Genomic DNA, 47351 nt, shown 5'->3' on the forward strand with positions numbered 1-47351 from the left:
CAACCTTCTCCGTCTTTGCGCGCGGCAGAACAATCGCGGCTGTCGCATGCTGAGCAAGTGCCGTCTCTTCCTTACCGACGATGGCGACGATTGGTATCGAAAGGCGCTCTGCCTCCGCAATCGCCGTCATAACCTCGCGATGGGGACGGCCTTGGGCAAGGATAAGAAGGACGTCGCCCGGCTCCATCTGGAGAAGCTGTTCTGCCAGCATGATCCCCGTCTGGTTGAGCGCATAGGACGGATAACCAGCTCTGACGAAGTTGCGGGATGCGTAGGTTCCGATGATACCCGATGCGCCGATCCCGAAAACGCCGATCTTCCTGGCGGTGGACAGAAGGCTCACAGCCGATGCCATCGCACGCCGGTTGTCTTCCGACGATAGGGATTGCATGGCGTACCCCATGTCGGCCACCACGAAGTCGATGGCAGAATTGGTGTTGTCCAGCAGGTCATTCGTGGTCGCCGCCATTTTCTCGGACGGAGAATCCGTTTCCCCAAGGTGGCTTTCCAGCGTATCCTTAAGGTCCACAAGACCTTCGAAACCCAGCGCCTGTATGGCCCTGATAACGGTCGCATCCGACGTTCCGATCTCACGGCCGATTTCGAGAGCGGATTTTGCCAGCACCGCATGTCGATGCTTGTCGATATATTCTGCCACAGCCAGAAGCCCCGGCGACAGCGTGTCCCGCTTTTTCTTCAATCGCTCTCCAAAGCGATCCATGTGGCGTTTCTTTGGAACGGTGTTACCCATCGAGACCATTGTCGTTGCTTGAAGGAATGTGTTCAACCACAGTGCCTGACGCTGCGAAATTTTTGAAGTCGAAAGCTATCTCACATTCGGACGTGGTGCGATTGCAGATTTTACGACCGCCGTCATTAGAGCCATAGCCGCATAGCTGTTGGAAATCGCTTCTTCTCTGGAAACCATGACGTACCTGCCCTCGGCGCAGGCTTTTAGGAAGCCGCAAAAATCTGGTACGACCTTGTCCATGGCCTCGATTTCCTCTTTCGACGTGCCGCCGGTGTCCGAGCGGTAGGGGTCGAAAATGAAGTCCGCATCAACGTCTGGAAGACGCTCGCCGCTGACCTCGATGCGCCCGCCTTCAGGGATGTCGTTGATGATCTTTGGAAACTGGAAGCCCGCATCCCGCAGCACCTGACCGAGCGCCCGGTAGGTGTGATAGATATTGATCTTTCCGTTGAGCGGCTGGATGACGGAAACAGAGATGTTTTTGGTGTCGATTGCGGTTTTGAGTTCCTCTATTCCTGCCCGGTATCGCTGGTCGAGAATGGCGAGCCTATCTTCGGTTCCCGTCAGTTCGGCCAGCTTGCGATAGGCATGCGCCGTTCCAAATTTGGTGGGATCGATCACGATGGTTGGCGCTATTTTCTCCAGTGTTGCAATGGGTGTAGGGCGTCCAACCGCGGTTATGATGACATCCGGCTTCTGTTCGGCCAGCGCCTCGAGGTCGATATCGACTGCACCGAGAAAGGCAATGCCGGAATTGCCGAAATCGACGCCTGTCAGGATCGCGCTGGAGCGCAGATAGGGTTTGCCGTCAATACCGACCCTGCCATGGCTGGCAATCGGCGTGATACCGAGTTCGATCAGCGGAATGGTGACGTCGATATCGTGGAGCGATGCGATGCGAAGTGGTCTGTTGGGGATGACGACAGTACGCCCGGCATCGTCCTGAAATGACCTCGTCTCCTGCGCCGCCGCAACGCTGGTAACGACGAGAAGCAGAAGTATCAAAACAAACATTCGCATCATGGAAAACCTTTCACAATTGATCGCGACGGCGCCAGAGGAGCAGAAGCAAAACCGGGACACCCACGAGTGCCAGGACAATGCCGGCGGGGATTTGCAGCGGCGCGAACGCGGCGCGGCCGATGGTATCTGCCAGAACGACAAGCGCTCCGCCGATCAGCATGCTTGCCGTCAGCAGCGCGGTCTGGCCACCGCCGATCGTCATTCTGGCCGCATGCGGAGCGATAAGCCCGACGAAGCCGATGCTTCCAACGCAAGACACGGCTGTTGCGGTCATCAAAACCGGCGACGCGAGGTTTATGAGCGCAAATGCCTTGGCGCGAACACCCAGCCCGATCGTTGCACTGTCTCCCAGCGTCGCGACATCCGCTGCGCGCGCCGTGGCAAACAGCAAGGCGGCACCGATACACAGGCCCGTCAGAGCAATCGGAACCATGTCCGGTGTGACTGTCGCAAGGCTGCCTGCCATCCACGTCAAAGCGATCTGGACGCGGTCTATATCGGAAACCGTCAGCAACAGCGTAATGACCGCGGACAGGAACCAGGAAAATCCGATGCCGATCAGCACGAAACGTAGGCGAGACAGCGAGCCTGCCAGCAGCGCAACAGCGGCGGCAACTGCAAAACCTCCGGCCATACCGATGAAGGGACGCAGCATCAACGGCGTTTGCGGAAAAGCGATAATGACGGTGACGATGGCCAAGGCTGCGCCTTCACGCACGCCCAGCAGACCCGGATCGGCCAGTCCGTTGCGGGTCAGGGATTGTAACGCTGCACCCGCCAGCCCAAGCATGGCGCCGCAGCTCAGCGCCATGATGATGCGCGGTAACCGCAGGTCTCCGATGACAGATAGATTGCCCTGATTCACTGAACCTGTGACAAATGCCACGAGTTCGTCAATCCCGGCGCGCCCGCTTCCTGACAGAAGTGCCAGAAGAACCAGCAGGGCAAGGACGATCAGAAAGGCCGTTGTGATTGCCAGTCTTGCCGGATGCAGCTTTACACTCAGGGCTAGGACTTCAACGCGGTGATAACCGCCGCCGATCTTTTTCATCTTCATCGCAGCACCCGCGTAACGACAGCGATGAAAACCGGAGCGCCGACGAATGCCGTCAGGATTCCCGTTGCCAGTTCCTGCGGAGCGGCAATGGTTCTGGCGGCGATATCGGCTGCAATCATGAGATTTGCGCCGAGCAAGGCCGATAGCGGAATCGAAACCATGTGCCGCCCGCCGACCATGCGATGAGCGACGCCGCCAACGATGAGACCGATAAAGCCGATGGGGCCGCAGAGCGATACGGACGCACCGCAAAAGAGCGCGGTGGCGATCAGGCCGATCAATCTCGTCTGGCGCACCGGCACGCCAAGTCCCGTCGCGGCCTGGTCTCCCAACGCCATGATATCCAAACGCGACGTAATCCAGGCGGCAGCCATTGCAGCAATCATGACGATGGGAAGAACGGTCTGAAGGTCGGAGAGGGAAATGCCTGAGAGATCGCCCGCGAGCCAGAACCGCATCTGCTCGAGCGTTTCCTGATCGAGAATGAGGATCGCAGATACGCAGGCAGATGCCAAAGCAGACAGCGCGATGCCGCAAAATGTGACCTTGGTCATCGTCAGGCCGGTGCGTCCCGCCGACGACAGAAACAGAACAAGCGCGAAAAGAATGCCGCTTCCCGCCGCCGCAATCAACGGGCGACTGGCCGGGAACACCATCAGCCCCGCAGGCAACGCGGTGCTTGCCACCAGCGCAAGGCTGGCCCCTGCATTCAGACCCAGAATATGCGGTTCGGCGAGCGGATTGCGCAGGATGGATTGCAGCAAACGGCCTGCGATACCCAGCGATGCACCGCACAGAATGGCGGCCAGCAGCCGTGGCAGACGAAGCTTGAGCAGTATCTGTTGGTCAAAATTGGCAAGGTCCCGGGACGTCAGGGCATCGATAAGGAATTGCGGCGATACGGATCGTGCACCGACGCTCAGATGCGTGAGAGCGAGAACCAGCAACAGTCCCAAGCCACACGGAAGCCAGAGACCTTGCAGCCGCTTTGTCGATCCGCCTGACTTGACCGCGTCCCTCACAGCACGGATGTTCCGGAAAATGGGTCTGGCAGGAAGACGGGTCTGCCGGTCGTCGGATGCCTGACGGCCACAACCTTCGTATCGAAGACGCTTTCGATATGGTCGGCTGAGCATTCGTCGACGGTTTCAGCAACGTGATGAATGGCACCGCCTTTGAGAAAAACGATGCGATCCGCATATTGCAGGGCGGCGTTGAGATCGTGAAGAACAGCGATGACGGTTCGGTTCGCTGTGCGGGTAAGGCTTGAAAGAAGCTCCATGACCTCGACCTGATACCGCAGATCGAGAAACGTCGTCGGCTCGTCGAACAGGATCGTTGCTGTATCCTGCGCCAACGCAAGAGCGATAAAGCACCGCTGGCGCTGACCGCCCGACAGGCTATCCACCGGCCGTGCCGAGAGATCGCTGATGCCGGTCATATGCAAGGCCTGAGTGACGGCATCTTCATCGCCCTCGTCCCAGGATTTGAGAATGCCACGATGCGGGTAACGTCCGCGCGACACCAGATCGTAGACGCTGAGACCTTCAGGAGCGACCGGTGCCTGCGGAAGCAATGCAAGTTTTCGTGCCACCTCTCTGGTCGACAACCGATTGACATCCTGCCCGTCGACAAGGGCTGTCCCGCCGGATGGTTTGAGAATGCGTGAGAGCACGGCCAGCAACGTCGACTTACCCGACCCGTTCGGCCCTGCCAGAGCGGTGAACTTACCCTTGGGAGCGACCATCGAGATATCGACAAGAACACTGGAGCGTCCATAACCTGCCGTCACTCGCTCGGCATGCAGCGCATGATCACCGCCATTGGATCGCATCAAATCAACCGCTTTCTTCCCTTATATCGTGTGTTCATTGTATTTTATGAATGTAGTAGTCAACATTTAACCGATCCAAATTTTCTTTTCCAGACATGTTTCTGCGTCATGAAGGCCTGGATTTTCAGGCCAAAATAGTTTTTCAAAACGAAAAATCGGAGTGTCATTGTAGCAATAGGCATCCTCAGAAAGTTGACTACTACATTCAGGAAATACAGAAGACCAGCATGATGGGGATATCACGTGCGCTATTGGGGACGAAATGACGATGGGATTTGGCAAATTTGACAGGACGATGGCTCCGGCCATGATTGCTCTCGCTGGCATGATGGTCGCTTTGCCTGCAAATGGGCAGGAAACCGTCGAGGTCAAGAAGACATCACGCCAGTCGGAAGCTGCTCAGCCCAGTGCGTCGGAGACATCCACCGTGCTCGCGCCTATCGTGGTAGACGGTGCCGGTGCGACGCAGGGATATCAGCCAAGATCGACCAGCACCGCCACACGCACGGATACCCCGCTCATCGACATTCCACAGGCGGTCAATGTCGTCAGCGAACAGGTTCTGCGAGACCAGAATGCGGGCAATCTGGATGATGCGCTCGGCAATATCAGCGGCGTGACACAAACCAATACGCTGGGTGGCACGCAGGATTCCGTCATCCGCCGCGGTTTCGGTGACAATCGCGACGGCTCCATCCTGACAAACGGGATGAAGACCGCCCTGCCCCGATCGTTCAATGCCATGACGGAACGGGTTGAGGTCCTCAAGGGTCCGTCCTCCACGCTGTATGGCATTCTCGACCCTGGCGGCATGGTCAATGTCGTGACGAAGAAGCCGGAGGATACGTTCAAGGGAGAACTCTACGGCGGTCTTTCCAGTTTCGGCGGCGGCAACACTGGATTGGATGTCACGGGTCCGATCACGGGGACGGACTTTTCCTACCGCCTGATCGGCGAGTACAAGGATGTCGATTATTGGCGCAATTTCGGTGAGACCAAGAACTGGCTGATATCTCCGTCGTTGACATGGACCGGCGACGATACCGAAATCACGGCAACTTACATGCACGAGGATTACAGCGTGCCATTTGATCGCGGCACGATCTTCGATGTCAACACGGGCCGTGCCGTCAATGTGGACCGAAAAATTCGCTTCGATGAGCCCTACAACATCACCGATGGAAAATCCGACCTCTTCCAGGTCGAGATCGATCATGAACTGTCGGAAAACTGGAAGCTCGGGATCGACTACAGCTATAGCCGCAATGTCTATTCGGACAATCAGGCGCGCGTGACGGCCTATAACCCAACCAACGGCAACGTGACGCGCAGGGCAGACGCCACCAACTATTCAACGATCTACAATCATGCCATCCGCGCTGACTTGACTGGTGAGGTCGAGATCGGCGGAATGCAGCATGATCTGTTGATCGGCACGTCCTATGATTACAGCGACACGTTGCGCACGGACATGATCCGGTGTGCCCCATCGGTAAATTTCAACATCTACAACCCCGTTTACGGGAATCTTCCTGAGTGCACGACCGTTTCCGTCGGCGAAAGCGACCAGACCGAAAAACTGTCTACTGCGTCGGTGTATGTGCAGGATTCTGTGCACCTCAATGACCAATGGATCGTTGTCGGTGGACTGCGATATCAATATTATGATTTGCTGGCTGGCAGGGGCCGCCCCTTTAGAAACAACACAGACAGCTTCGGGGATGCTCTCGTCCCCAATGCGGGTGTTGTCTATAAACTCAAGCCTGACGTTTCACTTTACGCCAATGCAGCCAAGACCTTCCGTCCACAATCCTCCATTTCAAGCCCATTTGGCAATCTGAAGCCGGAAGAAGGTGTCTCCTATGAAGTCGGTTCGAAATTCGAGCTGCCATCGGGACTGACCGCCAATATTGCGCTCTACACGTCCGACAAGGAAAATGTCGCCTATTCCGACGCGAACAACAACATCAGAACGGCGGGACTGGTCAGATCACGTGGCTTGGAAGTGGATGTTGCCGGGTCTTTGACCGATAACCTGGATTTCATCGCAAGCTACGCCTTTACCGATGCCGAGGTTTTGGAGGGTGACAATGCGGGAAAACGTCCTGTCAACGTCGCGCGCCATACGGGCTCGCTCTATCTGGCATATGATGTGGGAGACGTCGGTCCATCGGGCAACAACCTGAAAATCGGCGGCGGAATCCGCGCCGTTGGCGACCGGGCCGGTATCAACGATAACGCCTATTATCTGCCCGGTTACGCGGTCGTGGATGCCTTTGCAGCCTACACGTTTGAGCTTGAGCGCCCAATCACGGTCCAGCTCAATCTGAAGAACATCTTTGATCGCACCTACTACACGTCTTCGATCGGCGGCACTGCACTGGCCAACCAAATCGGCGAACCCTTCAATGCCACATTGACCGCGCGGTTGAAGTTTTGATGTTGCCTCAGAGTGTCGTTGAACGTTGGCATGCTTGTTCATGCCCTCTGGCCTGATGCCAGCTTTTAGGAATAGCGATTAAAGGCAGCCATTGCGGCCGCTCTCCACCAAAAATTCCCAGGGACGGTCGCCACTTTTTTGGCCCGCAACGAGACAAGCTATGTTACGGGCACCGACATGCTCGCCGCTTGCGGGCATCGCCGTTCGATGCTCTGATCAGATCGTCCTGATCTGGCTAATCGTTACCGTTGATATTTGAAATCTGGAAAGACCACGAACTTGACGCCGACGCTCCATCTCCCCAATCGCCCGTTCTCGCTTGCACCGGATGTAATTTCAGTCCCTCGCCCTTACTTCTGGTCTACCCCCATTCTTCTGGCGCTCGCTGCCTTTCTCCTTTTCTGGGAGGGACCGGGGGTCTATCGCGATTTCCTCATCAGCCAGAACCCGGTGGTGGTAGAGGACGGTGATATCCAGAATGGTCAATGCACGACGCGAAAGGCGATCCTGACCGACTGCAAGGCCCGGCTTGTCTACAACGTCAACGGCCAGAGCTACGACACGAAGGTCGAAGTCATGTTCGTCGATTTTCACGTGGGGGACTATGAGACAGCGGTGATCATCTCGGCAGACCATCCTGAACTTGCGACAATAAGCCTTGGCCTCGACAAGCTCTGGAACCGGATCATAACGCTCACGCTCTTCACGCTTGCGCTGGGCGGCTTGAGCATTGGGATGATTTTTATGGCCCTGCGCATTTTACGAGCCAAGGGCCAATTGCTCAAACCTGCTTTGCTCAAGCCCATCGCTGTGGAAATCGGCGCCTTCGACCGCAAAAAGAATAGTCTTTCGGTTACCTACAACGACAAGATCGCGACCGATAAAACCGGCCGGTCGGCTTACACTCGCATGAAACAGGGCGCAGAGCCGCTGATCGTCGGCGAAGCCAACGGCAAACTTTTGGGCTTGGCTGTCCGGCACGGCAATACGGCTTTACCCGTGCTTCTGGACGATCGCCTCCAACGTATTGCATTGACCGACGAGGAGCGAACCGCGGCATTGGCGCCCTTCGCACATCAGGCCAGTATCAATGACATGCCGGTGGCCCATGCGCCGAAGAAGACGATGTCGGCCTGGAAAGGCCTGCAAATTTTCTTCGGAACGTTGCTTGTGCTCATGGTCGGTATGCTCGGATTTTGGCTCTGGTACGTGACGACATCACAAACCCAGTTTCAGTCTCCAGGAATGGACATCAACAACATCATGCCTGCGCCAATAAACCGCTGGGGCTGCGATCAGCTGAAGAAACGATTCGGTGACGACAGAGCACCGTTCGGATGCGCGGCTGCCGATCACATGAGCTGGAGGTAGCGTTTCCGCTTCCATATCTTCACCCTTGGGTTCAGGTTCAATCGAAGCCGAAAGATGGCTGCTGCGCAGCATCTGCCGCAGCAGACATCAAAGTGTTTTCAACACCTGACCCAATGCATCCACCAGGAGATCGGCGTTCTCTCGGGAGAAGACGAGCGGGGGGCGGATTTTGAGGATGTTGGCATTGGGACCGGAGGCGCTGATGAGAATGCGGCGGTCGCGAAGACCGTTGACGATCCGCGTCGTCAGGGCGGCATTCGGACGCTTCGTCGCGGCTTCGCCAACGATCTCAACGCCGACGAAAAGACCGGAACCGCGAACGTCGCCAATCGCCGGATGAGACAGGCTTTTCAAGCCGTCCATCAGATACTGTCCCACCCCAAGCGCATTTTGCTGCAGGCCCTCGATGCGGATCGTATCAAGAACGGCCTTACCCGCAGCAGCCGCGACGGGGTTGCCGCCAAAGGTGTTGAAGTATCTGGCACGCGGGCCGAATTCGGCAATGATCTCGGGGCGAAGCACGACGCCCGCCATCGGATAACCATTGCCCATGGGCTTGCCAATCGTCACCATATCGGGTGACACATCATGCCGTTCGAAACCCCACATTGTCTCGCCGGTGCGACCAAAGCCCGGCTGCACTTCGTCGGCAATGAAGAGACCACCTGCCTCGTGGATAGCGTCAACTGCTGGCTTCAAAAACCCCTTCGGCCCGGCAAAAATACCGTCACTGGAGAAGATCGTATCGGTAATCAACATCGCCGGTTTGATGCCGTGGCGCTTCAGGTCAGCAATTGCGGCGCGCACATCGCGGCCGAATTTTTCCATCACCTCTTCCGGCGAATTCCGGTAGCTGTCCGGCGCGGCAACGGTACGGACATGCGGGCCGAGCGGTACGGCCTCGCCGAGCGAAGGTGAAAACTCCGCCGTAGCACTCGTCAGGCCGTGATAGGCAAGCTCCGTGGCGATGATACCCGTACCACCGGTGACGAAGCGGGCAATCCTCACAGCTAGGTCGTTGGCCTCACTGCCCGTGCAGGTGAACATGACCTGGCTGAGCGCTTGCGGAAACGTCGCCGTCAGCGCTTCGGCATAATCCACGATACCGTCATGCAGGTAGCGTGTGTGGGTATTGAGGATCGCGGTCTGCCTGGTGATGGCTTCCACCACGCGTGGATGGCAATGTCCAACCGAGGCGACATTGTTGTAAGCGTCGAGATATTTTTCTCCCGCAGTATCGTAAAGAAAGACGCCCTCGCCGCGCACCAGATGCAGCGGTTTTTCATAAAACAGCCGGTAGGCCGGACCCAATACCTTTTCCCGACGGGCGATGAGGGCACGCTCTGTCTCATCCAGTCGCTCGAAATCTTCGCGCGAGAAAGCATTTACCATCGACATGATCAAGCCTCGGACAGGTTGGGCACGAGCGTCTTCAGCTGCGCCGGTGTTACATCGGATATGTTGAGGATGCCCTGCCAGGCAGAGGCGTGATTGCGCATGATATAGCTGGCATTGTCTGGAACCCGCGCCGAGCGCCATTCGGCAATGATGATCGACATGGCAAGCCGCGCCCGGGTGAGAACCGGCAGCAGCTCCAACTCGTCGGGTTGAAGCGTGCGGGCCGAAAGGTAGCCTTCGAGAAAAGCCCCGACCCGCGCAGCCCAGTTATCCGTCGCCACATGATAGGAAAGCGCCACGGCAAGATCATTGACGAGCGGAGCATGCACCATATCGCCAAAGTCGATGATCCCGGCGACCTCGGTCTGCCTTTCCGGGTTGAGCAGAATATTGTGTGGATTGAAGTCGTTGTGAATAATCTGTCGACGTGTCAGCGCTGTAATTGCAGGGGTGGCGCGCTCGAATTCGTCAAGGATCGCCTCCACACGCCCGCGCCGCTCTGGTGCAACATACTCGATAACGCCAACGAGATCGAGCGTGTGGGAAATGTCCCACATGAGCTTTCCAGCCGGCGGGCGTCCAGCGTAGTCTTCCAGTCCAACGCCGAGTTCGGCCAGCGCCCGCCCGACGTTCCGGCTTTGCGCCTCGCAGCTTTGCGTTCGGTACTGCAACTCACCGCGCAGGAATGTGAGGAAACGCATCACGCGTGGGCCGTCTTCAGCCTCCAGTGTGTGGCTGCGCTCACCATTGCTCGTCAAGACCAGTCGTGGCACAGGGACCGACGGTGCGGACGATGCCAGATGCAGCAACGCACCGTCCTGAAAATCGAGTGCGGCGGGATCTTCCGCGGGATTGGCGATTTTGAGAACGAATTCCGCGCCGTCCTCACAGGTGAACAGAAAGGTTTCGTCACGTTCGCTGGAAAGCCGTTTTACGCTGCCAACGAGTCCGTAAACATGCCTGACCGCCGCTTCAGCCTCGGCGTGAGCCGTCACACGCCATGTTGCCAGCATGGAATCGGTCGTCTTGGTGGCAGTCGATGGCTTTGTCATGCGTCCTCCGTTGCGCGTCGCCCGCTCGCCTCAAAGATCGCCGCTGCCCGATGCATTGTCGGCTAGAATATGACAGCTTTAGCAAAGGAACCTTGCTTCACGCAAGAAAAGATGCATCAAGTATCTTATTATTTGAATTATGGGCTGAGGAATGGCTGATTTTTCCACATTGGAACATGAAAATCTCAATAGCACCGTTTACGGAAAGCTGTGCGACGCCCTTATTCAGGGGCAGTTCCAGCCCGGTGATCGCCTGAAAATCCGCGATCTTGCCGAGCAATTTGGCACCAGCGTCACACCAATCCGTGACGCCATATTGCGGCTTGCCAATGATGAAGCGATCATCTTCCGCTCGCCGCGCGACATCCGCATTCCAGGCATGAGCGAAGGCCGCTACAAGGAAATTCGTGCAATCCGTATCCGGCTTGAAGGATTGGCAGCAGAAACCGCCGCACAGGTGGCCACGAGTGCCGATATCGAAGCGCTGGAAAGCATTCTGCGCCAAAACGAACGGGCAATTGCTGACGGCGACCGTTTGCGCGGAACCGAACTTAATCAGGCGTTTCACTTCATGTTACCGCAGATCGCTGGGCTTCCGCTGTTAAATGGCATTCTGAGACGCCTCTGGTTACAGATGGGCCCACATATTTCGGACGCCTATGTTCACGGTGGCCGAGCGATGATCGACTATCATTATCCGGTAGTCGAAGCCTTGAAACGCCACGATTCCCCGGCAGCGTCCATGGCAATCGTTGACGATATTCTGCTTGGCGGCAAACCTATTCTCGAGCGCGTGATGCAGGGAACAGAGCGCCACTTGCATGAGGCATAGGCTTTCAAGAAAGAAAACTTGCACTTCACAAATCTCCTACTAAGATGTATCAAACATCAAAGGAGAATACTCCAATGACCGAAGAACGCCGCTATATGTTGTTGACGGGTGCAAGCCGCGGCATCGGACACGCGACAGTAAAGCTCTTTCAATCCAAGGGTTGGCGCATTCTCACCGTGTCACGTCTGCCCTTTTCCGAAGAATGTGCGTGGCCATCGGCGCGCGAAAGCCATATCCAGGCCGACCTGTCGGATTTGACGCAGATCGAGCGCCTTGCCGAGACCGTGCGGGAACGTCTGCCGAATGGCCGCTTGCATGCGCTGGTCAACAATGCCGGCATTTCACCAAAAGGGCCGGAAAAGAGCCGGCTTGGTGTCATGGGCACCGATGCGGACATCTGGACACAGGTGCTGAACGTTAATGTCGTCTCAACAGCTCTCATTGCGCGTGCGCTGATGCCAGAACTTGAGGCCGCCAAGGGGTCGATTGTCAATGTCACCTCCATTGCCGGAACACGGGTCCACCCTTTCGCCGGTGTCGCCTATGCCGCTTCCAAAGCAGCCCTCGGGTCGTTAACCCGAGAAATGGCGCATGAATTTGGTCGCCGTGGCGTCAGGGCCAACGCCATTGCTCCGGGCGAAATCGAAACATCGATCCTGTCTCCAGGAACAGACGCTCTCGTGGCAGCAGAAGTGCCCATGCAAAGGCTGGGAGACCCGCGTGAAGTGGCTGAGACCATTTACTTCCTGTGCACGGAGCCCTCGTCCTACATCAACGGCGCAGAAATCCACATCAATGGTGGCCAGCACGTCTGAGACGGTCTGCTTGTAAACGCCGGAAATCGCTGCTGCTAGGGGCCGATGTTTTATCGTCGCCGACGATGAAAAAGCATTACTTTGAATGCGCGCCGCCCTTTTCATCCGTGGCGGATAAGCAACGCATGTGAAGCTAGTTTTCCATAAAAGGGTCGATTGAGACAAAATTGCTTAGACAGGAGACGCCGCAACTGACTTTGTGACAGCAACGGCGGGGGCCGATTCTTGAAAGGTCTACCGAATGCAAAAAATCGTTAAATTGGCAGGCCTGCTGGCTCTTCTGGCATCATCTGCAAATGCTGCTGATATGACTCAGAATGAGCCTGTTGCCGTTGCAAACACGGGTGGCTTCTACCTTGGCTCGGTGAGCAGCTTGACGTTCCCGGACAATACAAATTTCACATCAGGTGGCGCATCGTTCAGCACCGATTATGATTTCGGGACTTACAGTGGTTTGCGCGCAGGCTACAGCTTTGGGTCCTACGGCTTCGTTTCGCCCCGTCTGGAGCTTGAAATCGGTTACGGTGCAGCAGACGCCAACGAAATCAGCCGCAACGGTGTGAACTTCGGATCTGATTCGTTCGGAGACGCGCGGACCATTCAGGGCTTCGTCAACGCCTATCTCGACATTCCAACGAACACGGCCTTTACGCCTTACTTCGGCGGTGGTGTTGGCGCGATGAACCTCGAATTGCGTCGCCAGGGTGTTTCCCTGACTGGCGTCGCCATGGATGATGACGACACAAAGTTTGCTTATCATCTCGATGCTGGCGTTGGCATCGATCTGAACACGATCTCGTTTTTCAGGGATAGTTCACTGTTTAGCAATACAACGTTTGATATCGGCTATCGCTACACAGCAGCGGATGACTTTGACTTTGCCGCGCGTGACGGCTCTGTTTCCAGCACGGATTTCAGCTCTCATGCTGTCGTTGCTGGTTTCAGACGCAAGTTTTAAAATCAGACAAACACATGAAAAAGCCGCTCTCGAGCGGCTTTTTTTATGAAAATTTAGACGCAAAATTATGCGCACCTCAACCGCGCCGCTCTGCTCAGAAAAGCTGCCGGAGAATGACGTAAAGCACGAAAGCGATGGCGATCGAGGCTGGAAGCGTCAGTACCCAGGCGACCATCATGTTGCGAACCGTCGACCATTGCAGGCCCGAGCCGTTCGCGGCCATGGTACCTGCCACGCCTGAGGACAGGACGTGTGTCGTGGAGACCGGCAGGCCAAAGTGATCGGCAGCGCCAATCGTGACCATGGCGACGACCTCCGCAGCAGCCCCCTGCCCATAGGTCAGGTGCGTCTTGCCGATCTTTTCGCCGACGGTCACGACAATGCGCCGCCAGCCGATCATCGTACCAAGGCCGAGCGCCAAGGCAACCGCGACCTTAACCCAGGTCGGAATGAACTTCGTCGCGTTGTCGACCGCCTTGTGGTAGGAGGTAACAGCTGCAAGATCGGCTTCCTCCATCGGCAGCAGCTTGTTCTTGTCGATCAGCTTGAGTGCTTCGCCAATCAGATAGATGTCGTTACGGACGTTGCCGACCATTTCGTTCGGCACGGCCTCCAGCGTCGGGAAAGCAGCGACTTCCGCGCTTGTCTGATGGATGAACTGCTGCAAGGCCGGGGTGGTCTGGTCACTCCATGTCTTGGAACGAACCGCATCACCAACGACCTTCTTTGCATCGGTGACCGTCGCACCCGGCTTGACGTATTTTTCAAGCGCCGTTTCAACCTGGGCCGATGCGGTTTTATAGGCTTCCAGATAGTTCACATCCGGGGTCCGGTTCAGCGCAAAGGCGGTGGGAACCAGACCGATCAGAATGAGCATGATCAGGCCCATGCCCTTCTGGCCGTCGTTGGAGCCATGGGCAAAGCTGACACCGGTACAGGTAAAAATCAGCAGCCCGCGGATCCACAAGGGTGGCGGGGCACTGGATTTCGGCTCCTGATAAAGCGCCTGATTGCGCACAAAAAACTTCATGGCCAGAAGCAACAATGCAGCAAAACCAAAACCGATCAGTGGGGAGACGAGAAGCGAAAGGCCGATACTGGTCGCCTGTGACCAGTCCACGCCGCTGGTTGCCGTGCCTGCCGGAGCAAGAAACTGGTTGGCAAGCCCAACGCCGATGATCGAGCCGATCAGGGTATGGGAGCTTGAGGACGGCAGACCGAAATACCAGGTACCGAGGTTCCAGATGATCGCAGCGCTGAGAAGCGCGAACACCATGGCAAGACCCGACCCTGAACCGACCTGCAGAATGAGTTCGACCGGAAGCAGCGCCAGAATGCCGAAGGCGACCGCACCGCTCGATGTCAAAACCCCGAGAAAATTGAAAAGGCCAGACCAGATCACGGCAAATTCCGCTGGCATGGAGCGGGTGTAGATGACGGTCGCAACCGCATTGGCCGTATCATGGAAGCCGTTGACGAACTCAAAGCCCAGCGCAATCAAAAGCGCCAGGCCAAGCAAGACCCAAGGAACCGCAGCGGCACTGGTAAGGTCTTGCGCCAGCGCGTAGGCCACATAGGCAAGCCCACTGAGGAGCACGACCGCAAGCACGGGAAGGAACCATTTTCCTGCGCCAGAATTTTCAAGGGGGTGAGGAACCGGTTCGGTTCGTGGATGTGCTGCGCTGAGATCGACCAAAGGCTTGCTCCAAATGCGTTTCCATTTGGTAGAGCCCCGGCGTGAACCTTTCATGACAGCGGATATTTAAGGCGTGACGGAGCACGCGCGTGACACGGCGAAACAAGCTAAGAACATTTCTAGAAAAACATGGCCAGCAGAAGGGCCTTCCCCCGGGGGTGCATGTCCCAACTCGCGATAGAAATTGCAGCGATCCTCCGGAATATTCTGTCGGGCCGCCCGTCCACCGGCGCGGAAAATATAGTAATCTTCCATCATAATACGAAAAGGTTGCGAGGCTACGCTCTGCCACCTTTCCATAACCGGCGACAGCCCGGCATCTCCACTGAAAAGATCCGCTATTGGTCGGTCGAGATGGCTGAGAAGGTCTGGTTGCCAGTCGTTGGGAATGTGCTTTGTCGCGGCCAGGTGCAATAAGTGTGCAAGCAGAAATTCGGGATACGTCGAACATGCAAGTATCGAGGTGCCGTTGAGCTTGTCGGCACCAGCAATCTGATTTTCATAGGCCGAAAATCCGATGTCGAACCCAACAGTTTCATTCAAAAGCACTGTCTCGGGGCTCACCACGCCATCGTCGATTGCAACGACGATATATCCGCCCGGGTAGGCAACGGGTGATGGCACCGCAAGATTTACCAGCCCATCAAGTTCCGTCCGCCCCGCCACATGCATATGGCCGCTGAAATGCCACCGCAGTCCGGCCTCCGCCAAAAATCGACCGCTTTCCAGAGACGGCATGCGCGTCTGCCAATCCGGCGTGCACGCAGACCGCACATGGTCGCCCATGCCCGCCAGTGCCAGTGGAAGAACGGGATAATGCGAAAAGGCCAGAAGTGTCTTGCCGAGGAGAGTTGCACGTTTTGCTACATCACATATCCATTCCAGAATATAGGGACGCTCTGCCAAGACGTAATCCCACGCGGCATCGGACTGGAGCTTCCAGGTACCACCGCGTTCGTGGAAGACATTGGCATCCAGCATCAAAAGCCAGAGACCGTCCTGGGGCTCCACCAAGTAGGACGCATCGAGGCCTATCGGATCATCGTCTTGGAAACGGCGATGTTCCTCTTCACCGCGATTGCAGAAAGGCATTTCCCAATGCGCTACTCCCAAGGGCCGCTCTATGCCATAACAGGACATGGAAGCAACGGCTGAGGCGGTCGACATTCCAAGCATTCCTGACCGGATAACCATTGGCGCTTGCGCATGATCGTCGCTGGTTACCAGAACAGGATTGAGACCATCGGCCTTTGTTAGCCATTTGGCCTGATGGCGCGGTTCAGGGCCGAAACAATCGTGATTTCCGAAGGTAATAAAGAACCGCAGGCCGTGATTGTCTTCGTAGAAAGACAGAACCTTTTTCAACGCCGCAACGGCACCCATCTGGCCATCGTCAGAATAGTCACCCAGAAGCACGACATCCCGGATGCCACGCTTGACGATATCGTTGAGCACCGCGAGAAACGCCGGATAGCTTTCGTTGAAAACACGGGTCGACGCCATCGTGTCATCAAGCGTTCGCAGGGCCACTTCACCGCTTGCCTCTTCCAGAATGCCGTAACTGCCATGGAGATCATGCAGATGAACGTCGGCAACGACTGCGATTTGCATCAGGCAGTCTTTCCACGCAATTCACGTCTGGCCGCCTCGAACACGTCAGGACGATCGAGATTGATGTAATCGACGCCAGCCTCGGCGATCTCCCGATGGATAGCCGGATCATCGCCGCCGTAATAGGTCATGATTTCAAGACCTGCCTTGCCGCAAGCTTCCAGTATGCCCGGCCGGCGCATCTGCTCCACGGTGATTTCGATGATCGATGCGTGGTGAACGGCCCCAACCAGAGACGGCGATTTGGCGATGTTCAGCGTCATCATCTTGCGCGATTCCGGGGCAATCAATTGCAAGTCGCGCCGCATCTCCTCGGAAAAGGAAAAGTAGAACGTGTCGCGCACCATGCCGAGGTTACGCACCAGTGCAACCACCTTGGCGGGATCGCAATATTTCAGCTCGATATAAACACCTGCACGACCGCGAAGATGTTCCAGATAGGCATCGAGCCGCGGCACGATCGCACCCTTGAACGCCTCCCCGAACCAGCTTCCGGCATCAAGCGCATCGATCTCACTCGACAGGGCATGACCAAGGGGGCCGGTGCCATTGGTGGTTCTATCAAGCGTTTCGTCATGGAAGACATAGAGCACGCCATCGGAGCTCTCACGCACATCAAGCTCGATATAGTCCGCGCCTTGGCTTAGCGCGAGATCAGCGGCGGCAAAGGTGTTTTCCGGCGCAAAGTGGTTGGCGCCGCGATGGGATACGATTTTGGTCACGAGAAATCCTGTCAGTTTGCGGGCTTGAGCGTTTTCGCCCGGATGCTTTGGTGCGAAACATAGGCATGAAGATCGACAATGCGATTGCCCGAGATGTCGAAGAGAAGCGTGAGGTCCGATTTGCACTTGATGCCGACCGAGGCGCCTGGCGCATGCCGCACCTCTTCGCCATATTCAAGCGCGTGGATGGGCCCGGCCAGCGTGTCGATGGTGTAGAACACTTCCCGACCCATGGGCTCAACCGTGACGATCTCACCCTTAAACGCCACATCCGCATCCGACACGAGCGTGATGTCTTCCGGGCGCAAACCGAAGGTGACCTCACCATCATACTGGACATTAAGGTCGAGCGACATTTCACCCAGACGCAGACGGCGACCGGCCGCTTTGCCCTTCACCCGGTTCATCGGCGGCGTGCCGATGAAGCACGCGACGAACAGGTTGTTTGGACGGCGATAGAGATCATCGGGCGTGCCGATCTGGGCGATCTCGCCATTGTTCATGCAGATGATTCTGTCCGCCATGGTGATCGCTTCGATCTGGTCATGGGTGACGATGAGCGTGGTGAAACCGAGCCGCTTCTGAATGCTTTTCAGCTCCGCCCGCATGGTGATGCGCAAGGTGGCATCGAGGTTGGAAAGGGGCTCATCCAGCAGCAGAATGTTCGGCTCTTTTACCAATGCGCGGGCAAGCGCCACGCGCTGCTGCTGTCCACCGGAAAGTTGCGACGGACGGCGGTCGAGCAGTGCGTCGATCTGGACAAGCTTTGCCGCCTCGCCCACCCGCTTTGCGATTTCGTCCTTGGCCATGGCCTTGAAGCGCAATGGAAATGCAATGTTTTCGCGGACCGTCAGGTTCGGATAGAGCGCATAAGACTGGAAAACGATACCGACATTGCGGTCGCGCGCATCGACGCGGTTGACGTTGTGACCATCGAAGGCGATCTGCCCTGCCGTGGGGGCGTAAAGGCCCGCGAGAAGAAACAGCGTCGTGGATTTTCCGCAGCCGGATGGCCCGAGGATCGCAACGAACTCGCCATCTTCGATGGTCAAGTTCATCGGTTTCAGAACCTGGGTCTCGCCCCAGCTCTTGGTGACTTTGTCGAGAGTGATCTTGGCCATGGCAATTATCCCTTGATCCCGCCAAAGCTCATCTGGGTGATGTACTTCTGCGTGAAGGTGTAGAGGAGCAGCACAGGCAGGAGATAGATGATGCCGACAGCGGCGATCATGCCGTAGTCTGCGCCCATATTGTCCTGTGCAACGAAGAAGAGGTAGAGGCTCATTGTCATCTGGCTCTTGTCGATGAGCAGCGTCTGGACGAAGACATATTCCTCCCAGCCCTTCAGGAATGTGAAGGTGGCAACGGCAATCAACCCACCGCTGACCTGCGGAAGCACGATCATGCGAAACGCCTGGGACCGCGTTGCGCCATCGGTGACGGCGCTCATTTCGATGTCCCAGGGGACGTTATCGAAGAAGCTCTTGAGCACGAAAATGGCGAAGGGCAATTCCAGCGCGCTGAGAACCAGTACGACGCCCGCCAGATTGTTGAGCAGGCCCATATAGTGAAGCTGAATGAAAATCGCGACGGTCAGAGCCAGTGCCGGAAAAGCATGTAGCATGAGCAGACCGCGAAGAAAGCTCTCCCGGCCGACAAAGGCGAAACGCGACAAGGCATAGGCAGCGGGCGTGGCGACAAGCGTAACGATGACCGTCTGGCTGACCGCGAACACAACTGAGCTTCCAAATGCCGACCATATGGAAGGCATCAGGTCCATTTTTGTGGTGCCAGTGCCAGCTATGTCGCGGTTCCAAAGGAAGCGATAGTTTTCGAGCGTCATATACGGAGCCAGGAAAATAGCCACCAGAAGGACGATCACGATGCAGAGCGCTGCCCATGAAAGCGCGGGCTTGCGCAAACGTTCTGCCAGAAGCGCAAGTGCGATTGCGCCGAGATACGCAACCCCAGCAATGGCCGATGTGCGCCAGAGAACGACACGGCTGACCGCTTCGTCCGACAATGTCAGCGACTTCACCAGAAGCCACAAATAAGGCAGCAGAACAGGAACGGAAACAACAGTCAGGAAGAGAATAATAGCCGAGAGAAAACCGGCGCTGTGGGCGGCACCCCGGCGTTCGAGGCGCACCCAATCGGGCGAGGATACGGCATTGGTCTGGACAAGCGTCATCACAGCACCTCGATTTTTGGAGCGGCAAAGGTTGAGCGCATATTGGTGACGCGCCAGTGTAGGAGCGTGACGGCAACCCCGATAACCATCAGGCCCAGCGCCAGCGCGGCACCATAGGAATAGGCACCGTTTTCGAAAGCGCGGCGGTAAATATAGAGAGCATAGGGCGTGGAATCGTAAACCGGCCCGCCGCCTGTGATGAGCAGGATATATTCGAAGGTCGTCATCAGCGACAACGCCTGATAGATGGTGATCATCCGGATCGGCTGCGACAGCGCCGGTGCCACGACATGTCGCAGCACACCCCATTCACTGGCACCATCGACGCGCGCTGCATTGGCAAGGTGTGACGGGATCGAACGGATCGACGACGTCAGAATGACCATGGCGAAGGATGCGCCGACGACACCATTTGCGAGAATGACGAGAAACAACGGAAAGTCGTTGCGCAGGTTGATGGGCGGCAGGCCGAAGGTGCCGGTGACCTGATTGAGCAGACCTGATGGCGAAGGATCGGCAATCCATATCCATAAAATGCCATAGAGGACGGCCGGGCTCATGCGCGGCAGCAGCCACAGGCCACGGAAGAAATTGCCGAGCTTGTCGGGGATCGCGGTAGACGTCATCGCCAGAAGCGCGCCGAGGCCGACATTGAAGATGAACAGCGTCGCGCTGACATAAATCAGTGTGGTCAGCAGCACCATAGGCATGCGCGCATCGCGCTGGACGATGCGTTCGAAATTCTGCGTTGTGAATTGCCCGACACGAAGATTGGCGCCCATGTCGGTGAACGCGATCACCGTGTTGACGACGATGGGTGCCAGAAAGAACACCGCAAGCAGCGCGATGGCCGGCGCAAGATAGAGCATAGGCCGTGCGGGGCGGTGCGCTCGAGGCTGGAATTGGGACATTGTGGAGCACCAGTCAAACAGAGGTGCCGCCCGGCACCAAGCCGGGCGGCGAGAAATTCATACGGGATCAATTGCTGGCGGTGTCGCGGATTTCGATGTCTGCGCCGAATTGCAGTTCGAGCTCATCGGCGATGAAATCAACGGCCTGAGTAGCCGTCATCTTGCCGGTTTCAACGGCCTGTAGACCGCTGAACAACACCTTGTTGTAGCTGCCGAACTGGGTGTGGTTCGGAACGAACTTGGCATGCTCCATCATCGGCGATGCGGCGGACAGAACCCAGTTATCCTTGTATTTCGGCATAGCCGTTTGAGCGTTGCTGATCGCCGTGTGGTAGGACGTCACGGCATGCTCTGTGTTGAAGTAAGGCAACGTTGCCAGCGCCACGAGATCGGCAGCGATGTCGGAATTCTTGCTCTTGGCGTTGACGGTGTAGAGCAACGGGTGTGAGAGGTTGGCAGGCTTGCCACCCTTTTCAGCTGCCGGCGCCGGAATCCAGCCGATCTTGTGGAAATAACCGTCCTTGTCGGTCGGCCATGTCGCGCCGTTCTTATCACCCAGTTGCCAGGCAACCGTCCAGACACCCTGATGGAAGACGAACGCCTTCTCCTGCTTGAACGCACCCTGAATGGCTTCCCAACTCATGGAGGTGTTGTCGACGGGGGTCACGCCTTCCTTGGCGTTGCGCTCATACCAGCCGAGCGCCTTGGTCATTTCAGCCTTCGGGAAAACAAGCTTGCCGGTTGTCTCGTCCATGAACTTCACGCCGTAGGACTGAAAGACCATCAGATAATCGATACCGACATTAGGTCGGTGCAGCATTCCATATTGTGCAGCCTTGCCATCGACCACTTCCTTGGACAGCGCCGTCAGATCATCGAGCGTGAATTCGCCCGCTTCGACCTTGGCTGGCAGACCCTCGATGAAGGCTTCATCCTTGCCGATCTTGCGCAGCATATCCTTGTTGTAGAAGAACATGCGGATTTCGGCATCCTGCGGCACGCCGTAAATCTTTCCATCCTTGGCTTTGGCCGCATTCCACAGGACAGGCAGAATATCGCCGTAAACCCATGGTTTGGCGGCAATACGCTCATCCATCGGCAGCGCGTAACCGTCTTCGGCAAACTGGCCGATCCACTCATGCGGCAAAACGTAGATATCCGGACCCTGGCCAACGGAAAATGCTTTGAGCATTTCCAGAGCCAGATCGTCCCAGCCCTTCACCGCGCTGTTGTTGGTGTCGATGACGATCCGCTTGTCCACGCCTGCGGACTTGAACTGCTCGTTCATGATCTTCGCCGCACCTTCGATATTGGTGATGCGACCTGGCGCTGTTTTGTCGGCGAGCGTCGAGAGCTTGATGGTGATGTCTTCTGCATGCGCTGCGCCTGCAACGAAAGCGGTCATCGCTGCGGAAGAAAGGACGGCAAGAAATGTGTTCATGGCGGGTTGATCCGGTTGAAGGTGATTATTTAATTAAGTTGCTTAAGTAATGGATTTATGACATCGCCAGTTCAATTCTCTGGAGGGCGTCATAGTGCTCAAACGACAGGGGCCGTTGGCTGGCATTGGTGGTACCCAGGCGACAGTGATCAACCATCTGCGCCGCAAGGGCGCCGCGTCGCGCGCTGAAATCGCTGATTTTTGCGGCGTGACGCCAGCAGCCGTGAGCATGATGACCCGCGATTTGATCGAGCGGGGTATCGTCATCGAAGGCGCAAGACGCCATGGCGGGCGCGGTGCCCCCCACATCGATCTCATGCTTCAGGGCCACGTCGGTTATGCCTTAGGCGTTCATGCCAATCATTACTCACTCACCCTCACGATGCTTGATTTCTGCGGAAAAAGGATTGCTGAGCATCATCTGGACGGACGATATGATGCGTTCTGCGACGTGGAAGAGACCATAAATGACGTCAAGAACAGTCTGTTGGCATCGTGCGATATCGATGAAAACCTGCTGCTTGGCGTCGGCGTGGCAATGCCGACACGTTTTCGCAAAGGCGTGACAAGCCTCGATCTTGCCGACGAGGTGATTTCCTGGGCGGGCCCCGATCTCGCATCTTCGTTGCGTGACACACTGGGTTGCCCGGTCATGATTGAAAATGACGCCAACGCCGCGGCGGTGGGCGAACTTGCTCTGGGCAACGCTGCCGAACACGATAATTTCGCCTATTTGTATCTGTCGGAGGGTATCGGCAGCGGCATCGTTATCGGTGGCGAACTTCATCGCGGCAATCTGGGAAATGCCGGAGATGTCGGCGCTCTTCGCCCGCGTGGCCTGTCGCGGCCCTCATTCGATGACTTGGCGGCATGGTGCACGGCGTCAGTGGGCCAGATACCGGAGGGCCGCTCTTCGGAGCGGTGGGCGATCTATCTCGAAAAGAACATGAGCGTTCTCGACGACTGGCTCGAGCGAGCAGGACCTGAAACGGCCCGGCTCGCCTTTATGATCGCATCGATTTTGGCACCCTCTGCAATCTTCATCGGTGGAACGCTGCCGCGCCTCGTGCGCGAAAGACTTGCCCCGTGGCTGGACTTTGAAAAAAGCAGACCCTTCGAGGGAGCCCGCGCCCTGCAGCCCGCCATCCTGATCCCAGACATCGACGCCACAGACACCGTCGCATTCGGAGCTGCGGCGATGATCCTGTATGGTTAGCCCAAATCGGACTTATCAGCCGTGTTTCCCGTCGCGTATCTGGTTCCACAAAGGTGCAATCACAGTCCCCATAACAACCACAGCAACCGCACCAATGACGATAGCGAGCATGGCCTGCTGGGCCGACGTCGCCAGCCAGCCAACGACGGATGGAGCGAAGGAGATGGCAGAAACAACTGCGGCGGAAACATCGTGGACGAGGTGTTCTGGGCCAGCATAACCCAGCTGGGCAAGCCCGTGCACCAAGATGCTGCCTCCGACCCATAACATCGCCGCGGTGCCGACAGCTGCCAGCACCTTGAGGAAGATCGGCATGCCGTAGACGAGACCGCGACCGATAACCTGAAAGACCGACGACGAGGTCTTGGCCAGCGCGATACCGACATCATCTGCCTTCACGATAAGCGCGACGAAACCGTAAACGGCAAGCGTGATCAGAATACCCACGGCGGCCAGCACGAAGCCCTGCATATAGACACTGGACTGAGAAATATCGGCGAGCGTCAGCGCCATGATTTCCGCTGACAAAATGAAGTCGGTGCGAACAGCGCCGCTGACCTTCTGGTTCTCGAGAGCGACCGGATCGAGCTCCTCACCCAGCACCTGCTTTTCGTGACCATGCGCAGCATGCGGAAAGAAAACCGCATAGAGCTTTTCAGCACCTTCGTAACAGAGATAGACACCACCAACCATGAGAAGCGGCGTAATGACCCACGGCGCAAAAAAGCCGAGAAGAAGCGCGGCCGGAAGAAGAAACACAAGTTTGTTCTTCAGCGAGCCCAACGCAATGCGGCCAATGATCGGCAGTTCACGGGCGGGGCTGAGGCCCACCACATATCGCGGCGTGACGGCAGCATCATCGACGACGATGCCTGCCGCTTTGCTGGTCGCCTTGGCGGTTTGCGCGGCAACATCATCAAGTGACGCTGCAGCCAGCTTTGCGATTGCCGCGACATCATCGAGAAGCGCTATGAGACCTGTTGCCATGAAAAATGCGGCCTTTGTATTTTGAAATGAATGAATATGAGTTTGCGTCCGTCAGGGGACGAAAACCGAGATCGCCTTTTCCATGATATGAAACGTCACCGGTGTGTTCGTTTTTAACTCGCCGTCGAGATTGACCGCGCGCGGCTTGCTGGTGCGAATGGTCAGATGCTTGGTCGAGAACGAACGGACATCGTTCCAGTCGCCGTGGGTACCCTTGCGCAAACTTGGCAGAAGCGCCAACAACCTCCACCAGTGATCGACCTCGAGACTGTAGAAATCCAGCATGCCGTCTGTTGCCGTGGCATCTGAGTGCACAGTCATGCCACCACCGTAAAAGCGCCCATTGCCGACAGCCACCTGCAAGGTTCGCAGTTCTTCGGTCTGACCGTCATGCTCGAGCGTTGCGGTGAACAATCGTGAGCTGGCGAGCAACCGGGCAGCGACGATTCCGTAGCCGAGCTTGCCCCAACGCTTCTTGGCCTTTTCGGTGAGCGACATCGCAAGATCGGCACTGAAACCAACACTCGCCACATTGAAGAATGGATGTCCGTTCGCTTCGCCGAGGTCGATCTGGGTCGTGTTGCCTTTGGCGATGACGTCCACGGCCTGGGCAAGATCGAGGGGTAGACCGATGGTGCGGGCAAAATCGTTCGCCGTTCCAAGCGGCAGAACACCCAAGGGAAGCCCCGATTTCAAAAGCCCGCGTGCCGCCCCGTTCAGGCTACCGTCGCCACCGCCGACGATGACACGGTCGACCAGGCCGATATGCTCTTCAATCGCCTGGGATGTCGTACCCGCATAATCGGCCGGCAGCTCGGTGAAACGGATTCCAGCTTGCTCCAGCAACCGACGCACTTCGGGCAGACTGTCTCTTCCTCTGCGGGAATTCGGGTTGACCAGCAACAAAGCTGCTTGTGACGTCATACTCTCAGTTTCTGTGCGCGTTTGCGAACGTTGGATCGGTAACGCGTTTTCACGTTGAAAAGATCGATTGTTTTTATATGTGCACTGCAGCATCCCTCGTCAATGGCATGGTTGTTCGGCACACGCGGCATATCCATCTACAAAAAAAAGGAGACAAGATTGGCGGATTTCATGTCTCGATTTTTTAGCGACACCGGCTCTCAATCCGCCTTAGTTTGACGTAAGACAAAGGGAACGGACTGCGGTCCAGCAACCGCAACGGGGCCGCATCCCCACGACATTATCCGGCTCAATGCCCTAAACCTGTTTTGAAGGGAACCCGATGACAGTTGTCGCCTCCTATATGTATCGTGCGGGCAAACGGGCAGAAGACATTGCCTTGAACGATCGGCCTTTTGAAACGGAGGGCAAGGCATTCGCCTGGATCGGACTGTTGGAACCCACGGCACAGGAGATGGCGAGCCTCAAGGTTATGTTCGGATTGCATCCGCTGGCCGTGGAGGATGCCTTAAAGGGCGGTCAAGTCCCGAAAGTCGAGGTCTACGGCGACCAGCTTTTCGTTGTCACGAAGACTGCACATCTGGAGGGCGACAAGATCGCCTATGGCGAGACCTATGTTTTCCTCGGTCCAAACCACGTGGTCACTGTCAGACATGGTTCCGCCCGTGGGCACAAGGAGTTGCGGGAGCAACTCGAACAGTCACCGCGGCTCCTGGAGCATGGCCCGGATTATGTGCTTCACGGCATTCTCGATTTCGTGGTCGATGGCTATTTGCCGATGGTCGAGAAGCTGGAAGACAGGGTTCTCGAAATGGAAAAGCATATGTTGATTTCCTTTCTCGAACGCGACCAGATCAGACGTCTGTTCCGGATGCGCAGGCAGGTTATCCTGTTTCAGCGCGTGCTGGGGCCGATGTCAGAAATGATCGGCAGGATGACGCATCTTGAGCTGCCGTGCATCGATGACAATGCAAGACCCTATTTTCGCGATGTCCACGACCACGTCAGACGGGTCGAGGGCATGGTGTCAGGTCTGCGCGAAGTGGTGACATCTGTGTTCGAGGCCAGCAATCTTCTTGAAATGCAGCGTCAGGGCACGATCACCAGACAGTTGGCGGCATGGGCTGCGATCCTCGCCGTCCCCACCGCCATCGCCGGGATCTATGGGATGAACTTCCAGCATATGCCGGAACTTGAGACGCAGTACGGCTACTATGTCGTCCTGGCAGTCATCTTTTCCCTCTGCGGCATCTTGTACTACCAGTTCAGAAAATCTGGATGGCTATGACGCGTCCGTCGGAAGGACGCCAAGATGCGGTTCGACAAGAAAATTTCCCTTTGAGCCAATGTTCCGCCTAGCAATCACGTCCAACCACACAGATAGATGACGTCATCTGCAACCATATCTCCCAACGTAGCGGTGCGCGCTAGGTGCAGGTGTAATTACGGTCTCCTCATTCTGCGGGTAAACTTTCATCCGCCTTTCGGCTTTCCCATTCCTGCGGCGTCAGCGTCTTGATATCGAATTGATCGCGTGTGCGGGTGTAGGTATGCCCACCCATTCGTCCGACAGCATCCATGAGCTGCTGGTCGATGTGCAGATTGGCCGCGTTGACAGCATCGCTGCGGACGAAGACGCCGACGACTTCGCCGAGGATGATCTCGCGGGCCGGGCCGACCTGAAGCGTCGTGTGGCGGCGGCATTCCAGGGCGGCGGGGGCGGCGAGGATGCGGGGGCTTTTCACCATCTGGCCGGGAACGGTGGCGAGGCCCGCCTCCTCCATCTCGTCCACTTCGGGACCGAACTTGATGGCGCAGATTTCCATCTGGTCGACCAGCGCATTGTCGCAGATATGAACGGTGAATTCGCCGGTCTCTCTGATATTGCGGGCGGTATCCTTGAAGCGCATGTCGGAATAGTTCTCGACGCCGATAGCGACAATGGCCGGATCATGGGTGAGCACGTTGAAGAAGCTGAAGGGACCGGCATTGGGTGTCCCGTCCTTGCTGACCGTCGTCACCAGCGCAATCGGACGCGGGATGACGGTTCCGATGAGGATTTTGTAGCGCTCGCGCTCGGTAAGCTTGGCGAAATCGAAGTGGGTGTGTTCGGTCATATCAGGCCTCGGCAGCGATGCGGTGGGTTTCAAGCGGGGTGTGGCGGGAAAGGTTTTCGAACCCGTCCTTGGTGACGACATACATGTCGCCGACATTACAGCCTGCCGACAACGGCTCAAGCCATTGCGTGTGCAGCACGAACACCATGCCCTCTTCCATCCGGTCGTAATTGTGGGACGAGATGTTGAAACTGTTCTGCCCGCCGGCCATGCCGACCGAGTGGCCGAGATTGGGGTTATGCGGGCCATAGGTTGCCGGGTAAACATGCATGAGAGTGCGGCCCTGCGCTTCCCAGTCGATATTCTTCACATATTGGCGCGGGATCAGCCGCGCACTGCCATCATCCATCGGAGCCCAATTGTAAGGCATGGTGCGCGCTTCCGGTGAGGAAAGCATGCCGCGCTCGATCATCGGCTCGAAGGCCGCGTTGTTCACGTCGCGCATTAGCGCGCCTGGGCGGATCAGTTTTTCGGCGCGTTTGACACCCTCGGTACAGGCCGCCAGCACCTCCTCCTGCCGCTTGGTGATATTACCAACCGCGATCATACGAGCGGTCTGGGCGGTGTAACCGCGATAGGTGATGTTGGAGACATAGAGATTGATGAGATCGCCCGGACGCACGACATGGCCATAAGGCTTGCCACAATGGGTGCCGAACTCATTGATGCCGATCTGGTAGCCATCACCGGTCTCGCCGCCGAAGGAAAGCTGGGCTTGCGTGAAGGCAGCATAGATTTCATGGTCGGTGACACCGGGCCTGGCGACGTGATAAGCCGCCTGCGTGGCGATGCTGACGAGCTGGGCTGCCGCTCGAAACATTTCGATTTCGCGGGGCGAGCGCACCTTTTGCATGCGGTCGAGAATGGCATTGTCAGGTACGAACTTGGCCTTCGGCATGAGTTCATCGAGTGCGGACCAGAAGGTCAGCGAAGTGCGATCACCGATGCGACCGATCTGCTCCTTCGCCAATCCCATATCGGCCAGCAGTTCGGCACATTTTTCAGCAGTCTTGATCACGCTGTCACCGGGACGATCAGCATATTCGCGACCGATTGGCCCGATCTGCCAGATGTCTTCCACCAGCACAGGCTCACCGCCCGGCGGCAGAAGCACGGATTGGGTGAAGAAGGACAGGAGCACCATCGGCTTGTCGGCATCCGTGGGGATGATCAAAACGCCCTCGCGCATCCAGTCGCAGATATAGCGCAGATAATGGTTGGACGTGTGAAACCAGCCGACGCCACCGGTGTGAACGATCAGCGCGTCATGCCCGGCTTCGACGGCCTGGCGGCGAATGCGGCGTAGGCGGTCTTTGAACTCCTCGACGGGCAAAGGCAGCGGCGCAACAAAGTCGAAATCCGGCTGGAAATCGGCAAGCAGCGATCCGACGCGATAGTTGCCTGCCTTATTGGCGTGTATGTTCATTGGGTATTCCTTCCAGAGTATTTTTATTCGTCAGGTTGCCGGGACGGTGCCAGCACGCGCCTCGCCACCAGCATCACGATGAGCGTCAGTCCGATCAGGATTCCAGACATTGCCGCGACGCGGACATCGAGCGATTCCTCGATCAATGCGAACATGCGAAGCGGCAGGACGGTTGTTTGCGCATCGGCGAGGAAGAGCGAGACGGAGACGTTGTCGAGCGACTGGATGAAAACGAGAAACGCACCGGCCAGAATGCCGGGTGCCAGCAGCGGCAGGATCACGCGCCTCAGCGTCGTGTACCACGTCGCGCCCATGACGGTGGAGGCTTCCGCCAGTGACGGGTTGATGCCCTGTGCAACGACGGATGCAGCGCGGTACATCAGCGGACCGAACACGACGACATGGCCTGTTACGGTGAGCCACAGCGACGGCTGGAAGCCGACGAAGTTCGCCACGATCAGCGCCGCCAAACCATAAACGAGGCTTGGCAGAACGAGCGGTGCGAGCAGAAACGGCTCCAGCGCATTGACCGTGCGGCGTCGCATCCGCGCCATGCCGATAGTGGCAGGCACGGCAAACAGCAACGATCCGAGCACCGCCAGCCCTGCGATCTTCAGCGAATTACCGGCTGCAATATGCTCCGTTCCGGAACGAACAGGATCGATCAGCGCCTCATACCACCGCAGGGAGAACCCTTCGGGCGGATATTTGAGTGTCTGGCCTGACGTAAACGACATGGTGATCGCAATGACAATCGGTGCCACAAGATAGATCAGGCTGAGACTGCCGAAACCGAAGACGAATGCCTTGTAGAGGAACGTCGGGACCGGGTTTTCACGATGATTATGCATGGCCGACAAGCCTCCTGTGACGGGAAATCATGGTCATGGCGACGAGAAGGATGCCGGTCGACAAGAGCAGGACGACCGCGATGGCCGAGGCCATAGGCCAATCGAACAGTGTGCCGACCTCGCGGTAGATCAATTGCGGCACATATACATTGCGCGCACCGCCGATGACGGCCTGAGTGACGAAGGAAGCACTGGTGCTGGCAAAAACCAGAATCCAACCCGCCAGCAAACCGGGCAGCATCATCGGCAAGAGAACCGTGACCAGGATACGCCATGGCCCCGCGCCAGACACCTGCGCGGCCTCAGTGAACTGCACCGGCGTTCGCGACAGGATGGCGATCAGCGGCAGGATGATCAGGGGCAAGTCGATCTGGCACATGGCCATGACAAGACCCAACTCGGTGGCGAGCAACGTGAACGGCCTCTCGGCAAGTCCGAGCGCGACGAAGGCCTCGCTGATTGGTCCTTGTCGGCCAAGAATAACGATCCAGGCGAAGGTTCGCACCACATTGCTTGTCAACATGGGAACAAGCGTCAGGAAGATGATGATCTGCCGCGCAGTCTTGCCACTGTGCCAATAGAGCAGCGCGATGGGAATGCCGAGCAAAGTGGTGCTGGCGATGGTCTGCAGACCGAGTTTGGCGGTGTTGACCAGCACACGATAGTTGAATGCATCGCCAAGAAAGCGTGCATAGTTGTGGAGAGACAGGCCATCGGGGCCGATGAAGCTGAACCCGACGAGAACGGCGAGCGGCGTCGCAAAGAACGCCACCGATAGCAAAAGCATCGGGATAACGTATGGGAAACCGCTCGCTTTCATGTGCTGACCTCAACCGGCGACGAGAGCGTCGAACTGGCGGATCCATTCCGCACGGTTCTTGTTGATTGCAGCCCAGTCCGGATAGACCAGCGATGCAAGCTGTTCGCGCTTCACATAAGCCTCGATACCAGGTGTCAGTTCGACTTGCTTGTTCGTCGGGAACATCTCCGTCGGCGGCATTTTGAGCTTGTCCTGCGCTGCCTTGGAGATGGCGGCGTCCATATAGGCATAGGCCGCATCGGGGTTCTTCGCACCCTTGGTCAGATGAATGTTCACTGGCGCTGCGGGCGAACCGGTTTCCGGCTGGACGAACTCGGCTTTGAGGCCCATGGACTTGAGACGAGCGACATTGCCTGTCGAGCACATGAAGACGGCAATTTCTCCCTGCTGGAACAGCGTCATCTGGTTATTGGTGCTGGCGACGACGCCCTTGATGTGCTCCGGATTGTCCTTGAACAGCTTGAACACGGCGTCCATGTCATCAGCACCCTTGCCGAATATCTTGGCGATTTCGGTATAGGCCATGACACCCGTGTTGGAGGCGAAGCCGGTCCACGACACAAGGCCCTTATAAACAGGGTTTTCGAACAGGTCGCGGTAGCCCTTGGGTGCCGGAACCAGATCGGGGTTGTAGGCGATACCGTTGACTTCGACCGTGACGGTCGGGCCGTATTCGCCCTGAAATGCAGGATCGAGCATGCTCCAGTTCTTGAGCTTGGACGGATCGATCTTCTGGATCAGATCATTCTCGATGGCGACGGCCATCTGGCCGGGCGACATCAGCAGTGTGTCGTAAGGCGGGTTGCCGGGGCTGGCCATAACCTTGGCAAGCTGGTCCTGCGCCATGGCTGGCGCGACCGTCAGATCGAAACCTGCTTCTTTGACGAGTGGCGTCAGTACCGTGCGATAGCCGTCTTCCCAGTTGCCCGGAAAGGTCGCAGCGATTGCAGTGCCACCGGCAGCACGGGCTGCAAAGGGGGCGGTGACGGCTACTGCCGCACCGGCGGCAAGCAATCCGAAATGACGTCGTGTGATGTTGAAGTCCTGCATCTGTTCACCTCTGTTGTTGTTGTTCATTCACTGGATGCTTCCGGTTCGCTCGGAAAGGCGTGACACCTTGCGGTGTCAATCTCGGCAAAGAGCTTTGCTCCCGGCTCGGGAATGAATGTGGAGGGTCCGCGCACCTGCGAAGCACGCAGGCCTGCACCATCCTCAAGAAGAAGATCGTGAACGAGCGTCGGCCCAAGCGGCACGGACACGGTCAGCCGCGCTGGCAGCGCAAAGTCAGTTGGGCTCGTTGACAGACTGACGTCTTCGGGACGGAAGGTGATGGTGACCTTGGAGCCGACCGTAAAGTTCAGCCGGCGCGGCAGAACGATCGTCTTGCCGTTTGTGAGTGCAATGGTCGTTGCCTCTGCATCCAACTGCTCCACCGTGCCATGCAGCAGATTGGCCTGACCGATAAAGGTATTCACGAACAGCGTTTTTGGCCGGTCGTAGACAGCCATCGGCGTGTCGATCTGCTCGACATTGCCCTTGTTCATCAGCACCAGACGTCCGGCAAGGCTTTGCGCCTCTTCCTGATCATGGGTGACGATCAGCGTCGTGATGCCGAGTGTCTTCTGCAGATGAAGAAGCTCGACCTGCAAATCGAAGCGAAGCGCGCGGTCAAGAGCGCCGAACGGTTCGTCGAGCAGCAGAAGCGAAGGTCGCCCGGCAATGGCACGGGCAACAGCAACACGCTGCTGCTGGCCGCCGGAGAGTTCACGCGGCAAGCGGTTGCCATAGCCCTTCAACTGCACGAGCGAGAGCATTTCCTCTACCCGTTCTCCGCGTTGCGTCTTTGGCAATCGCTGGCAGGCCAGTGGATAGGCGATGTTCTCGGCCACCGTCAGGTGCGGAAACAGCGCGTAATTCTGGAACACCATGCCGATGCCGCGAGAGCGCGCCGAAACATGGGCAAGGTCCTGACCACCGAGCTGGATCACGCCGCTTTTCGGCTGGATCAAACCGGCGATTGCCCGCAGCACCGTGGACTTGCCACAGCCGCTCGGCCCCAGCAGCGCTACGATCTCACCAGCCGCAACCTCGAACGAGATATCGCTGATCGCATTCTGTCCACCATAGCTGTGGGTCAGGCCGCGAACGCTGAGCTGCTTACCATCGCCTGCCTTCGAGCCCTCTGCCATTGATATCCCTTTGGGTTGCCCACTGCTGTCAAAGTATTCTGCGCCCGATGTTACGAGGCGAAGATAGGATCGATCAGCGATGTGGATTTCTGTGTTGGTCATGCCAAGGGATTTGCAAGCTGCGTGCCAGTTTGCAATTTTCAGCGGACACTATCAATCAACATACTGATTAAAAACAATTTTTTCTGTTTTTTAAATATGCGAATATTCATAATAATATTTCATTGAACTTATTTTCGGATTTAAAAAATGTGCATTTTTGATTGATGCCGCTTATTCAATAAGCAGTAATTCAGTTATGAAACTAAGAAAATTGCTGTTGATTAATTGATAGTAGGCGGCAAATCATAACAGGTGCGACCTGAGAAATTGATAGAATACATTTCTAAATCAGCCGCTTAGGTGGACGAGCGCCACCTGCATCATCGAGGTCACCCAGAGGGATTATTTTTAATCAAAGTATTTACGAATTTTCATGCGAAAATTTGTGCGAAATATTTTGAAACTTGTGAACCCTGAAATAAATCTTTGAAAACAATGCGCTGAATAATCAACGATCAAGCTGGCACGCAGATTGCATCGCACTTCCCGTGAATTCAAACCGATAAAAATCAAAAAGGGGATCGCATGCGCAGCTTCAAGACAAATCTCAAGAATGGCCTGACAGGTATCGCTTTTGTGTTGCTGGCCAATTCCGCACATGCAGCAGAAGGCAACGCCATCACAATGGTGCCCGATGCCGTTGTCGCCAAACTGCCGGGTGTCGTGTTCGACAAGGCGCTGGCGGACCGCCTTTCACCTGCTATCAAGGACAAGAAAGTGCTCAAGGTCGCAACGGACCTGACGCCACCGATCAGTTTCCAGTCAGAAGATGGCAAGTTGATCGGGATCGACGCCGATATCGCCGCAGCACTCGGTGTCATTCTCGGCATCGATGTTCAGATGACCAATGTCGGTGCAGGTGCGGCAATCGTACCCGCGGTCCTCTCCAAGCGTTTCGACATGACCATTTCCGGCATCAATGACGATGTGGAGCTGGAAAAGCAGGTCGATGTCATCGACTATATGTTTGATGCCACGACGATCATGACCATCAAGGGCAATCCGCTCGGGATCAAGAGCATGGAAGACCTCTGCGGCAAGAAAGTTGCCGTGCCGGTCGGCACGTTTCAGGCACGCATGGTAGAAGCCGCATCGGCAAAATGCACGACACCCATGAACATCATGTCCATCCCGAAAATGCCGGATGTCTTGCAGGCTGTGCGCACCGGCCGCGCTGATGCAACCGTCAACGGTTATGCCACGAGCGTCTATACGACGGAAAACCAGACCGGCAAGGGCGTGGGCCTGCAAGCGCTCCCAGATGTGCGCCTCGCGGTTGGCTATCTCGGCATGCTGGTATCGAAGGACAATCTGGACCTGCGCGATACGGTGGTCGCCTCGCTTCAGCACATGGTCGATACCGGCGCCTATAAGGCCATCATGGAGAAATGGGGCCTTGGCCCGCTCGCTGTGAAGACCGTCAAATTCAACGACGCCGCCAGCATGCCGGTGAATTGAGCCATGGCCCTATTCGCTCAACCCATCAGCATGGCCATCGCCCCACCGCTCGGCAAGCCGATACGGTTGGGGCAGATCATATCCGGTACCAGCGCGGTCCTCGCGCTGGCGCTCATCATCCTCACAGTCGCACGCAACCAGACTGTCCAATGGGGCGAAATTCCCCGTTACATGGTCGATCCGGTCATCCTCGACGGCGTGGTTCTGACCCTGCAACTGACGGCGGGCGCGATGGTGTTCGGTATTGCGTTCGGCTGCATCGTCGCCGTCATGGCCACAAGTCAGAACGTCGTTTTGAAGGCATTGGCCGTTGCCTTCGTATGGTGGTTTCGTGGCGTGCCGCTGATCGTCCAGATTTTCTTCTGGTTCAACATCGCATTGTTCATACCTCAAGTGGGTATTGGCACGTATTCCATATCGATCAACGACCTCGTCACTCCTGCCCTTGCGGGATTTCTGGCACTTGGCCTGCACGAAGCCGCCAATATGAGCGAGATCATCCGCGGCGGATTGACCGCCGTGGACCGCGGCCAGCGGGAAGCGGCCTCGTCACTCGGCTTACGATCACTCCAAACCCTACGAACCGTGGTTCTGCCCCAGGCGATCCGTCTGATTGTGCCACCAACCGGCAATCAGGCTATCGGCATGCTGAAAGCCAGCGCCATCGTTTCCGTCATCGGCATGCAGGACCTACTGACCCAGGCGCAGGCCATCTATGCGCGCAACTTCCTCGTCATCGAACTGCTGTGCGTTGCCTCGCTTTGGTACCTCCTCATCACGTCAATCGCATCCATCGGCCAGCATTTTCTCGAGAAGCGCCTCGCACCGAAAGGCCGTGACGTGGGTGCCAAGAAAGATACCAGGCAACGCGCCTGAGACTCACCATCAATCAAACGGAAATGCCATTGCAGCAAATCCGATCAGGAAACATCAAGGAGCAGATCATGAGACTAGGCATTGACGGACAGAAATTGCCCGAAGCGAGAAAGCGCGGCCCTTTCAAAAGCCTCGAACACGTCAAGGAACTCGGTCTCGGCGGCATCTTTTTCAGCACGGTTCTCGATATGAGCGAGACGCTGGACAAGGGCGAACTGGCCGATATCAAGGCGAAGGCCGATGAGCTTGGCCTCTACCTCGAAGCAGGCGTTGGCAAGATCAACCCGTATTGCAGTGCCGAGGCCCCGGAGTTTCGCGCCATCGGCGGTGGCGATGTCATCCTGGGCTTTACCCGTATGATTGAAGCGAGTGCTGATATCGGTTGCCGTGAACTGTGGGTATCGCCGGGAAATTTCAAATCGGAATATCGCGGGCGGTTGGCCAATGACCGATTCCGCACCGATGTGACCTGGGACGAGCAGTTGCTGGGTATCGAAAAGGTGCTGCTGAAGCTCGCACCCGTGGCGCGCGCGTACGGCGTTCATCTCAACATGGAAACCCACGACGAAATCACCTCCTTTGAAATCCTCCGGCTGATCGAAAAGGTTGGCGAGGACTGCATGGGTGTCGTTTTCGATACGGCAAACGGCCTGCAACGGGCCGAGCATCCGGTCTTTGCCGCAAAACGCGTCGCCCCCTATGTGCGCCAGACCCACATCAAGGATGCCTATGTCGGTCATGCCACGGGCGGCCTCGATTTCCAGACCCGCCCCGTCGGTCGCGGCATTGTCGACTTTGCCACGATCATCCCCATCCTTGCCAAGGCCAAGCCGGACCTGAACCTCTCTCTGGAAGTCGCAGCTTCCGTCGAGGACAAGCCGCGCAAAGCCAATCCCCGCCAATGCATCGAGATCGATGATCCGATCTGGCGTGCCGGTCATCCAGACCTGACGGCCGAGGAACTGGACGCCTATCTCGGACTGGTTGATACCTTCGAAAAACGTGTGGTCGCTGGGGAAATTCCTGATTGGGAGACATATGAGGCCAGCCAGTATGGCTACCCGACCTATGAGCACCAGTCCTATGGCTTCAAAGAGGCCGTGACCTTCATCAAAGATTCTGCACGCCATATTGAACAGGTTTGCCGCGACAATGGAATTTCACTTGCTACGGCGGCTAGAAAGCAGCAAGCGGCGTAAGACTCGAGCGTTCTGTCGACGACGTGTGTCATCAACTTTAAAAACCATGGGACGAACTGGATTTTTAGGATCAAGCGCATATACGCAGGAATATTCCCATGAAAATAATCATATCGCTTGATCCGATCTGGAGACGACAATGAAGACCACAAGGCGACGTCTAAGCGCCAAGACTCCAACAAAAGCCAGCAGCCCGGTGGATACAGCCGAAGCCGCGAATGACGACGTGACGGAGCGCATCCGCAGCACCCTTGCCGCAGCCATTGGTGAGGGCGCGCTCAAACCCGGCGTCAAGATTCTCGAGGACGCGATTGCCGACCACTTCGGGGTCAGCCGCACAGTCGTGCGCGGCGCGCTCGGCGTGCTGGAGAGCGATCATCTTCTGGAGCGCAAGAAAAACCGCGGCACTTTCGTGGCTGAGCCTGGCATCGAAGAGGCAAAAGCTCTGTTCGAGGCACGGCGCAAGCTTGAACACGTCATTCTCGAACTGGTACTGGACCGCGCGACCATCGACCAACTGGACGCCCTTGAAAAGCTGACCGACGAAGAAGAGCACATCCATCACCACGGCGATGAAAAGTCGAAGACGGTGCTTTCTGGCAAGTTCCATGTCGTTTTGGCAGAACTCGGCGGCAACGCTGTCATGACGGAAATGTTGTCCAAGATCGTCGCCCGCCTTTCGCTTGTCATGTCCCTATATGAAGAAGAGCGCAAAGATGATTGCGGTGCCGATCACCACCGCTTGATCGTCAAAGCCCTGAAAGCGAAGGACTTGCCAAAGGCGCAACAGCTGATGGATCACCACCTTGCCGATATCGAGGGCCGCGTTCGGTTGACCGAGGGACAGGGCGATCGACATACGTTTCTGGCGGTGCTGGAGAACTTTTCCTAGAGACTGATCTCATCAAGAGTTCAGCAGGCAGCCCTGTCCCAAAGATTAGGGACGCGAGCCCTTGGGGCAAGGATTGCTAGACGCATATGACAGCTTCAAATCGTGACTTTACCCAATACACATTTACCTCCTCTTAAATTTCCTAAACAAGACAAACACTTAATTAGATTTACCAAAACAATGACGCAAACTAATCACTGAAAAATATTCCGACATTCTGGTCGTATTTTCGCTATAGAGCTGGAATTCAAGTACGCGGAGACGATGTTCCAGTCGCCGAAAATTTGAGAAAGTACGGAGTTCCCATGACAACCACGCCCGCGACTCTCAAACCGCTTCTTTGGGAACCGAAAAATCTGGTACGCGCCATCGAAGCTGCAGGGGTCACTTTGTGGTCTTGGAACGTCAATACCGATGCTTTTGCGATGGATGACCATTCCTACGAACTGTGGGGTGTTCCAAAAGGTCGCGATGTCACGTTTGAAGACTTGTCTGCGCACATCCATCCCGCAGATCGCGATCGGGTCCGCGCGGCCTTTACGGCGACACGCTCCATCATTGGTCCCTATGAGATCGATTTCAGGATCATGATTGGCGACGAACTCAAATGGATTTCCGCCCGTGGCCAAGGTGACGATGCCGGCATGGTCCAAGGGATCATGTTCGGCATTTTTATCGACGTGACGGGGCGCAAGCAGGCCGAGGAAGGCCGGGAGCTTCTGTCGGGAGAAATGAGCCACCGCGTGAAAAATCTTCTCGCCATTGCCTCTGGCCTGACAGCGATCACCTCGCGCTCGACGACAAACGTCGAGGATATGGCCCGCGAGTTGACGCTCAGGCTGACGGCCCTGGGGCGGGCTCATGATCTTGTCCGGCCGGTGCCTGGCCAAACGGAAGCACCCTCGGCTTTACTCGGCGATCTGCTGACCGTCCTTCTCGCTCCCTACGACGATCTGGGCGCTTTCAGCGGTCGCATCCGGGTTTCCGTGCCACGGATGAGCGTAGGCGAAGGCGCAACGACCGTCGTTGCATTGATCGTCCATGAGCTAGCCACCAATTCTCTGAAATATGGTGCATTGTCATCAAACACGGGAACGCTCGACGTTTCATGCTCGGCACAAAACGAAGCGGTCACGATCATCTGGACGGAAAATGGCGGCCCTAAAGTCGTTCCACCACAATCAAAGGCTGGTTATGGTAGCAAGCTTGTCGAACGCAGCGTGACCGGCCACCTGCAGGGCTCAATCAACTATAACTGGGCTCAGGATGGCCTGGTCGTCACTCTCCTGGTCGATCCGGAACGCCTGGCAAGCTAGAGCGTCCGTTCACACGAGAGTGGGGCCATCTTCGTTAGTTGAAAAGCAGCAGCTCGGCTGCAGCCGCATTTGCCTCATCCATGGAGGCGTCCAGCGTTGCCTTGAGAATCCGAAGCTCCGCCAAAAGGCGTGGGCTCAAATCCTTTTGCTGCCAATCCGTCAGTTTCTGCTGCCACTCGGCAACCTCAACGATCAGCTGACGCGACCGGTCTGCTGTTTCCGGATTGACGGCACGGGCAGCCCGCTCGGCGTTTTCCGCAAGCTCGACCAGCTCGACTGTGCTGACGATCCATGTCGGGAGCGCCTCCCGCAGTGTCGCGATTTCAGAAAGAACCAGTTCGTCGGCGGCATAGTGGGTCATGTTTGTCCCGATCTTCGCAAGAATGAAATGAGAATGAGCGCCCGGTGTGGTTGTTGTTCGCTTCTACCTAACATGGCGCAGGGTCAGGTGTTCCATCGTAGCATCACGCCTCGGCACTATCGCCGTTTCGAGAAGCCAGCTGCGCGCGCAACGCCGTTGTAAGACATTCGCGGCTATAGGGCTTTGGTATGAAAGGCACGCTGTCGGGAAGTGTCGCTGGTTTGACCCGTCCCGACGTGACAACGATGCGGACCGTCGGGAATTGCTGTTTCGCCAGAACTGCCAAATCGACACCGGAGGAGCCATCGGCAAGATCGACATCGGTAAACAGGATCAAAATCCCTTCTACGTCAGTCAGCACCTCCATGGCCTCCTTCGAGGTCCGCGCCTCGAAAACGATGTAACCAAGGTCTGAGAGAAGGTCGCACGCCAGCATGGCGATCAGCGGCTCGTCCTCGACCACGAGGGCTATTTCGCGTTTGACGTTCACTTCGTACCCACCGTCGGCGCGAGGGTCTTATTTATACTCGCCATGTTGGAAATGAGGCTTTGGAAAATCGCGTCGTTCTTGGCACGCCATTCCTTGTCATCGAGCCAGAGGTAATCCTGGTCGGGCATCAAAGGTACGGATTTCACCTGGTCACTGGTGATAGGCAGGAAGAAGCTGGTTCGTGCCCGGTCGATCACCAACGACAAAAGTGGCACCACAAGACTGTCTTTTCCCGGAACGAAAAAGCCACCGGATGCGACAATCACATAATCTTTCTGGTCTTTTGTTCCGATAACGACATTGCGGACTTCACCGACGATTTTATCGTCAGAGGTCCTAACCTCCGCCCCGACGATCTCGTTGACAAGGAGGCCCGGATCGAGCGCACTGATCGGCACGAGAGGACCTTCATTGAGCGTACCGCGGCTACCTTTGACCTTGCCTAATCGTTGTTGCAGCGGCTCGCCCGCAGCCTGCTGCTGGTCGACGGCATCTTCGTCACTCGTGCCGCGTTCACCCATGGAGGGGGATGCGATCAGCTCCTTGATGTTGCCGACAAGCCGTTCGCAATCATCTTCCAGCCCATATGTCCACAACAGGAACGCCGCATCACGCATGGTTCTAAGATCAAGCACGAGGTAGCGGTTTTCAGGATCACGCAATTCGGGCTTCTGCAAAATCGCTTCTTCCAGCTTGGCGTCAGAAATGTTGCAGGCCGCCAGTACAGGCGTGGCAGACAGCGCAAAGGCAAACCCAACGGCAACGGCCGCTGTTTTAAGGATAGTCATGAAATGGGTCCGATCGGCGGATTTTGCTTCGACCTCGTGGTGTAAAGCACGTCAATCCGGAAAGAGTGTACCGCGTGACGCCTCGATCATGATACCAAAACGGACTATGTCTTATTTTGTTCCATTGTGGAGCGGATTTGAGCTGGGAAAGCGATGGGTTTCGACTGAGACAAGCCTATCATATTGATATGCTTGATAATAGTTATTAAAGATAACGGGAACGGGCGTTGGTACTCCATAAGTCTTTTTGTGTGGCTTTCCCATGTTTATAGTCGCAATCAGACATCGCGACCCAGATGGTGCCGAGGCAGGTGGGAGTGGCATTGCGCAGTAATGTTTGGGCAAGCATCTGGACCACTGTTCCAACAGCGTTTTTGAGCCGCTGTAACAGCTGGCTCAGAAATGCCCTTCTTGCGCCCGTCCGCTGCATCAAGGAGAGCTGGATCGTCCAAGTGTCGGCAGGTCGATGCCGCTCAAGTGCCAGTCTCGTTCTTTTTTTGTCATGCGCACAAACCGACTTAAAAGCTCCCTTCAGCATGCATTGAACGATCTGGGATGATCCAATCCTCTAGCAAGAACGAAATCCATCGAAGGCTTGGATCGATAGCTAATGAAAATCATTACAACCTTTGGACGCGATGGATCTCTCGTTCCGTAACGCCCTATTTACAAAAAACCCAGCATTAAAGCAGGCCAAATACCTTAGAAAATCAATTAATAATTGTATTTTAGCTGCTAATCGCAAGATAATTCGATTTTTTACCCGCTATAATTTTCTCAAGGCGCGCAACATCCATTAATTGCATTAATATGACAATTTAAGAACGGGATGCTGCTGTATTTTTTATAATCTGACTGTCTATTAAAAAATACTATTCAAAAAGTAGCTAATTTTGCGATGAAAATTCCAACGCTACATGTCAATAATAAGCTTTAAAGGGTTTATTTTAGCGTCGCACCCTCAGCTTGCAAAATACCGGAAGCCGTTTACCTTGCACTGCAACAGACCAGTGGAGCAGCGAAGCGGCCTCCCTTCTGTGAGCAACGGAAAATCTACAATTTATCACGGCAGCAGGCACAAAAGCGCAATGCGTTTTCGTGCGTCCACTGGCATGTGCCGATCTCTTTTGCCTACTCGACCTATAAAGGAAAATTCGATGGACAGGCATTTCAAATCGCATCCTCTTTCTGTCGCACAAACAGGTATGTGGGTGAAAGAGAAGCTATCCCCGCCGGATTTAAGTTTTGTACTCGCAGAGGCCATAGAAATCCTCGGCCCCATCTCTCCAGATGTATTCTGCAATGCGCTGCAGCGGCTATCGCAAGAAGTCGATGTCACACGTATCCAAATTGTCGAGATCGACGGCAAGCCTCGTCAGATCATCGCTCCATATGTGGGCAGAGATTTCGACATCCTTGATTTCAGCGCCAATCCAGATGGCTTGGAAAAAGCGTATGATTGGATGCGTGCAGAGTTAGCACGCCCCCTTGATCTGGGGGAAGATGGCCTGTGGTCGAGCGCGTTGATCAAGATCAAAGAAGACCACTGGATTTGGTACCACAGGGTCCACCACATTCTTTTCGACGGTTTCACCGGAGGCCTCCTCGCGCGCCGTCAGGCTCAACTTTACACGGCCCTAAAACGCGGTGAAGAACCAGAGCCATGTGACTTCGGTTCGCTTCAAGAGCTCCTGGACAGCGAAGAGAATTATCGCAATTCCGTGCATTTCGAGCGTGACCGAACCTATTGGCTGGACCAAATGAGAGGTATCTCTCCACCAGTCACCCTTACGCGGCACAGCGATGCACCCTCGGGCGGCCTTTTGCGGTTGAGGACGACCATTGGTCGTGATGAGGTCAAGCGGCTGCAAGAGGAAGCAAAAAAACTTGGGGCGAGCCTGCCGCAGGCATTGATCGCGACCGTGGCCAGCTATTACGCCCGCGCTACCGATTGCTCGGACCTGACGATGGTCACCATGGTTACCGGCCGCATCAGCAGCGCGGTACGCCGAATACCGGGTATGGTCGCCAATGCCGTCCCACTTCGGTTCAACGTGACGCCGGACATATCCTGGCAGGATATGGTCAAGCAGGCGTCCAGTCAGATGATGAGAGCCCTGCGATATCAGCGGTATCGTTATGAGGATATTCGCCGCGATCTCAATTTCACCAGGCAGGATGAGCAGTTAGCACGTCTGGGCGTCAACATTGAGCCTTTCGACTATGATCTGCGCTTCGACGGGCATGCTGCATCCGCGCATAATCTGTCGAACGGAACAATGACGGATTTCACGATTTTCGCCTATGACCGCGGCGATGGAGGTGATCTGCACGTCGATTTCGATGCCAATCCCGCCCTATACACGCTGGAGGAACTGGAGGAGCACAAGGAACGGTTCCTTCACCTCATTTCCAATATCATTTCCAGCCCTGATCGGGCGGTCTGCGATATCTCGCTACTGTTGGCGAACGAGCGCCAACGTGTCCTGAATGACTGGAACGACACCGCGCAACCAATCGAAAATGCCACTTGGCTCGATTTGTTCAGACGCCAGGTTGAGCAGCGACCGCATGCAACAGCCGTCATTTTCGAAGCCCGGGAACTGAATTACGAAGCGCTGGACAAGGCGTCGGACCTGTGGGCAGCGGTGCTGAAAGGTCGCGGCATTGGGCGCGGACACCTCGTGGCCATCGCCACGCCGCGAAGCGAACAAATGCTGATCGCACTTCTCGCCGTTGCCAAAACAGGTGCTGCCTATCTGCCACTCGATCCGTCCGATCCGCGGGAGCGTTTGTCGACAATCCTTGAAGACGCAATGCCGAGTGTCATTTTGTCGACATCAGCCGCTTGCGTGTCGCTTCCTGCCTTAAAGGCACCGGTCGTCCTGCTGGACGAAGACCCCGCAGATGTTACAGCAAACGGCGTTTTTGACGGCCCCGAACCGCAGGACACCGCTTATGTGATCTTTACCTCCGGATCCACCGGACGCCCGAAAGGCGTTGAGATTGCTCATGCTTCGTTGCTCAACTTCCTGCAAGCCATGCAGAAGTTGCTCTCTCTCAAACCGGAAGACCGGATCGTTGCGGTAACCACGATTGCGTTCGACATCTCCGCACTCGAACTGTTTCTGCCGCTGACGGTGGGAGCGACAACGGTGATCACGACACGTTGCGTGGTCAAGGATCCGACCGCTCTCTACCGGCTAATCAAGAGCAATGCCATCTCTATAATGCAGGCGACGCCGTCTTTGTGGCGCATGCTTTTAAGTGAATACCCCACAGAGCTCAAAGGCTTGCGGCCGCTGGTCGGAGGGGAAGCCTTGCCTCGTGATCTGGCTCGCCGGATGGAAAAACTCGGACACCCGGTCATCAACCTGTACGGTCCTACAGAAACGACAGTTTGGTCCGCCTGTATGCCACTGACCGGTTCCGATCTGGACAGCGTTCCAATCGGCAAACCGATCTGCAATACCCAGCTTTATGTCCTCGACAGATCGCATCAGCCCGTCCCGCCGGGCAGTGTTGGCGAACTTTACATTGGGGGTGCAGGCGTTGCAAAGGGCTACCTCAACAGGCCGGAGCTGACACAGGAACGTTTTCTGCCAAACCCGTTCAGGAATGGCGAAGAACGGATGTATCGGACCGGCGATCTGGCACGGTGGCGCGCCGACGGCGTTCTAGAGTATCTCGGGCGTAACGACCACCAAATCAAAATCCGCGGCTTTCGTGTCGAACCTGGCGAGATCGAGGCGGCAATTATCTCGAACGGTTCGATCCGTCAGGCAGTCGTCGTGCTACGGGAAGATAACGGCAAGAGCAAACAGCTGGTGGCTTATCTCACCCCTGCCCCAGGCCGGACGATCGACACCCAGCATCTGGCCAACCGTTTAGCCGGAACTCTGCCGCCACATATGATCCCGGCCGTCTATGTCGTTATGGAAGACCTTCCCTTAAATACCAATGGGAAGATCGACAGGAATGCCCTGCCGATACCGCAGGTGCGGACTTCACAAGCCCATGTCGCGCCCAGCACTGACAAAGAAATCCTATTGGCGAGGTTGTGGTGCGATATCCTCGAGCTCGAAACCATCAGCATTCACGATGATTTTTTCCAGCTCGGAGGAGACTCCCTTTCTGCAGCGTCCATGATTTCGGCTCTGAGCCGTAAGATTGATGGTGATATTGCGTGGTCAAGTTTCGTGGATACACCCACCATCGCCAGTTTCGCAAAACACCTCGACAATCCAAGAAAACAGAAGACACCCATGGCGCCCGTTCTCCCCATCCGAGCCCAGGGAAATAACCCACCATTGTTTTGCATCCACCCTGTGATGGGTCTTGGATTGGCATTTACGTCTTTGGCACAATACATCCCTCAGGATGTCCCCATTTTCGCGTTTCAAGCGGATGGCCTGAACAAAGCGGACATGCCGGCCTCGATCGAGGAGATGGCGCGACTCTATCTCAGCCGAATTCGCGACATTCAGCCAGACGGACCCTACAATATTGTTGGTTGGTCTTTCGGCGGGCTCGTGGCACATGAGCTTGCCAGGCAGATGGAGCAAAAGGGCGATGATGTCGCCTTTCTCGCTCTTCTCGACTCCTACCCGTTCATGCCGCCCTCTGGTGCAGCCATCAACGACGAAACGGTCTTGGCAAAAGTGGCTTTGGGTTTCCTTGGTTTCGACGAAAACATCATTGGCGACAAACCGGCGTTCTCGGCTCTCGGTGACTTTCTGACCCAACAATACGGACTGAGAGAAAATATATTCTTCAAAGAAATCCTGCGAGAAAATCCGGCATTCCTGGAGCGGCTGCGCGAGGTCATCATGCATCACCTGGACATCGCCCAGCATTTCGTTCCCGGCAGGATCAACGCCGATATACACTTCTTCAGCGCAAAGCCAGCAACATCCAAGAACCTGCGGAAAATTCTAAATTACCATGTTGAAGCTTGGCTGCCACATGCGATTGGCGGAGTTCACAGACATGAACTCGACTGCGCTCATGAAGAGATGCTGGAACAGCACAATGCAGAGAAGATAGCGGCTGTTTTCATGCGGAATGCGCTGAGTAAAATGCCCCATCTGATGCGCCGCAGGGCAGTTCTCCCCAGCAACAATACAGCTGTTGCTGTGATCTAAGATGTCATGGGGTCTAACCACAGACGCGGTGTGCGGCCGCTAGGCGCTACGCAAATATGGCAGATCAGCAGGGGGCTGAACTATCCTGGACCCGATCAGGGAAAAACGACCGTTTGATACCGTTACGTGATCATCCAACAAGGAGGAAAACCAATGGATCATACAAACCACGTTCGCCTGGCGACCACAGAATTGACCTCTGAAATCCTGGAGGGTGCTGCCGTCTACGGCGCGGATGACCATAAGGTCGGGAAGGTCGATCACGTCCATGGTGCAGGAGCAAACGGTCAAGCTATTATCGACGTCGGCGGCTTTCTCGGAATCGGCGCCAAGCCTGTAGCAGTTGCTCTGAGCGATCTCGATTTCATGCGAGATGAGGATGGCGATGTGCACGCTGTGACATCATGGACAAAAGATCAATTAAAAGACATGCCAGAACACCATCACTGATGTTTTGGGGGCTTGGTTAGAACCAAGCCCCTTCCCGCTTTATTCCGAACATGTGCTGCTAAATCAAAGAGCGACACAAAAGCTCGTTGAGCGATTACCGATAAAACCAGTTAACGCCGATTTCGAAACGTTCTACCCTTTTAAACGGGCACCTTCGTGTGAGACCTTCTGGCTATGGAAGCGCTCAAGCCGTTTCAGGACGTCGTCGAGAAGCTTTGTGACGGTCAACGATATGACTGTATAACGCTCGAAGTCGGCGCCTAGGAGACCTCTCATGCTGGTGGCCGGTGGCCCGGTGCGGCCAACCGCAGGGCTTTGCAGGATCACTAAGCTTTCCCGCCCTTACGAAGTGTGCGTCCGGCCAACACATTTCGCGAACTGAGCCATCCAGGCGATGATCTGGCGTTAGTACCAGCATTAGTGCTGGGATTAGATCGGGATCTTAGAGGTTGGCATGGCTCGCATGGAGATTATTTCAGGCATTGAACGCAGGCGGCGTTGGCCGTTGGAGGTAAAGCTGAGCATCCTGGCGGAAGCGGCTCAACCTGGCGCGCGTGTTTGCGATGTGGCGCGTCGGCATGATGTTCATCCATCGCAAATTAGAGTCTGGCGCAGAACTCTCTGCAGTCGAGATGACGCACCGTCGTTCTTGCCGGTCCGTCTTGTTGACAACGATCCACTTCGGCAGATCCCATCCAATTTTCCCGTTAAGATGTCTGTGCAGATCTCGTTGCGCAACGGTCGCAGCCTGAAGGTGCCGGTAAACATCGAGCGAGAGACTTTGGCATCGTTGATCGCTTGTGTTGAAGCCGCATGATCGGGCCGTTAGGGAATGTGCAGGTTTATCTGGCCTGCGGAGTGACCGACATGCGTCGCGGTATCGACGGATTGTCTGCACTGGTCGAGGGAGTGATCAGGCAAGCGCCTGGTTCTGGCGCGATCTTCGGATTCCGCGGCAGGCGCGCTGACCGCATCAAGCTTTTGTGGTGGGACGGCCAGGGGTTTTGCCTGTTTTACAAGGTTCTGGAACGCGGATACTTCCCATGGCCGGCGGCCAAAGATGGCGTTGTGCATCTGACGCAGGCTCAGTTGTCGATGCTCGTCGAGGGGATCGACTGGCGACGACCGACATGGACGTCAGCGCCTCATCGCACGGGCTGAAAGCGTTATTTTGCAGGGGGTGTCAGGGTAAAATGCTGGCGCTAGAGGGCCAAATCAGTTACATTTTTGGGTATGGAAACAACGCCGCCACAGGGTCAGGACGAGCTATCTGCACTGCGTGCATTGGTTGCTGAACAGGCGGCGAAACTCGAGCGACAAGACGCCGAAGTCACCAAACGCGATAGCATAATCGACATTTTGCGCGCGCAGTTGGAGTTGCTGCGCCATCGACAGCATGGGGCCTCGTCCGAGAAAATAGACCGCAAGATCGAACAATTCGAACTGATGCTCGAGGAGATTGAAGCGTCCCGCGCCGAGGCTGAGGTTCGCTCTGGAAGGATACCTCTGCCGGAGCTGGAAGATGTCTGCGAAAAGCCAAAACGCAGACCTTTGCCGGATGGGCTGCCGACAGAAGAGCGGATCTATCCGGCGCGGTGCAATTGCCCGACCTGCGGCGGGACATCGTTCCTGAAAGCGCCTG

At 56.3% G+C, this 47351-nt stretch carries 42 protein-coding genes (1 of these 42 only partly in view); 17 read left to right on the forward strand and 25 right to left on the reverse strand.

Annotated features, from left to right (window positions below):
- The 5 genes from RRU01S_RS20130 to RRU01S_RS20150 all read right to left on the reverse strand — a co-directional run.
- Nucleotides 1–721 carry the 5' portion of a MurR/RpiR family transcriptional regulator gene (locus RRU01S_RS20130; RefSeq protein ID WP_234936222.1) on the reverse strand. Its footprint begins 134 nt before the window's first position, so the window shows 721 of its 855 coding nt (coding positions 1–721); its start codon is at nucleotides 719–721; its stop codon lies off the left edge, out of view.
- 105 nt (nucleotides 722–826) lie between these two features.
- Complete coding sequence (locus RRU01S_RS20135) at nucleotides 827–1771, reverse strand: ABC transporter substrate-binding protein (protein ID WP_174447696.1); 945 nt, start codon at nucleotides 1769–1771, stop codon at nucleotides 827–829.
- A 13-nt stretch (nucleotides 1772–1784) separates the two neighbouring features.
- The gene (locus tag RRU01S_RS20140) at nucleotides 1785–2831 is read right to left on the reverse strand and encodes a FecCD family ABC transporter permease (RefSeq protein WP_045231999.1); all 1047 of its coding nucleotides are present in this window, start codon (nucleotides 2829–2831) and stop codon (nucleotides 1785–1787) included.
- A complete protein-coding gene (locus RRU01S_RS20145) occupies nucleotides 2828–3853 on the reverse strand; it encodes a FecCD family ABC transporter permease (protein ID WP_052816145.1) in 1026 nt (341 codons plus the stop codon). The genes RRU01S_RS20140 and RRU01S_RS20145 overlap by 4 nt, the downstream gene beginning before the upstream one ends.
- Nucleotides 3850–4665 carry an ABC transporter ATP-binding protein gene (locus RRU01S_RS20150; RefSeq protein WP_045232000.1) on the reverse strand — a complete coding sequence of 272 codons (816 nt, stop codon included), beginning with the start codon at nucleotides 4663–4665 and terminating at the stop codon, nucleotides 3850–3852. Before RRU01S_RS20150 ends, RRU01S_RS20145 begins: the two co-directional genes overlap by 4 nt.
- 268 nt (nucleotides 4666–4933) lie before the next feature.
- Here RRU01S_RS20150 and RRU01S_RS20155 point away from each other — a divergent pair, with 268 nt between their 5' ends.
- The gene (locus tag RRU01S_RS20155) at nucleotides 4934–7105 is read left to right on the forward strand and encodes a TonB-dependent siderophore receptor (RefSeq protein WP_081880140.1); all 2172 of its coding nucleotides are present in this window, start codon (nucleotides 4934–4936) and stop codon (nucleotides 7103–7105) included.
- A gap of 279 nt (nucleotides 7106–7384) precedes the next feature.
- Nucleotides 7385–8476: a hypothetical protein gene (locus RRU01S_RS20160; RefSeq protein WP_045232001.1), complete on the forward strand. Its 1092-nt coding sequence runs from the start codon at nucleotides 7385–7387 to the stop codon at nucleotides 8474–8476.
- A gap of 87 nt (nucleotides 8477–8563) precedes the next feature.
- On the opposite strand, the gene RRU01S_RS20165 is transcribed toward RRU01S_RS20160, so the two are convergent.
- Nucleotides 8564–9874 (reverse strand): aspartate aminotransferase family protein, encoded by a 1311-nt coding sequence (locus RRU01S_RS20165; RefSeq protein WP_045232002.1) that lies wholly within the window; start codon nucleotides 9872–9874, stop codon nucleotides 8564–8566.
- Between the two features lie 2 nt (nucleotides 9875–9876).
- A complete protein-coding gene (locus tag RRU01S_RS20170; protein WP_045232003.1) occupies nucleotides 9877–10926 on the reverse strand; it encodes a phosphotransferase in 1050 nt (349 codons plus the stop codon).
- 151 nt (nucleotides 10927–11077) lie between these two features.
- Between RRU01S_RS20170 and RRU01S_RS20175 the strand changes: the two genes are divergently transcribed.
- From RRU01S_RS20175 to RRU01S_RS20185, 3 genes are all read left to right on the forward strand, one after another.
- A complete protein-coding gene (locus RRU01S_RS20175; protein WP_045232004.1) occupies nucleotides 11078–11758 on the forward strand; it encodes a GntR family transcriptional regulator in 681 nt (226 codons plus the stop codon).
- A gap of 74 nt (nucleotides 11759–11832) precedes the next feature.
- Nucleotides 11833–12573, forward strand: a complete 741-nt coding sequence (locus tag RRU01S_RS20180; RefSeq protein ID WP_045232005.1) for an SDR family NAD(P)-dependent oxidoreductase — start codon at nucleotides 11833–11835, stop codon at nucleotides 12571–12573.
- A gap of 241 nt (nucleotides 12574–12814) precedes the next feature.
- The gene (locus RRU01S_RS20185) at nucleotides 12815–13531 is read left to right on the forward strand and encodes an outer membrane protein (protein ID WP_045232006.1); all 717 of its coding nucleotides are present in this window, start codon (nucleotides 12815–12817) and stop codon (nucleotides 13529–13531) included.
- A gap of 94 nt (nucleotides 13532–13625) precedes the next feature.
- Here the strand turns inward: RRU01S_RS20185 and RRU01S_RS20190 are convergent, their stop codons facing one another.
- The 7 genes from RRU01S_RS20190 to RRU01S_RS20220 all read right to left on the reverse strand — a co-directional run bounded on the left by RRU01S_RS20190 (nucleotide 13626) and on the right by RRU01S_RS20220 (nucleotide 22103).
- Entirely contained in the window at nucleotides 13626–15227 is a 1602-nt protein-coding gene (locus RRU01S_RS20190; RefSeq protein ID WP_045232055.1) for an inorganic phosphate transporter, read from the reverse strand.
- 66 nt (nucleotides 15228–15293) lie between these two features.
- A complete protein-coding gene (locus RRU01S_RS20195) occupies nucleotides 15294–16838 on the reverse strand; it encodes a metallophosphoesterase family protein (protein ID WP_052816147.1) in 1545 nt (514 codons plus the stop codon).
- Nucleotides 16838–17560 (reverse strand): glycerophosphodiester phosphodiesterase, encoded by a 723-nt coding sequence (gene ugpQ / locus RRU01S_RS20200; RefSeq protein WP_045232007.1) that lies wholly within the window; start codon nucleotides 17558–17560, stop codon nucleotides 16838–16840. The genes RRU01S_RS20195 and ugpQ overlap by 1 nt, the downstream gene beginning before the upstream one ends.
- An 11-nt stretch (nucleotides 17561–17571) precedes the next feature.
- A complete protein-coding gene (locus tag RRU01S_RS20205) occupies nucleotides 17572–18681 on the reverse strand; it encodes an ABC transporter ATP-binding protein (protein WP_045232008.1) in 1110 nt (369 codons plus the stop codon).
- A 5-nt stretch (nucleotides 18682–18686) separates the two neighbouring features.
- Nucleotides 18687–19751: a carbohydrate ABC transporter permease gene (locus RRU01S_RS20210; RefSeq protein ID WP_045232009.1), complete on the reverse strand. Its 1065-nt coding sequence runs from the start codon at nucleotides 19749–19751 to the stop codon at nucleotides 18687–18689.
- Nucleotides 19751–20662 (reverse strand): carbohydrate ABC transporter permease, encoded by a 912-nt coding sequence (locus tag RRU01S_RS20215; protein WP_045232010.1) that lies wholly within the window; start codon nucleotides 20660–20662, stop codon nucleotides 19751–19753. Before RRU01S_RS20215 ends, RRU01S_RS20210 begins: the two co-directional genes overlap by 1 nt.
- A 67-nt stretch (nucleotides 20663–20729) precedes the next feature.
- Nucleotides 20730–22103, reverse strand: coding sequence for an ABC transporter substrate-binding protein (locus RRU01S_RS20220; RefSeq protein WP_045232011.1), 1374 nt, complete (start codon nucleotides 22101–22103; stop codon nucleotides 20730–20732).
- 91 nt (nucleotides 22104–22194) lie between these two features.
- Here RRU01S_RS20220 and RRU01S_RS20225 point away from each other — a divergent pair, with 91 nt between their 5' ends.
- Nucleotides 22195–23319, forward strand: a complete 1125-nt coding sequence (locus tag RRU01S_RS20225) for an ROK family transcriptional regulator (RefSeq protein ID WP_108722696.1) — start codon at nucleotides 22195–22197, stop codon at nucleotides 23317–23319.
- A 15-nt stretch (nucleotides 23320–23334) separates the two neighbouring features.
- Here the strand turns inward: RRU01S_RS20225 and RRU01S_RS20230 are convergent, their stop codons facing one another.
- Together RRU01S_RS20230 and RRU01S_RS20235 are read right to left on the reverse strand one after the other, a co-directional pair.
- On the reverse strand, nucleotides 23335–24306 hold the full coding sequence (locus tag RRU01S_RS20230; RefSeq protein WP_045232013.1) for a DUF808 domain-containing protein: 972 nt from the start codon (nucleotides 24304–24306) through the stop codon (nucleotides 23335–23337).
- A gap of 51 nt (nucleotides 24307–24357) precedes the next feature.
- Nucleotides 24358–25230, reverse strand: a complete 873-nt coding sequence (locus tag RRU01S_RS20235; protein WP_045232014.1) for a lipid kinase — start codon at nucleotides 25228–25230, stop codon at nucleotides 24358–24360.
- A 322-nt stretch (nucleotides 25231–25552) separates the two neighbouring features.
- Here RRU01S_RS20235 and corA point away from each other — a divergent pair, with 322 nt between their 5' ends.
- Nucleotides 25553–26518, forward strand: a complete 966-nt coding sequence (gene corA / locus RRU01S_RS20240; protein ID WP_045232015.1) for a magnesium/cobalt transporter CorA — start codon at nucleotides 25553–25555, stop codon at nucleotides 26516–26518.
- A 166-nt stretch (nucleotides 26519–26684) separates the two neighbouring features.
- Here the strand turns inward: corA and RRU01S_RS20245 are convergent, their stop codons facing one another.
- The 6 genes from RRU01S_RS20245 to RRU01S_RS20270 are packed head-to-tail and all read right to left on the reverse strand — an operon-like array spanning nucleotide 26685 to nucleotide 32633.
- Nucleotides 26685–27347, reverse strand: a complete 663-nt coding sequence (locus tag RRU01S_RS20245) for a flavin reductase family protein (RefSeq protein ID WP_045232016.1) — start codon at nucleotides 27345–27347, stop codon at nucleotides 26685–26687.
- Between the two features lies 1 nt (nucleotide 27348).
- Complete coding sequence (locus tag RRU01S_RS20250; RefSeq protein WP_045232017.1) at nucleotides 27349–28773, reverse strand: M24 family metallopeptidase; 1425 nt, start codon at nucleotides 28771–28773, stop codon at nucleotides 27349–27351.
- A gap of 23 nt (nucleotides 28774–28796) precedes the next feature.
- On the reverse strand, nucleotides 28797–29624 hold the full coding sequence (locus RRU01S_RS20255) for an ABC transporter permease (RefSeq protein WP_045232018.1): 828 nt from the start codon (nucleotides 29622–29624) through the stop codon (nucleotides 28797–28799).
- Nucleotides 29617–30444, reverse strand: coding sequence for an ABC transporter permease (locus RRU01S_RS20260; RefSeq protein ID WP_045232019.1), 828 nt, complete (start codon nucleotides 30442–30444; stop codon nucleotides 29617–29619). Before RRU01S_RS20260 ends, RRU01S_RS20255 begins: the two co-directional genes overlap by 8 nt.
- 9 nt (nucleotides 30445–30453) lie before the next feature.
- Entirely contained in the window at nucleotides 30454–31494 is a 1041-nt protein-coding gene (locus RRU01S_RS20265; RefSeq protein ID WP_045232057.1) for an extracellular solute-binding protein, read from the reverse strand.
- 23 nt (nucleotides 31495–31517) lie between these two features.
- The gene (locus RRU01S_RS20270) at nucleotides 31518–32633 is read right to left on the reverse strand and encodes an ABC transporter ATP-binding protein (RefSeq protein ID WP_108722698.1); all 1116 of its coding nucleotides are present in this window, start codon (nucleotides 32631–32633) and stop codon (nucleotides 31518–31520) included.
- Between the two features lie 627 nt (nucleotides 32634–33260).
- Here RRU01S_RS20270 and RRU01S_RS20275 point away from each other — a divergent pair.
- The 5 genes from RRU01S_RS20275 to RRU01S_RS20295 all read left to right on the forward strand — a co-directional run bounded on the left by RRU01S_RS20275 (nucleotide 33261) and on the right by RRU01S_RS20295 (nucleotide 38476).
- Nucleotides 33261–34193, forward strand: a complete 933-nt coding sequence (locus RRU01S_RS20275) for an ABC transporter substrate-binding protein (RefSeq protein WP_045232021.1) — start codon at nucleotides 33261–33263, stop codon at nucleotides 34191–34193.
- 3 nt (nucleotides 34194–34196) lie between these two features.
- Entirely contained in the window at nucleotides 34197–35069 is an 873-nt protein-coding gene (locus RRU01S_RS20280) for an amino acid ABC transporter permease (protein WP_045232022.1), read from the forward strand.
- A 68-nt stretch (nucleotides 35070–35137) separates the two neighbouring features.
- Complete coding sequence (locus RRU01S_RS20285) at nucleotides 35138–36268, forward strand: sugar phosphate isomerase/epimerase family protein (RefSeq protein ID WP_045232058.1); 1131 nt, start codon at nucleotides 35138–35140, stop codon at nucleotides 36266–36268.
- 139 nt (nucleotides 36269–36407) lie between these two features.
- Complete coding sequence (locus RRU01S_RS20290; protein ID WP_045232023.1) at nucleotides 36408–37160, forward strand: GntR family transcriptional regulator; 753 nt, start codon at nucleotides 36408–36410, stop codon at nucleotides 37158–37160.
- A gap of 305 nt (nucleotides 37161–37465) precedes the next feature.
- The gene (locus RRU01S_RS20295) at nucleotides 37466–38476 is read left to right on the forward strand and encodes a sensor histidine kinase (protein ID WP_045232024.1); all 1011 of its coding nucleotides are present in this window, start codon (nucleotides 37466–37468) and stop codon (nucleotides 38474–38476) included.
- Between the two features lie 34 nt (nucleotides 38477–38510).
- On the opposite strand, the gene RRU01S_RS20300 is transcribed toward RRU01S_RS20295, so the two are convergent.
- The 3 genes from RRU01S_RS20300 to RRU01S_RS20310 all read right to left on the reverse strand — a co-directional run bounded on the left by RRU01S_RS20300 (nucleotide 38511) and on the right by RRU01S_RS20310 (nucleotide 40115).
- Nucleotides 38511–38837, reverse strand: a complete 327-nt coding sequence (locus RRU01S_RS20300; RefSeq protein WP_045232025.1) for a hypothetical protein — start codon at nucleotides 38835–38837, stop codon at nucleotides 38511–38513.
- A gap of 103 nt (nucleotides 38838–38940) precedes the next feature.
- Nucleotides 38941–39327: a response regulator gene (locus RRU01S_RS20305; protein ID WP_052816149.1), complete on the reverse strand. Its 387-nt coding sequence runs from the start codon at nucleotides 39325–39327 to the stop codon at nucleotides 38941–38943.
- A complete protein-coding gene (locus tag RRU01S_RS20310; RefSeq protein WP_045232026.1) occupies nucleotides 39324–40115 on the reverse strand; it encodes a PRC-barrel domain-containing protein in 792 nt (263 codons plus the stop codon). The genes RRU01S_RS20305 and RRU01S_RS20310 overlap by 4 nt, the downstream gene beginning before the upstream one ends.
- Before the next feature lie 1157 nt (nucleotides 40116–41272).
- Between RRU01S_RS20310 and RRU01S_RS20320 the strand changes: the two genes are divergently transcribed.
- The 5 genes from RRU01S_RS20320 to RRU01S_RS20335 all read left to right on the forward strand — a co-directional run.
- Nucleotides 41273–45259 (forward strand): non-ribosomal peptide synthetase, encoded by a 3987-nt coding sequence (locus RRU01S_RS20320; protein ID WP_165572250.1) that lies wholly within the window; start codon nucleotides 41273–41275, stop codon nucleotides 45257–45259.
- Between the two features lie 153 nt (nucleotides 45260–45412).
- A complete protein-coding gene (locus RRU01S_RS20325; protein WP_045232028.1) occupies nucleotides 45413–45709 on the forward strand; it encodes a PRC-barrel domain-containing protein in 297 nt (98 codons plus the stop codon).
- A 454-nt stretch (nucleotides 45710–46163) separates the two neighbouring features.
- Nucleotides 46164–46526, forward strand: a complete 363-nt coding sequence (gene tnpA / locus RRU01S_RS25545; protein ID WP_081880142.1) for an IS66-like element accessory protein TnpA — start codon at nucleotides 46164–46166, stop codon at nucleotides 46524–46526.
- Entirely contained in the window at nucleotides 46523–46870 is a 348-nt protein-coding gene (gene tnpB / locus RRU01S_RS20330) for an IS66 family insertion sequence element accessory protein TnpB (RefSeq protein ID WP_045232029.1), read from the forward strand. Before tnpA ends, tnpB begins: the two co-directional genes overlap by 4 nt.
- 72 nt (nucleotides 46871–46942) lie before the next feature.
- A partial coding sequence (locus RRU01S_RS20335) for an IS66 family transposase (RefSeq protein WP_045232030.1) occupies nucleotides 46943–47351 on the forward strand: 409 nt, incomplete at its 3' end.

This window comes from Agrobacterium rubi TR3 = NBRC 13261, assembly GCF_000739935.1.
Lineage (GTDB): Bacteria > Pseudomonadota > Alphaproteobacteria > Rhizobiales > Rhizobiaceae > Agrobacterium > Agrobacterium rubi.

What these genes read in the sequence shown, in the direction of transcription:
- RRU01S_RS20135 (WP_174447696.1), bottom strand. Translation starts at nt 1,771, where the DNA reads ATGCGAATGTTTGTTTTGATACTTCTGCTTCTCGTCGTTACCAGCGTT.
- RRU01S_RS20140 (WP_045231999.1), bottom strand. Translation starts at nt 2,831, where the DNA reads ATGAAGATGAAAAAGATCGGCGGCGGTTATCACCGCGTTGAAGTCCTA.
- RRU01S_RS20150 (WP_045232000.1), bottom strand. Translation starts at nt 4,665, where the DNA reads ATGCGATCCAATGGCGGTGATCATGCGCTGCATGCCGAGCGAGTGACG.
- RRU01S_RS20155 (WP_081880140.1), top strand. Translation starts at nt 4,934, where the DNA reads ATGGGATTTGGCAAATTTGACAGGACGATGGCTCCGGCCATGATTGCT.
- RRU01S_RS20165 (WP_045232002.1), bottom strand. Translation starts at nt 9,874, where the DNA reads ATGTCGATGGTAAATGCTTTCTCGCGCGAAGATTTCGAGCGACTGGAT.
- RRU01S_RS20170 (WP_045232003.1), bottom strand. Translation starts at nt 10,926, where the DNA reads ATGACAAAGCCATCGACTGCCACCAAGACGACCGATTCCATGCTGGCA.
- RRU01S_RS20175 (WP_045232004.1), top strand. Translation starts at nt 11,078, where the DNA reads ATGGCTGATTTTTCCACATTGGAACATGAAAATCTCAATAGCACCGTT.
- RRU01S_RS20180 (WP_045232005.1), top strand. Translation starts at nt 11,833, where the DNA reads ATGACCGAAGAACGCCGCTATATGTTGTTGACGGGTGCAAGCCGCGGC.
- RRU01S_RS20185 (WP_045232006.1), top strand. Translation starts at nt 12,815, where the DNA reads ATGCAAAAAATCGTTAAATTGGCAGGCCTGCTGGCTCTTCTGGCATCA.
- RRU01S_RS20195 (WP_052816147.1), bottom strand. Translation starts at nt 16,838, where the DNA reads ATGCAAATCGCAGTCGTTGCCGACGTTCATCTGCATGATCTCCATGGC.
- RRU01S_RS20205 (WP_045232008.1), bottom strand. Translation starts at nt 18,681, where the DNA reads ATGGCCAAGATCACTCTCGACAAAGTCACCAAGAGCTGGGGCGAGACC.
- RRU01S_RS20210 (WP_045232009.1), bottom strand. Translation starts at nt 19,751, where the DNA reads ATGACGCTTGTCCAGACCAATGCCGTATCCTCGCCCGATTGGGTGCGC.
- RRU01S_RS20215 (WP_045232010.1), bottom strand. Translation starts at nt 20,662, where the DNA reads ATGTCCCAATTCCAGCCTCGAGCGCACCGCCCCGCACGGCCTATGCTC.
- RRU01S_RS20220 (WP_045232011.1), bottom strand. Translation starts at nt 22,103, where the DNA reads ATGAACACATTTCTTGCCGTCCTTTCTTCCGCAGCGATGACCGCTTTC.
- RRU01S_RS20230 (WP_045232013.1), bottom strand. Translation starts at nt 24,306, where the DNA reads ATGGCAACAGGTCTCATAGCGCTTCTCGATGATGTCGCGGCAATCGCA.
- RRU01S_RS20235 (WP_045232014.1), bottom strand. Translation starts at nt 25,230, where the DNA reads ATGACGTCACAAGCAGCTTTGTTGCTGGTCAACCCGAATTCCCGCAGA.
- corA (WP_045232015.1), top strand. Translation starts at nt 25,553, where the DNA reads ATGACAGTTGTCGCCTCCTATATGTATCGTGCGGGCAAACGGGCAGAA.
- RRU01S_RS20245 (WP_045232016.1), bottom strand. Translation starts at nt 27,347, where the DNA reads ATGACCGAACACACCCACTTCGATTTCGCCAAGCTTACCGAGCGCGAG.
- RRU01S_RS20250 (WP_045232017.1), bottom strand. Translation starts at nt 28,773, where the DNA reads ATGAACATACACGCCAATAAGGCAGGCAACTATCGCGTCGGATCGCTG.
- RRU01S_RS20255 (WP_045232018.1), bottom strand. Translation starts at nt 29,624, where the DNA reads ATGCATAATCATCGTGAAAACCCGGTCCCGACGTTCCTCTACAAGGCA.
- RRU01S_RS20260 (WP_045232019.1), bottom strand. Translation starts at nt 30,444, where the DNA reads ATGAAAGCGAGCGGTTTCCCATACGTTATCCCGATGCTTTTGCTATCG.
- RRU01S_RS20265 (WP_045232057.1), bottom strand. Translation starts at nt 31,494, where the DNA reads ATGCAGGACTTCAACATCACACGACGTCATTTCGGATTGCTTGCCGCC.
- RRU01S_RS20270 (WP_108722698.1), bottom strand. Translation starts at nt 32,633, where the DNA reads ATGGCAGAGGGCTCGAAGGCAGGCGATGGTAAGCAGCTCAGCGTTCGC.
- RRU01S_RS20275 (WP_045232021.1), top strand. Translation starts at nt 33,261, where the DNA reads ATGCGCAGCTTCAAGACAAATCTCAAGAATGGCCTGACAGGTATCGCT.
- RRU01S_RS20280 (WP_045232022.1), top strand. Translation starts at nt 34,197, where the DNA reads ATGGCCCTATTCGCTCAACCCATCAGCATGGCCATCGCCCCACCGCTC.
- RRU01S_RS20285 (WP_045232058.1), top strand. Translation starts at nt 35,138, where the DNA reads ATGAGACTAGGCATTGACGGACAGAAATTGCCCGAAGCGAGAAAGCGC.
- RRU01S_RS20290 (WP_045232023.1), top strand. Translation starts at nt 36,408, where the DNA reads ATGAAGACCACAAGGCGACGTCTAAGCGCCAAGACTCCAACAAAAGCC.
- RRU01S_RS20295 (WP_045232024.1), top strand. Translation starts at nt 37,466, where the DNA reads ATGACAACCACGCCCGCGACTCTCAAACCGCTTCTTTGGGAACCGAAA.
- RRU01S_RS20300 (WP_045232025.1), bottom strand. Translation starts at nt 38,837, where the DNA reads ATGACCCACTATGCCGCCGACGAACTGGTTCTTTCTGAAATCGCGACA.
- RRU01S_RS20310 (WP_045232026.1), bottom strand. Translation starts at nt 40,115, where the DNA reads ATGACTATCCTTAAAACAGCGGCCGTTGCCGTTGGGTTTGCCTTTGCG.
- RRU01S_RS20320 (WP_165572250.1), top strand. Translation starts at nt 41,273, where the DNA reads ATGGACAGGCATTTCAAATCGCATCCTCTTTCTGTCGCACAAACAGGT.
- RRU01S_RS20325 (WP_045232028.1), top strand. Translation starts at nt 45,413, where the DNA reads ATGGATCATACAAACCACGTTCGCCTGGCGACCACAGAATTGACCTCT.
- tnpA (WP_081880142.1), top strand. Translation starts at nt 46,164, where the DNA reads ATGGCTCGCATGGAGATTATTTCAGGCATTGAACGCAGGCGGCGTTGG.
- tnpB (WP_045232029.1), top strand. Translation starts at nt 46,523, where the DNA reads ATGATCGGGCCGTTAGGGAATGTGCAGGTTTATCTGGCCTGCGGAGTG.